The sequence below is a fragment of the Modestobacter marinus genome, assembly GCF_011758655.1.
Classification (GTDB): domain Bacteria; phylum Actinomycetota; class Actinomycetes; order Mycobacteriales; family Geodermatophilaceae; genus Modestobacter; species Modestobacter marinus.
In genome coordinates this window covers 1768161-1823612 of record NZ_JAAMPA010000001.1, presented here as the reverse complement: position 1 = coordinate 1823612, position 55452 = coordinate 1768161, and the positions used below count along the sequence as shown (strand labels likewise).

Annotated in this window: 57 protein-coding genes and 1 tRNA gene (2 of these 58 running past the window's edge); 33 read left to right on the top strand and 25 right to left on the bottom strand. The window is 74.4% G+C overall.

Features of this window, described 5'->3' with window-relative positions; genetic code table 11:
- Window positions 1-1852 carry the 5' portion of a molecular chaperone DnaK gene (gene dnaK, locus FB380_RS08625; RefSeq protein ID WP_166754710.1) on the bottom strand. The gene continues 35 nt to the left of window position 1, outside the view, so only the first 1852 of its 1887 coding nucleotides appear in the window; the start codon lies at window positions 1850-1852; its stop codon lies beyond the left edge, outside the window.
- Between the two features lie 365 nt (window positions 1853-2217).
- Here dnaK and FB380_RS08620 point away from each other — a divergent pair, with 365 nt between their 5' ends.
- The 3 genes from FB380_RS08620 (at window position 2218) to FB380_RS08610 (ending at window position 6623) form a co-directional block, all read left to right on the top strand.
- The gene (locus FB380_RS08620) at window positions 2218-4509 is read left to right on the top strand and encodes a (Fe-S)-binding protein (protein WP_166754709.1); all 2292 of its coding nucleotides are present in this window, start codon (window positions 2218-2220) and stop codon (window positions 4507-4509) included.
- A gap of 185 nt (window positions 4510-4694) precedes the next feature.
- A complete protein-coding gene (locus FB380_RS08615; RefSeq protein WP_166754708.1) occupies window positions 4695-5255 on the top strand; it encodes a hypothetical protein in 561 nt (186 codons plus the stop codon).
- 57 nt (window positions 5256-5312) lie between these two features.
- Window positions 5313-6623: a CynX/NimT family MFS transporter gene (locus FB380_RS08610; RefSeq protein ID WP_166754707.1), complete on the top strand. Its 1311-nt coding sequence runs from the start codon at window positions 5313-5315 to the stop codon at window positions 6621-6623.
- 3 nt (window positions 6624-6626) lie between these two features.
- Here FB380_RS08610 and FB380_RS08605 read toward each other — a convergent pair whose 3' ends face one another.
- Window positions 6627-7400 (bottom strand): methyltransferase domain-containing protein, encoded by a 774-nt coding sequence (locus FB380_RS08605; protein WP_166754706.1) that lies wholly within the window; start codon window positions 7398-7400, stop codon window positions 6627-6629.
- A gap of 89 nt (window positions 7401-7489) precedes the next feature.
- Window positions 7490-8083: a dCTP deaminase gene (gene dcd / locus FB380_RS08600; RefSeq protein WP_166754705.1), complete on the bottom strand. Its 594-nt coding sequence runs from the start codon at window positions 8081-8083 to the stop codon at window positions 7490-7492.
- 136 nt (window positions 8084-8219) lie between these two features.
- Here dcd and FB380_RS08595 point away from each other — a divergent pair, with 136 nt between their 5' ends.
- The 5 genes from FB380_RS08595 to FB380_RS08575 all read left to right on the top strand — a co-directional run bounded on the left by FB380_RS08595 (window position 8220) and on the right by FB380_RS08575 (window position 13347).
- On the top strand, window positions 8220-8798 hold the full coding sequence (locus FB380_RS08595) for a PAS domain-containing protein (protein ID WP_166754704.1): 579 nt from the start codon (window positions 8220-8222) through the stop codon (window positions 8796-8798).
- Window positions 8795-9754: a methyl-accepting chemotaxis protein gene (locus FB380_RS25930; RefSeq protein ID WP_229681829.1), complete on the top strand. Its 960-nt coding sequence runs from the start codon at window positions 8795-8797 to the stop codon at window positions 9752-9754. Before FB380_RS08595 ends, FB380_RS25930 begins: the two co-directional genes overlap by 4 nt.
- A gap of 127 nt (window positions 9755-9881) precedes the next feature.
- Complete coding sequence (locus FB380_RS08585) at window positions 9882-12557, top strand: S8 family serine peptidase (protein WP_166754703.1); 2676 nt, start codon at window positions 9882-9884, stop codon at window positions 12555-12557.
- Window positions 12558-12641: 84 nt separating this feature from the next.
- Window positions 12642-12712, top strand: a tRNA-Gly gene (locus FB380_RS08580).
- An 80-nt stretch (window positions 12713-12792) separates the two neighbouring features.
- Complete coding sequence (locus FB380_RS08575; protein ID WP_166754702.1) at window positions 12793-13347, top strand: GNAT family N-acetyltransferase; 555 nt, start codon at window positions 12793-12795, stop codon at window positions 13345-13347.
- A 36-nt stretch (window positions 13348-13383) separates the two neighbouring features.
- Here the strand turns inward: FB380_RS08575 and fdhA are convergent, their stop codons facing one another.
- Window positions 13384-14610 (bottom strand): formaldehyde dehydrogenase, glutathione-independent, encoded by a 1227-nt coding sequence (gene fdhA / locus FB380_RS08570; RefSeq protein ID WP_166754701.1) that lies wholly within the window; start codon window positions 14608-14610, stop codon window positions 13384-13386.
- Window positions 14611-14843: 233 nt separating this feature from the next.
- Here fdhA and dhaK point away from each other — a divergent pair, with 233 nt between their 5' ends.
- The 3 genes from dhaK to dhaM are packed head-to-tail and all read left to right on the top strand — an operon-like array spanning window position 14844 to window position 16890.
- Window positions 14844-15845 carry a dihydroxyacetone kinase subunit DhaK gene (dhaK, locus tag FB380_RS08565; RefSeq protein WP_166754700.1) on the top strand — a complete coding sequence of 334 codons (1002 nt, stop codon included), beginning with the start codon at window positions 14844-14846 and terminating at the stop codon, window positions 15843-15845.
- Between the two features lie 2 nt (window positions 15846-15847).
- Window positions 15848-16477, top strand: a complete 630-nt coding sequence (dhaL, locus tag FB380_RS08560; protein ID WP_229681828.1) for a dihydroxyacetone kinase subunit DhaL — start codon at window positions 15848-15850, stop codon at window positions 16475-16477.
- A 2-nt stretch (window positions 16478-16479) separates the two neighbouring features.
- Complete coding sequence (gene dhaM, locus FB380_RS08555; RefSeq protein ID WP_229681827.1) at window positions 16480-16890, top strand: dihydroxyacetone kinase phosphoryl donor subunit DhaM; 411 nt, start codon at window positions 16480-16482, stop codon at window positions 16888-16890.
- A gap of 128 nt (window positions 16891-17018) precedes the next feature.
- Here dhaM and FB380_RS08550 read toward each other — a convergent pair whose 3' ends face one another.
- Complete coding sequence (locus FB380_RS08550; protein WP_166754699.1) at window positions 17019-19139, bottom strand: MMPL family transporter; 2121 nt, start codon at window positions 19137-19139, stop codon at window positions 17019-17021.
- A 78-nt stretch (window positions 19140-19217) separates the two neighbouring features.
- Here FB380_RS08550 and FB380_RS08545 point away from each other — a divergent pair, with 78 nt between their 5' ends.
- Window positions 19218-19697 (top strand): MarR family winged helix-turn-helix transcriptional regulator, encoded by a 480-nt coding sequence (locus FB380_RS08545; RefSeq protein ID WP_229681826.1) that lies wholly within the window; start codon window positions 19218-19220, stop codon window positions 19695-19697.
- Between the two features lie 20 nt (window positions 19698-19717).
- On the opposite strand, the gene FB380_RS08540 is transcribed toward FB380_RS08545, so the two are convergent.
- Genes FB380_RS08540 through FB380_RS08530 form a run of 3 tightly spaced genes read right to left on the bottom strand, consistent with a single transcriptional unit; the run spans window position 19718 to window position 21900 of the window.
- Window positions 19718-20746: a type III polyketide synthase gene (locus FB380_RS08540; RefSeq protein ID WP_166754698.1), complete on the bottom strand. Its 1029-nt coding sequence runs from the start codon at window positions 20744-20746 to the stop codon at window positions 19718-19720.
- A gap of 43 nt (window positions 20747-20789) precedes the next feature.
- Window positions 20790-21536 carry a methyltransferase domain-containing protein gene (locus FB380_RS08535; protein WP_229681825.1) on the bottom strand — a complete coding sequence of 249 codons (747 nt, stop codon included), beginning with the start codon at window positions 21534-21536 and terminating at the stop codon, window positions 20790-20792.
- A 10-nt stretch (window positions 21537-21546) separates the two neighbouring features.
- Window positions 21547-21900, bottom strand: coding sequence for a DUF3140 domain-containing protein (locus FB380_RS08530; protein WP_166754697.1), 354 nt, complete (start codon window positions 21898-21900; stop codon window positions 21547-21549).
- A gap of 50 nt (window positions 21901-21950) precedes the next feature.
- Here FB380_RS08530 and FB380_RS08525 point away from each other — a divergent pair, with 50 nt between their 5' ends.
- The 11 genes from FB380_RS08525 (at window position 21951) to FB380_RS08475 (ending at window position 28998) form a co-directional block, all read left to right on the top strand.
- Window positions 21951-22463, top strand: a complete 513-nt coding sequence (locus tag FB380_RS08525) for a DUF6328 family protein (protein ID WP_229681824.1) — start codon at window positions 21951-21953, stop codon at window positions 22461-22463.
- Window positions 22464-22495: 32 nt separating this feature from the next.
- Window positions 22496-23419: a ribokinase gene (locus FB380_RS08520; protein WP_166754696.1), complete on the top strand. Its 924-nt coding sequence runs from the start codon at window positions 22496-22498 to the stop codon at window positions 23417-23419.
- A gap of 37 nt (window positions 23420-23456) precedes the next feature.
- Window positions 23457-23621, top strand: coding sequence for a hypothetical protein (locus FB380_RS08515; protein WP_166754695.1), 165 nt, complete (start codon window positions 23457-23459; stop codon window positions 23619-23621).
- 425 nt (window positions 23622-24046) lie between these two features.
- Window positions 24047-25051 (top strand): metal ABC transporter solute-binding protein, Zn/Mn family, encoded by a 1005-nt coding sequence (locus FB380_RS08510; RefSeq protein WP_208382800.1) that lies wholly within the window; start codon window positions 24047-24049, stop codon window positions 25049-25051.
- Window positions 25048-25845, top strand: a complete 798-nt coding sequence (locus FB380_RS08505; protein WP_166754694.1) for a metal ABC transporter ATP-binding protein — start codon at window positions 25048-25050, stop codon at window positions 25843-25845. Before FB380_RS08510 ends, FB380_RS08505 begins: the two co-directional genes overlap by 4 nt.
- 3 nt (window positions 25846-25848) lie before the next feature.
- Window positions 25849-26730, top strand: a complete 882-nt coding sequence (locus FB380_RS08500) for a metal ABC transporter permease (RefSeq protein WP_229681823.1) — start codon at window positions 25849-25851, stop codon at window positions 26728-26730.
- Between the two features lie 327 nt (window positions 26731-27057).
- A complete protein-coding gene (locus tag FB380_RS08495) occupies window positions 27058-27684 on the top strand; it encodes a TetR/AcrR family transcriptional regulator (protein ID WP_166754693.1) in 627 nt (208 codons plus the stop codon).
- Window positions 27685-27731: 47 nt separating this feature from the next.
- Window positions 27732-28154 (top strand): hypothetical protein, encoded by a 423-nt coding sequence (locus FB380_RS08490; RefSeq protein ID WP_166754692.1) that lies wholly within the window; start codon window positions 27732-27734, stop codon window positions 28152-28154.
- A 45-nt stretch (window positions 28155-28199) separates the two neighbouring features.
- On the top strand, window positions 28200-28355 hold the full coding sequence (locus FB380_RS08485; RefSeq protein ID WP_166754691.1) for a hypothetical protein: 156 nt from the start codon (window positions 28200-28202) through the stop codon (window positions 28353-28355).
- A 207-nt stretch (window positions 28356-28562) separates the two neighbouring features.
- On the top strand, window positions 28563-28796 hold the full coding sequence (locus tag FB380_RS08480) for a hypothetical protein (protein WP_166753291.1): 234 nt from the start codon (window positions 28563-28565) through the stop codon (window positions 28794-28796).
- A gap of 22 nt (window positions 28797-28818) precedes the next feature.
- Window positions 28819-28998 (top strand): hypothetical protein, encoded by a 180-nt coding sequence (locus tag FB380_RS08475; protein ID WP_166754690.1) that lies wholly within the window; start codon window positions 28819-28821, stop codon window positions 28996-28998.
- Window positions 28999-29040: 42 nt separating this feature from the next.
- On the opposite strand, the gene FB380_RS08470 is transcribed toward FB380_RS08475, so the two are convergent.
- Genes FB380_RS08470 through FB380_RS08455 form a run of 4 tightly spaced genes read right to left on the bottom strand, consistent with a single transcriptional unit; the run spans window position 29041 to window position 32731 of the window.
- Window positions 29041-29646 carry a response regulator transcription factor gene (locus FB380_RS08470; protein ID WP_166754689.1) on the bottom strand — a complete coding sequence of 202 codons (606 nt, stop codon included), beginning with the start codon at window positions 29644-29646 and terminating at the stop codon, window positions 29041-29043.
- Window positions 29643-30890 (bottom strand): sensor histidine kinase, encoded by a 1248-nt coding sequence (locus FB380_RS25925; protein ID WP_166754688.1) that lies wholly within the window; start codon window positions 30888-30890, stop codon window positions 29643-29645. The genes FB380_RS08470 and FB380_RS25925 overlap by 4 nt, the downstream gene beginning before the upstream one ends.
- A gap of 42 nt (window positions 30891-30932) precedes the next feature.
- A complete protein-coding gene (locus FB380_RS08460; protein WP_166754687.1) occupies window positions 30933-31751 on the bottom strand; it encodes an ABC transporter permease in 819 nt (272 codons plus the stop codon).
- 26 nt (window positions 31752-31777) lie between these two features.
- Entirely contained in the window at window positions 31778-32731 is a 954-nt protein-coding gene (locus tag FB380_RS08455) for an ABC transporter ATP-binding protein (protein ID WP_229681822.1), read from the bottom strand.
- A 178-nt stretch (window positions 32732-32909) separates the two neighbouring features.
- Here FB380_RS08455 and FB380_RS08450 point away from each other — a divergent pair, with 178 nt between their 5' ends.
- Both FB380_RS08450 and FB380_RS08445 read left to right on the top strand, forming a co-directional pair.
- Entirely contained in the window at window positions 32910-33827 is a 918-nt protein-coding gene (locus tag FB380_RS08450) for a 3-methyladenine DNA glycosylase (protein WP_229681821.1), read from the top strand.
- A gap of 18 nt (window positions 33828-33845) precedes the next feature.
- Entirely contained in the window at window positions 33846-34685 is an 840-nt protein-coding gene (locus FB380_RS08445) for a tyrosine-protein phosphatase (RefSeq protein WP_166754686.1), read from the top strand.
- A gap of 7 nt (window positions 34686-34692) precedes the next feature.
- Here FB380_RS08445 and FB380_RS08440 read toward each other — a convergent pair whose 3' ends face one another.
- The 3 genes from FB380_RS08440 to FB380_RS08430 form a co-directional block, all read right to left on the bottom strand.
- On the bottom strand, window positions 34693-36705 hold the full coding sequence (locus FB380_RS08440) for a GGDEF domain-containing protein (protein ID WP_229681820.1): 2013 nt from the start codon (window positions 36703-36705) through the stop codon (window positions 34693-34695).
- 242 nt (window positions 36706-36947) lie between these two features.
- A complete protein-coding gene (locus FB380_RS08435) occupies window positions 36948-37103 on the bottom strand; it encodes a hypothetical protein (protein WP_166754684.1) in 156 nt (51 codons plus the stop codon).
- A gap of 306 nt (window positions 37104-37409) precedes the next feature.
- Window positions 37410-39125 carry a putative PEP-binding protein gene (locus FB380_RS08430; protein ID WP_166754683.1) on the bottom strand — a complete coding sequence of 572 codons (1716 nt, stop codon included), beginning with the start codon at window positions 39123-39125 and terminating at the stop codon, window positions 37410-37412.
- Between the two features lie 226 nt (window positions 39126-39351).
- Between FB380_RS08430 and FB380_RS08425 the strand changes: the two genes are divergently transcribed.
- The 4 genes from FB380_RS08425 to FB380_RS08410 are packed head-to-tail and all read left to right on the top strand — an operon-like array spanning window position 39352 to window position 43634.
- On the top strand, window positions 39352-40119 hold the full coding sequence (locus FB380_RS08425) for a DeoR/GlpR family DNA-binding transcription regulator (protein ID WP_166756149.1): 768 nt from the start codon (window positions 39352-39354) through the stop codon (window positions 40117-40119).
- Window positions 40116-41138 carry a 1-phosphofructokinase family hexose kinase gene (locus FB380_RS08420; RefSeq protein WP_166754682.1) on the top strand — a complete coding sequence of 341 codons (1023 nt, stop codon included), beginning with the start codon at window positions 40116-40118 and terminating at the stop codon, window positions 41136-41138. The genes FB380_RS08425 and FB380_RS08420 overlap by 4 nt, the downstream gene beginning before the upstream one ends.
- A gap of 20 nt (window positions 41139-41158) precedes the next feature.
- Window positions 41159-43342, top strand: coding sequence for a PTS fructose transporter subunit IIABC (locus FB380_RS08415; protein WP_166754681.1), 2184 nt, complete (start codon window positions 41159-41161; stop codon window positions 43340-43342).
- A 31-nt stretch (window positions 43343-43373) separates the two neighbouring features.
- Complete coding sequence (locus tag FB380_RS08410) at window positions 43374-43634, top strand: HPr family phosphocarrier protein (protein WP_166754680.1); 261 nt, start codon at window positions 43374-43376, stop codon at window positions 43632-43634.
- Window positions 43635-43760: 126 nt separating this feature from the next.
- On the opposite strand, the gene FB380_RS08405 is transcribed toward FB380_RS08410, so the two are convergent.
- The 6 genes from FB380_RS08405 to pdhA form a co-directional block, all read right to left on the bottom strand.
- Window positions 43761-44381, bottom strand: coding sequence for a flavodoxin family protein (locus FB380_RS08405; protein WP_188959497.1), 621 nt, complete (start codon window positions 44379-44381; stop codon window positions 43761-43763).
- Window positions 44382-44542: 161 nt separating this feature from the next.
- Entirely contained in the window at window positions 44543-45001 is a 459-nt protein-coding gene (locus FB380_RS08400; protein ID WP_166754679.1) for an SRPBCC family protein, read from the bottom strand.
- Window positions 45002-45189: 188 nt separating this feature from the next.
- Window positions 45190-46386: an AGE family epimerase/isomerase gene (locus FB380_RS08395; RefSeq protein ID WP_166754678.1), complete on the bottom strand. Its 1197-nt coding sequence runs from the start codon at window positions 46384-46386 to the stop codon at window positions 45190-45192.
- Window positions 46387-46388: 2 nt separating this feature from the next.
- Window positions 46389-47873 (bottom strand): dihydrolipoamide acetyltransferase family protein, encoded by a 1485-nt coding sequence (locus tag FB380_RS08390; RefSeq protein ID WP_166754677.1) that lies wholly within the window; start codon window positions 47871-47873, stop codon window positions 46389-46391.
- 3 nt (window positions 47874-47876) lie between these two features.
- Window positions 47877-48851 carry an alpha-ketoacid dehydrogenase subunit beta gene (locus FB380_RS25920; RefSeq protein ID WP_166754676.1) on the bottom strand — a complete coding sequence of 325 codons (975 nt, stop codon included), beginning with the start codon at window positions 48849-48851 and terminating at the stop codon, window positions 47877-47879.
- A 1-nt stretch (window position 48852) separates the two neighbouring features.
- The gene (gene pdhA, locus FB380_RS08380; protein WP_166754675.1) at window positions 48853-50019 is read right to left on the bottom strand and encodes a pyruvate dehydrogenase (acetyl-transferring) E1 component subunit alpha; all 1167 of its coding nucleotides are present in this window, start codon (window positions 50017-50019) and stop codon (window positions 48853-48855) included.
- 216 nt (window positions 50020-50235) lie between these two features.
- Between pdhA and FB380_RS08375 the strand changes: the two genes are divergently transcribed.
- Window positions 50236-50727, top strand: coding sequence for an Lrp/AsnC family transcriptional regulator (locus tag FB380_RS08375; protein ID WP_229681819.1), 492 nt, complete (start codon window positions 50236-50238; stop codon window positions 50725-50727).
- A 193-nt stretch (window positions 50728-50920) separates the two neighbouring features.
- Here FB380_RS08375 and FB380_RS08370 read toward each other — a convergent pair whose 3' ends face one another.
- The 4 genes from FB380_RS08370 to FB380_RS25390 form a co-directional block, all read right to left on the bottom strand.
- Window positions 50921-51352: a type II toxin-antitoxin system VapC family toxin gene (locus FB380_RS08370; protein ID WP_166754674.1), complete on the bottom strand. Its 432-nt coding sequence runs from the start codon at window positions 51350-51352 to the stop codon at window positions 50921-50923.
- Window positions 51349-51600, bottom strand: a complete 252-nt coding sequence (locus FB380_RS08365; protein ID WP_166754673.1) for a hypothetical protein — start codon at window positions 51598-51600, stop codon at window positions 51349-51351. The genes FB380_RS08370 and FB380_RS08365 overlap by 4 nt, the downstream gene beginning before the upstream one ends.
- Window positions 51601-51703: 103 nt before the next feature.
- On the bottom strand, window positions 51704-53182 hold the full coding sequence (locus FB380_RS25915; RefSeq protein WP_166754672.1) for an AAA family ATPase: 1479 nt from the start codon (window positions 53180-53182) through the stop codon (window positions 51704-51706).
- 69 nt (window positions 53183-53251) lie between these two features.
- On the bottom strand, window positions 53252-53503 hold the full coding sequence (locus FB380_RS25390; protein WP_166754671.1) for a DUF3253 domain-containing protein: 252 nt from the start codon (window positions 53501-53503) through the stop codon (window positions 53252-53254).
- Between the two features lie 45 nt (window positions 53504-53548).
- Here FB380_RS25390 and FB380_RS08350 point away from each other — a divergent pair, with 45 nt between their 5' ends.
- The 3 genes in view from FB380_RS08350 to FB380_RS08340 are tightly spaced (at most 39 nt apart) and all read left to right on the top strand, a layout consistent with a single transcriptional unit that may run on beyond the window.
- Window positions 53549-54502, top strand: coding sequence for an aldo/keto reductase (locus FB380_RS08350; RefSeq protein ID WP_229681818.1), 954 nt, complete (start codon window positions 53549-53551; stop codon window positions 54500-54502).
- A 39-nt stretch (window positions 54503-54541) separates the two neighbouring features.
- Entirely contained in the window at window positions 54542-55060 is a 519-nt protein-coding gene (locus tag FB380_RS08345) for a hypothetical protein (RefSeq protein ID WP_166754669.1), read from the top strand.
- Window positions 55061-55095: 35 nt separating this feature from the next.
- On the top strand, window positions 55096-55452 hold the 5' portion of the coding sequence (locus FB380_RS08340; protein ID WP_166754668.1) for a pyridoxamine 5'-phosphate oxidase family protein. 267 nt of this gene lie beyond the right edge of the window; only the first 357 of its 624 coding nucleotides appear in the window; it begins with the start codon at window positions 55096-55098; its stop codon lies off the right edge, out of view.

Here is a 55452-nt window from a genome sequence, read left to right as displayed (position 1 = left end):
CGTCGACGACGTCGTCGTCCCCGGCGGACCCGGTCGAGGTCGCACCGGTCGCGTCGGTGGCGCCGTCGAACCCGGCGTCACCCGCGGCAGCGCCGGGCGCCCCGTCGGCCTGCGCCTGGGCGTAGAGCGCCCCGCCGACCTCCTGGGAGATCCGCGCGACCTTCTCCTGCGCGGTCTTGATCGCGGTGATGTCCGACCCGCCGAGGGAGGAGCGGAGCTCGGTCAGCGCCTCACCGAGCTCCTCCTTCTTGTCGGCCGGGATCTTGTCGCCGTTCTCGGCCAGGAACTTCTCGGTCTGGTACTGCAGCGACTCGGCGAGGTTGCGGGTCTCGGCCTCGTCGCGGCGCTTCTTGTCCTCCTCGGCGTGCGCCTCGGCGTCCTTCATCATCCGCTCGATGTCGTCCTTCGGGAGGGCCGAGCCGCCGGTGATGGTCATCGACTGCTCCTTGCCCGTGCCGAGGTCCTTGGCGTGGACGTGGACGATGCCGTTGGCGTCGATGTCGAAGGCGACCTCGATCTGCGGGACGCCGCGGGGCGCCGGCGGCAGACCGGTCAGCTCGAACATGCCGAGCTTCTTGTTGTAGGCGGCCATCTCGCGCTCGCCCTGGAAGACCTGGATCTGCACGCTCGGCTGGTTGTCGTCCGCCGTCGTGAAGATCTCGGAGCGCTTGGTCGGGATCGTGGTGTTGCGCTCGATGAGCTTGGTCATGATCCCGCCCTTGGTCTCGATGCCCAGGGAGAGCGGGGTGACGTCGAGCAGCAGGACGTCCTTGACCTCACCGCGGAGCACACCGGCCTGCAGCGCGGCACCCACGGCGACGACCTCGTCGGGGTTGACGCCCTTGTTGGGCTCCTTGCCGCCGGTCAGCTCGCGGACGAGCTCGGTGACGGCGGGCATGCGGGTCGAGCCACCGACCAGGACGACGTGGTCGATGTCGCCGACCTTGACGCCGGCGTCGCGGATCGCCTGGTTGAACGGCGCCTTGGTGCGGTCCAGCAGGTCCTGGGTCAGCCGCTGGAACTCGGCGCGGGTGATCGTGACGTCCAGGTGCATCGGGCCGTCGGCGCCGGCGGTGATGTAAGGCAGGTTGACGTTCGTCGACTGCGCGCCGGACAGCTCGATCTTGGCCTTCTCCGCGGCCTCGCGGAGACGCTGCATGGCCAGCTTGTCCTTGGCCAGGTCGATGCCGGTCTGGGCGTTGAAGGTCTGCACGAGGTGCTTGACCACGCGCTCGTCCCAGTCGTCGCCACCGAGCTTGTTGTCACCGGCGGTGGACTTGACCTCGATGACGCCGTCGCCGATCTCCAGCAGGCTGACGTCGAAGGTGCCGCCACCGAGGTCGAAGACCAGGATGGTCTGCTCGGTCTCGCCCTTGTCCAGGCCGTAGGCCAGGGCCGCGGCGGTGGGCTCGTTGACGATGCGCAGCACGTTCAGGCCGGCGATCTCACCGGCCTCCTTGGTGGCCTGGCGCTGGGCGTCCTCGAAGTAGGCGGGGACGGTGATGACGGCCTCGGTGACCGGCTCGCCCAGGTAGGTCTCGGCGTCGCGCTTGAGCTTCTGCAGCACCCGGGCGCTGATCTCCTGCGGGGTGTACTGCTTGCCGTCGATGTCGCCGGTCTTCCAGGTGGTGCCGATCTCGCGCTTGACGCTGCGGATCGTGCGGTCGACGTTGGTGACCGCCTGGTTCTTGGCCGACTGGCCGACCAGGACCTCGCCGTTCTTGGCGAACGCGACGACCGAGGGGGTGGTGCGCGCACCCTCGGAGTTGGCGATGACGGTGGGCTCGCCGCCCTCGAGGACCGCGACGACGGAGTTCGTGGTGCCGAGGTCGATTCCGACTGCTCGTGCCATGGAAGGCCTCTCCTAGCGTTGCTGACGGGGTGGTGCTGGTCCGGGAGTCGAGGGCCGGCGCCGCCCGTCTTCGGGCCTTGCGCCTGGTCCGCTCAACTTTCCTGCCCACCGTAACGGCAGGGGTGTCGGCTGTGTTCCCGGGGGCCCAGCTCGTGACACGCCCTCGTCGGAGGCGTGCCGCCCTCACCGCAGGACGTGCGATCCGCCCCCGCGCGGACCGAGCGACCCTCGGGAGGTGGGGTTCGCCGTGGCCGGGACCCGGCGCGGGCGGCGGCTCCGGGGTTACCCGCGAGTAGCCTGTGGCCGCCCGGTTAGTGTCCGTGCCGGGTGGGCGATGGCGCCCGCGCACGCACGAGAGGGAGCTCATGGGCCCGTTGCAGATCGTCCTCGGCACGCTGGCCGTGATCCTGCTGGTCGTCTCGGTGGTCTACGCCACCAAGGCCGTCCGCGCGATGCTGCGGATCTTCCGCACCGGCCAGCCCGACCCGACCCGTTCCGGCCCGGTCGGCCCGCGGCTGAAGACCCTCGCCGTGGAGTCCCTCGGCCACACCCGGATGCTCAAGTGGTCGGCCATCGGCGCGGCCCACTGGTTCGTCTTCATCGGGTTCTACGGCCTGTTCCTCACCCTGGTCGAGGCGTTCGGCGAGGTCTGGAACCCGGCCTGGCACCTGCCGCTCATCGGCGAGTGGAGCCTGTGGAACCTCTTCGCCGACCTGATCGGCACCGCGACGGTCCTCGGGATCCTCTACCTGATCGTGCGCCGCCAGCTCGACCACCCGCGCCGCAAGGGCCGGGCCAGCCGGTTCGCCGGGTCCAACGAGGGGCGCGGCTACTTCGTCGAGGCCGTCGTCCTGACCATCGGCATCTGCATCCTGCTGATCCGCGCGATCAAGGTCGCCGCCGACCTGACCGACGCCCCCGCCTGGTCGCACCCGATCTCCGGCGCGCTGGCCAACGTCGTCCCGGCCAACCCGGACCTGCTGTCGGTCATCGCGTTCATCAAGATCGTCGTCTCGCTCGGCTGGCTGATCACCATCTCCCGGGTGCTCAACATGGGCGTCGCGTGGCACCGGTTCAGCGCCTTCTTCAACATCTACTTCAAGCGCGAGGACGACGGCAGCCAGGCGCTCGGCCCGCTGCCGGCGATGACCTCGGGCGGCAAGCCGATCGACTTCGAGGACCCCGGCGAGGACGACGTCTTCGGTCGCGGCAAGATCGAGGACTTCACCTGGAAGGGGATGCTGGACTTCACCACCTGCACCGAGTGCGGGCGGTGCCAGAGCCAGTGCCCGGCCTGGAACACCGGCAAGCCCCTGTCGCCGAAGATGGTGATCATGGACCTGCGGGACCACCTGTACGCCAAGGCCCCGTACCTGACCGGCGCGACCAAGGCCTCCGACGAGGCGCCGAACTTCGCCGACTTCACCACCCTGGAGCCCAGCGACGAGCAGGTCTGGGCGTCGGGGTACGCCCGGATCGAGGGCACCAACGACGCGCAGGCGCACCGCCCGCTGGTCGGCACCCTCGAGGAGGGCGGGGTCATCGACCCCGACGTGCTGTGGAGCTGCACCAACTGCGGCGCCTGCGTCGAGCAGTGCCCGGTCGACATCGAGCACGTCGACCACATCATGGACATGCGCCGCTACCAGACGCTGATCGAGTCCAGCTTCCCCTCCGAGGCCGGCGTGATGATGCGCAACCTGGAGAACCGCGGGAACCCGTGGGGCGTGGGCGGCAACGTCCGCGAGGAGTGGATGAAGGACCTGGACTTCGAGGTCCGTCAGGTGGACGGCGAGATCCCCGACGACGTCGAGTACCTGTTCTGGGTCGGCTGCGCCGGCGCCATCGACGACCGGGCCAAGAAGGTGACCAAGGCCGTCGCCGAGCTGCTGCACATCGCCGGCGTGGAGTTCGCCGTCCTGGGCAACGGGGAGACCTGCTCGGGCGACCCGGCCCGCCGGATGGGCAACGAGTTCCTCTTCCAGCAGCTGGCCCAGGAGAACGTCGAGACGCTCAACGCCGTCTTCGAGAACCGCCCGGCCGGACGGCGCAAGATCGTCGCCACCTGCCCGCACTGCTTCAACTCGATCGGCCGGGAGTACCCCCAGCTGGGCGGCGACTACGACGTCGTCCACCACACCCAGCTGCTCGGCCAGCTGGTCGAGGACGGGCGGCTGACCCCGGTCACCCCGATCGACCGCAAGGTCACCTACCACGACCCCTGCTTCCTGGGCCGGCACAACAAGGTCTACACGCCGCCGCGGGAGATCCTCGACTCGGTCAAGGGCCTCACCACCCAGGAGATGCACCGCTGCAAGGACCGCGGCTTCTGCTGCGGCGCCGGCGGCGCGCGGATGTGGATGGAGGAGAAGATCGGCAAGCGGATCAACGTCGAGCGCACCGAGGAGGCGCTCGAGCTCGACCCCGACGTCATCTCCACCGCCTGCCCGTTCTGCATCACCATGCTCAGCGACGCGGTGACCAGCAAGCAGCAGGCCGGCGAGGCCAAGTCGACCGTCGAGGTGCTGGACGTCAGCCAGATCCTGCTCCGCTCGATGGCCCCCGCGGGCGCGCCCGGCACGGAGTCCGGACCGGGCGTGGGCACCGAGCCCGACGACCCGGCCGGCACCGGCTCCGCCGCCACCCAGCACAGCTGACCGGCGGGCGCCCAGCAGTGATCAGGTGAGCTGATCACCGACTGTCCCCCCGCACCAGCGTTGGTGCGGGGGACAGTCGTTGGTGCAGGGGACAGTCGTTGGTGCAGGAGGACGTCGCAGAGGCGACGGCTGGCGTGAGCGGGCAGTCGGCGGTGCGGGGCCGGAGCGGAGGGACACTGGGCGGCATGAGCTCTCCCTACGGCGCCGGCCGTCGCCGGGGCGAGGCCGAGCGCGCCGCGGCCTCCCGCAGCACCCGGATGCACTACGCCCGCGACGTCAACGACGAGCGAGCGCTGGCCGACGACCGCCCGACGATCCGGCGCAGCCGCCACTGGACCTGGCTGGCCATCGCGATCGTGGTGATGTCGGTGCTCGCCGTCGCCGGCGGGCGCGGCGCCGAGGAGGTGCCGATCACCGCCGACTGCGACGCCCCGCGGATCGCCGTGGCCAGCAGCGTCGTCACCGCCGGCCAGCCGCTGCGCTTCCGGGTCACCGGGGCCGAGGACGTCGACTACGTGATGACCCTGGACGGCGAACCGGTCCGCGGCGACGCCGGCAGCACCGTCAGCTACACCCAGACCCCGGCCGGACCGGCGTTCCGGCTGCCCCAGTGCGTGAGCCCGACCCTGCAACTGGCCGCACCCGCCGGGGACGGCGTGCACGACCTGGCGATGCTGCGGCTGGCCGCCGACGGCACGACCGAGCAGGTGGCCACCGTCCCGGTGCGGGTGTCCGGCACCCGATAGCGACCCGATCCGACCCGACCCGCGTGCGGCGGGGGCCCGGGAGGAGGATGAGCGGACGTGACCCGCGCCGCCGCCCCACCGCCGCCGCGCACCTCCTCCCGGCAGGGGCTGGTCCTGGTCGGGACGGCGATCGTGCTGACCGGCTTCAACCTGCGGACCGCGGTGAACAGCGTCGGCCCGGTGCTGGAGGAGATCGAACGCGGTCTCGGCATCTCCTCCGGTCTCGCCGGACTGATCACCAGCATGCCGCTGATCTGCTTCGCCCTGATCGGCTTCGCCGGCCCACCGCTGGCCGCGCGGTTCCGCGACGGGCACGTGCTGGCCGCGGCCCTGCTGGTCATGGCGGTCGGGCTGCTGCTGCGGGTGTCGGTGCCGAACGTGTGGGTCTTCCTGCTGGGCACCGTGGCCACGATGGTCGGCGGGGCGCTGGGCAACGTGCTGCTGCCCGGGCTGGTGAAGCGGTGGTTCCCGGACCGCACCGGCCTGCTGGTGGGCGCCTACAGCACCGCGCTGGCGATCGGCGGGGCTGTCGCCAGCGTCTCCACCGCACCGATCGCCGAGGCGGCCGGCGCCGACGGCTGGCGCTGGGCCCTCGGCATCTGGGCGGTCTTCGCGCTGGTCGCGGCGCTGCCCTGGCTCGCCGTGCCGGTCCGGCCGGGCACCTCCCGGGGCGGGCACACCGCGGTGCGGCTGCGGGCACTGGGGCGCAGCCGGCTGGCCTGGACCATGGCGGCCTTCTTCGGCCTGCAGTCGATGCAGGCCTACGTCATCGTCGGCTGGACGGCGCAGTACCTGCGCGACCAGGGGATGTCGGCGCATGCGGCCGGCTTCCTGGTCGGGCTGAACGCGCTGATCGTGATCCCGCTGAACGCCGTCGTCCCGCTGGGCGCGGTCCGCCAGCACCTCCAGCGGCCGATGCTGCTGGCCTTCATCGCCTGCTACCTGGCCGGCTGGACCGGCCTGCTGCTGGCCCCGCTCACGCTGACCTGGCTGTGGGTCTGCCTGCTCGGCCTGGGCATGGGCACCTTCGCGATGATCCTGGCGCTGTTCGGGCTGCGCGGACGCACCCCGGAGTCGGTGAGCGCCCTGTCCACCGTCGCCCAGGGCTGGGGCTACGCCCTGGCCGGGGTGGGCCCGCTGCTGGTCGGCCTGCTGCGCGGCCTCACCGGTGGGTACACCGGCATGTTCGTGCTGGTCTACGCCGGGGTCGGGCTGCTGCTGGCCACCGGCTGGAGCATCTGCCGGCCGAGGTACGTCGACGACGAGGTGCCCGGCCTCGGCGGCCGGGGCGGAGACCCGGAGGGCTTCCCGGAGACCGAGGTCGCCGGCGCGGAGCCGCCGGTCCTCCTCCCGCGCGCCGAGCGCTGACGCTCAGACCGGCAGTTGCAGCGCCCGCAGCAGCTCCGTGGCCCGGTCCCGGCGCAGCTCCGGTGACCGGGTGAGCAGCGCGACGGCGACGACGTAGGAGTCCCCGCCCGCCCAGCCGTGCCCCTCCGCGGTGAGCGACGCGATGTGCTCGCGGACCTTCGGCTCCCCGCTGTAGGCCCCGAACTCCAGCCCCATCGCCAGGAAGTTGGCCACCCGGTACCCGAGGTCGTGCGCCGCGGACAGGGTGGCGGCGGGGTCGGAGTAGCTGGGCAGCGCGACCAGCAGGTGGTCGAACCCGGCCTTGAGCAGCCGCAGGACCATGTCGTTGCCGTACCAGCCGCCCCACAGCTCGGGCATCAGGATGTCGGCGTCCGGCGCCGGGATGTAGGGCGGGTTGGCGATGACCGTGGAGACGTCCCGCCCGCTCGGGGAGTCGGCCCAGGCGAAGAAGTCGCCGTGCTCGACGGTGTAGCGGTCGGCCACGCCGAGGCCGCTGATCGTCTGCTCGGCCCGCTCGACCGACGTGGCGCTGATGTCGGTGCCGTGCACCCGCAACCCGGGCACCGCCCGCACGACGTGGGCGATGGCCCGCGCGTCACCGCTGCCGAGCTCGGCGACCCCCTCGGTCTGCCAGGGCACCAGCGTCGCGTGCTGGGTCAGCAGGAGCTGGACCGAGAACGCGTAGTGCGCCGATTCCTCGGCGCAGTCGAAGAAGCCGTCCACGACGTGGTTGCCCGACGGCTGAGGGAGGAGAACAGCGGTGTCCCGGGGGTCCATGGGGCAGGCCTACCCCGGAAGGCGGTCCGTCATCCGGCCACGCGCCACCGTTCACCGGGTGGCCGGACACCTGCCACCCGCGGCACTGCTCAGGCCTGCTCCGGACGGCGGGTCTCGGCCCGGCTGAAGTTGCGGAACGACCGGGACGGCGTCGGCCCGCGCTGGTCCTGGTAGCGGGAGCCGTAGACCGCCGAGCCGTAGGGGTGCTCGGCGGCCGAGCTCAGTTGGAACAGGCACAGCTGACCGATCTTCATCCCCGGCCACAGCGTGATCGGCAGGTTCGCCACGTTGGACAGCTCCAGCGTGATGTGCCCGGTGAACCCAGGGTCGACGAACCCCGCCGTCGAGTGGGTGAGCAGCCCGAGCCGGCCCAGGGAGGACTTGCCCTCCAGCCGGGCGGCGAGGTCGTCGGGGATCCGGACGACCTCCAGCGTCGACCCGAGCACGAACTCGCCGGGGTGCAGCACGAAGGCGTCGTCGCCGGTGGGCTCGACCAGGGTGGTGAGGTCGTCCTGCTGCTCGGCCGGGTCGATGTGGGTGTACCGGGCGTTGTTGAAGACCCGGAAGAACCGGTCGAGCCGGACGTCGATGCTCGAGGGCTGCACCATCGCGGGCTCGTAGGGCTCGATCCCGAGCCGGCCGGTCGCGAGGGCCGCTCGGATGTCGCGGTCGGACAGCAGCATGGCGCGGAGTCTAGGGACCGGCCCGCTCGGGACCTTCGTCCCGTTCCGGCCGACCGGGGTCAACGGGGGCGCAGGCCTGCCGATGACGAGGTGGCACCGACCGGTGCCGGAAGTCCAGCACACAGAAGGGGGCGGCATGGTCACGACACGGCCGGCGCCCGACGAGGCCCGACCGAGGCGGCAGGCGGTCCGGCCGACGGGGGTCGAGCGGACGTTCTCCGCCGACGAGCTGATCGTCTCCAAGACCGACACCCGGGGCGTGATCACGTACGCCAACGACGTCTTCCTGCGGGTGAGCGGCTACGACCTGGGCGAGGTCCTGGGGCAGCCGCACAACCTGATCCGGCACCCGGAGATGCCCAAGGCGGTGTTCAAGCTGCTCTGGGACACCCTGACCGACGGGCACGAGATCTTCGCCTACATCGACAACCTGGCCGCCGACGGCGCCAACTACTGGGTGCTGGCGCACGTCACGCCGTCCTTCGGCGCCGACGGACGGGTGGTCGGCTACCACTCCAACCGGCGCCGTCCGACCGCCCGGGCGGTGGCCGCGGTGCGCCCGCTGTACGCGCAGCTGGTCGCCGAGGAGCGCCGCCAGCCCAACGGCCGGGCCGCGGTCGAGGCGTCGAGCCGGCTGCTGGGCGAGCTGGTCGCGCAGCACGCGGCGTCCTACGAGGAGTTCGTCTGGTCGGTCATCGGCGAGGAGGAGCTGTGAGCCCGCGCCGCCGTGGGGAGGGCCAGCTGGGCGCGGCCGCGGAGCTGGAGGTCTACCGGGCGTTCGTCCGGCAGCTCGTGACCGCGTGCGAGAGCGCGGCCGCCGGCGACCTGGAGGCGCGCAGCCGTCCGGTGCCGGGGTCCTGCGACGTCCCCGAGCTGGTCTCGCTGCACGACAGCGTGAACCGGGTGCTGGACGTCTCCGACGCCTTCGTGCGCGAGGCCGGGGCGGCGCTGACCTCGGCGGCGGAGGGCCGCTTCCACCGCAGGCTGCTGCTGACCGGCCTCTCCGGCGCCTACCGCCGGGGCGCCGAGGTGATCAACTCCGCCCGCGCGGCGATGCGGGAGTCGGCGTCCCGGGTGGCCGAGGCGCAGACGTCCCGGCTGCAGCTGGCCGACGAGTTCGAGACGGTCGTGCTCGGGATGAGCGAGCAGGTCGCGACGGCGTCCACCGAGCTGTCCGCCTCGGCCCACGGCCTGACCCAGGCGGCCACGGCCGCGAGCACGGAGGTGGCCGCCGCCCGCGGCACGATCGACTCGCTGACCCGCTCGTCGGCGGAGATCAAGGGCATCGTCGCCATGATCGACTCGGTGGCGGCGCAGACCCGGCTGCTGGCGCTCAACGCCACCATCGAGGCGGCCCGCGCCGGGGAGGCGGGCAAGGGCTTCGCGGTGGTGGCCTCCGAGGTCAAGGACCTCGCCGACGAGACCGCCCGGTCGACCGAGCGGATCACCGCCCAGGTCGAGTCGATGCGCACCGCCTGCGACGACGTCGCCGCCGGCATGAGCACCGTGGGCACCACGGTGGCGGAGATGAACGGCCTGGTCGACGGGATCGCCGCCGCCGTGGACGGCTCCGCGTCGCTGGGCCCGGCCGGAGACACGACCGGGCTGTCCCGGATGGCGGAGAAGCTGCGCACCGAGATGACCGGCTTCCTCGCCGAGATGCGGAGCTGACCGGGGCCGCAGGTCCCCCGATGGGGGGACCTGCGGCCCGCGCGCTCCAGCAGCGGCCCTGCCCGGCCGATGCCCCTCCTTCGAGCACTGCCGTGACGGCACGGCGTGCCCCTCGGAGGAGGACCGGATGGATCTCGTGGGCCACCAGGGCAGCCGGCTGCCCGCGCACCGCCGGGGGGTGCGCGCGGTCGCCGTCGTCGCCGCTGCGCTGACCGGCTTCGGCGGCGCCGCGGCGGTGGACGCGCTGACCGGCCCGACGGTCGCCGTCGCCGACCACTTCGGCCCCGGCGACGGGTTGACCCGGTACGTGGTCACCGCGGCAGCGGGCGACGCGACGCCGGGGTTCCTGGCCGGCCTGGACCAGCAGGACGGCGTCGACTCCGCGCAGCGGCTGTACGACGGCCGGGCCCTGGTCGCCGTCGACGGCCCCGCCCTGCCGCGCCTGCGCGCCCTGCCCGGGGTCGCCGCGGTCGAGCTCTCCCCCTCGGTGCCGGTCCTCGGCACCGCCTCGGACCCGTGGTACGCCAGTCACGGCTGGAACCTGGAGAACACCGGGGACAACGCGCAGGGGCAGTCCCCCGTGCTGGCCGACGCCGACATCGACGGCTCGGCCGGCTGGGACGCCTCCACCGGCGCCGGCATCGTCGTCGCCGTCGTGGACACCGGCTTCGACTCCGACCACCCCGACCTGGCCGACTCGCTGTGGACCAACCCGGACGAGCCCTGCGGCACGGTCGACGTCGACGGCAACGGCCTGGCCGGTGACTGCCACGGCTGGAACTTCACGACCAACAGCCCCGACGTCGACAACGGCGCCGGGGGCAGTCACGGCGCGTCGGTCGCCGGGGTCATCGGCGCCCGCAAGGACAACGGCACCGGCTCGGCCGGCGTCGCCCCCGACGTGACCCTGATGCCGCTGGCGATCGGCTCCGGCGGGACCGTCGACGTCAACCTCGGCGCCGAGGCGATCCGCTACGCCGCCGACCACGGCGCCGCCGTCGTCAACGCCTCCTGGGGCGGGCCGGGGACCGGCCCGCAGCTGGACGCCCTGCGGGCCGCCATCGCCTACGCGGAGGCCCGGGGGGTGCTGGTCGTGGCCGCCGCGGGCAACGACTCCGGCGACCGGGACACCGCGCCGGTGTACCCGGCCAGCCTGACCGAGCCGAACGTGGTCACGGTCGGCAACTCGACCGCCGCCGACACCGTCGCCGCCTCCTCGGCCTACGGCGCCACCTCCGTCGACCTCTTCGCCCCCGGCGAGCTCGTGTTCACCACCTGGAACGACGGCGACTACCGGCTGGTGTCGGGCACGTCGATCGCCGCGCCCCAGGTCGCTGCCGCACTGGCCCTCTACCGGGCCACCATGCCGACCGCGAGCACCGCCGAGCTGCGGGCGGCGCTGCTGGCCGACGTCGACCCGATCGCCGCCTTCACCGGCAGGTCGGTCACCGGCGGCCGGCTCGACGTCAGCCGACTGGACCCCGGTGCGGCCTCCGTCGGCTACCGGTTCACCTCGATGACGGCCCCGGTGGGCCCGGCGACGCCGCTGGTCCGGGCGACCGGCCCCGAGCTGGCCGGGACCTACGAGCTCGTCCTCGGCCTGGGCATGGAGCACGGCGGTGAGATCTGGGCGCTGTCCGGCGAGCCCGTCACCATCGCCGGGACGACGCTGACCACCGACGACGCCGGCCAGGTCACCGTCCCGCTGGGCGCGCTGACCACCGTCGAAGGCCAGGAGCTGGCGCCGTCGATCGACCTCGCCACGGGCCGGTACGCGCTGAGCGCGCAGCTGCTCGTGGACGGCCAGCCGTTCGGTGCGACCTACGCCGCGCCGCTGCTGGTCGGCGACACCTCGACCCCGGCACCGGACGGCACCACCGACCCCGGCACCAGGGACCCGGGCACGACCGACCCGGGCACTCCGAGCCCCGGGACGGACCCCGGCACGACCGACCCGGGCACGACCGACCCCGGCACCCCGAGCCCCGGGACGGACCCCGGCACCACCGACCCGGGGACCCCGAGCCCGGGAACGGACCCCGGCACGACCGACCCCGGCACCACCGACCCGGGCACCCCGAGCCCCGTGACGGACCCCGGCACCACCGACCCCGGTACCCCGAGCCCCGGGACGGACCCGGGCACCACCGACCCCGGCACCCCGGACCCGGCCACCCCCGGCCCAGGGACGACGGATCCCGGCACCACGGACCCGGGCACCCCGGACCCCGGCAGCACGGACCCGGGCACCACCGACCCCGGAACGGACCCCGCACCGGGCGACAGCACCCCGCCGCCGGTCGTCACGTACCCCGAGATCGGCCCGTTCGGCCTGACCAGCATCTCCCCGGCGGTGGTCAGCACCGCCGGCGGGACGCGGGTCACGGTCACCGGCACCCACGTCCCCGACGGCGTGCGGGTGCGGATCGGCGACACCCGGGAGGCCACCGTCGTCAGCTCCGACAGCACGTCGGTCGTCTTCACCGCACCGGCGCTGGTGGCCGGGGTGTACGACGTCACCGTCTTCAACCCGTCCGGCACGGAGTCCTCGGTGCTGGCCGACGGCCTCAGCTACGTCGAGGAGCCGGTGGGCGGCGGCACGACCCCGGACCCCGCGCCGGGCACCGAGGACGGGTCCACGCCGGCCCCGGGCACCACGCCGGGCACGGGCGGCGGCTCGTCCGTGGTCACCGCGGTCGGTCCGAACGGCGAGCGGCTCGTCCGGTCGGCGGCCTTCGGCCGGCTGGGCAGCTCGTTCTGGTCGCTGGACTGCAGCACCAGCTGCCGCGGCGTGCTGCTCTGAGCCGCTGAGACGACGCCGCCCCCGACCGGGTACCGGTCGGGGGCGGCTGTCTTGCTAAGCTCTCCAACAGGTCACTGACCTGCCGCGGGTGTAGTTCAATGGTAGAACATCAGCTTCCCAAGCTGACAGTGCGAGTTCGATTCTCGTCACCCGCTCTCTTCCTCCCACCGCCCCTCCGGGGACGGTCCGGCGAGGCCCCCGCGACGCCGGCCGACGCCTCCGCGAAGCTGCTCCGGTGAGCTCCCCACGCCCGACGGTCGCCGTCCGCAGCGCCCCCACCGCCGACCTGTCCGCCACCGAGCTCGACCGGCTGCGGGAGTTCCTGGACACCGCGTTCGGCGGCGAGTTCGGCGACGACGACTGGTCCCACGCGCTCGGCGGCGTGCACGTGCTGGCCACCGTGGACGGCGAGTTCGCCGGCCACGCCGCCGTCGTCGTCCGTCAGCTCATCGCCGGCGGCCGGACGCTGCGGACCGGCTACGTCGAGGCCGTCGCCACCGCGGCACCGATGCGCCGCCGGGGCGTGGGCGCCGCGGTGATGGCCGAGACGGAACGGCTCGTGCGGGGCGGCTTCGAGCTCGGCGCGCTAGCCGCGAGCGAGGACGGCGCCCGGCTGTACACGGCGCGCGGGTGGCTGCCCTGGGCCGGCAGCCTGGCCGCGCTGACCCCGGACGGCGTGGTCGCCACCCCGGACGAGGTGGTCTTCGTGCTGCCCACCCCGGCCACCCCGGCGCCGCTGGACCCCGCCGTCCGGCTGGTGTCCGACTGGCGTCGGGGCGACCTGTGGTGACCCCGGCCCGGAGCGGGTGCCCCGGGCCGGGTCGGCTCAGGCGGCCTTCTTGCCGACCATGCCGTGCGGGTCGATCACGTACTTCTTCGCCGCGCCGGAGTCGAAGTCCTGGTAGCCCTGCGGGGCCTCGTCCAGCGAGATCACCGTGGCGTTGACCGCCTTCGCGATCTGCACCTTGTCGTGCAGGATGGCCTTCATCAGCCCGAGGTTGTAGCGCATCACCGGGCACTGACCGGTGGTGAACGACAGCGACTTCGCCCAGCCGGTGCCCAGGCTCAGCGACAGCGACCCCACCTTGGCCGCCTCGTCGATGCCGCCGGGGTCACCGGTGACGTAGAGCCCCGGGATGCCGATGGCCCCACCGGCCGCGGTGAGCTCCATCAGCGAGTTCAGCACCGTGGCGGGTGCCTCCTTCTTCGCCCCCTCGCCGTGGCCGCGGGCCTCGAAGCCCACCGCGTCGACGGCGGCATCGACCTGCGGCTCGCCGAGGATCTGCTCGATCTGGTCCTGCGGGGAGCCCTTGGAGACGTCGACGGTCTCGCAGCCGAAGCTGCGCGCCTGGGCCAGCCGCTGCTCGACGAGGTCGGCGACGATCACCACCGACGCGCCCAGCAACTGGGCGCCCGCGGCGGCCGCCAGCCCCACCGGGCCGGCCCCGGCGATGTACACCGTCGAGCCGGGCTTCACCCCGGCGGTGACCGCGCCGTGGAAGCCGGTCGGGAAGATGTCCGACAGCATGGTCAGGTCCAGGATCTTCTCCATGGCCTGGTCCTTGTCCGGGAACTTCAGCAGGTTCCAGTCGGCGTAGGGCACCGTCACGTACTCGGCCTGCCCGCCGACCCAGCCGCCCATGTCCACGTACCCGTACGCCGCGCCCGGGCGGGCCGGGTTGACGTTGAGGCAGATCCCGGTCTTGCCCTCCTTGCAGTTGCGACAGCGCCCGCAGGCGATGTTGAACGGCACCGAGCAGAGGTCGCCGACCTCGATGAACTCGACGTCGGAGCCCTTCTCCACGACCTCGCCGAGGATCTCGTGGCCGAGCACCAGGTTCGGCGGCGCCGTCGTCCGGCCGCGGACCATGTGCTGGTCGCTGCCGCAGATGTTGGAGGTGACCACCTTCAGGATCACCCCGTGGTTCAGCTTGCGCCCCACGTTGGCCGGGTTCACCCCCGGCCCGTCCTGCAGTTCCAGCTTCGGGTAGTCGGTGGCGTGCACCTCGACCTTGCCGGGCTCGATGTACGCGACGCCTCTGTTGCCAGCCATCTGGGGCTCCTCGACTCTGGGGAACTCGTCCTGGGTCGTGCACGCTCCGGCACCACCGGCTCAGCCGGCATGCACCAGCGGGCATGCGAGCCGAGTGTGCCCCAGATCACTCGATGGGCACAGCTACCCGAACGGGCAGGGGACGGCGTCCGACGATGCGGACCGCAGCCCGTTGCCCTGAGACCTGGCCCACTCCTACGGTTCCACCGCCCCCTCTCGATCAGGAGCCTGCGATGAAGAAGCTCATCAACGACCCGGCGGACGTCGTCGACGACGCCCTGCGCGGCATGGCCTCGGCCCACCCCGAGCTGCGGATCGACCCCGAGAACCGGGTCGTCTTCCGCGGCGACGCCCCCGTGTCGGGCAAGGTCGGGCTCGTCTCCGGGGGCGGCTCCGGCCACGAGCCGCTGCACGGTGGCTTCGTCGGCCTCGGCATGCTGGACGCCGCCTGCGCCGGCGAGGTGTTCACCTCCCCGGTCCCGGACCAGATGGTCGCGGCGACCAAGGGCGTCGACGCCGGCGCCGGCGTGCTGCACATCGTGAAGAACTACACCGGCGACGTCATGAACTTCGAGATGGCCGCCGAGCTGGTGGCCGCCGAGTCCGGCACCGAGGTGGTCGCCGTCGTCACCGACGACGACGTCGCCGTCCAGGACAGCCTCTACACCGCCGGCCGGCGCGGCGTGGGCGTCACCGTGCTGGTGGAGAAGCTGGCCGGCGCCGCCGCCGAGGAGGGCCGCCCGCTGGCCGAGGTCGCCGAGGTGGCCCGCCGGGTCAACGGGCAGGGCCGCAGCATGGGGATGGCGCTGACCTCCTGCACCGTGCCCGCAGCCGGCAAGCCCACCTTCGACCTGCCCGCCGGGGAGATGGAGCTGGGCGTGGGCATCCACGGCGAGCCCGGCCGCCGCCGGGTGCCGCTCGCCCCGGCCCGGGAGGTCGCCGAGATGCTGCTGGAGCCGGTGCTGGCCGACCTGGACTTCACCGGGGGCGACGGGGTGCTCGCCTTCGTCAACGGGATGGGCGGCACGCCGCTGCTCGAGCTCTACGTGGTCTACGCCGAGGTGCAGGCGGTGCTGGCCAAGGCCGGGGTCACGGTGGCCCGCTCGCTGGTCGGCTCCTACATGACCAGCCTGGAGATGGCCGGCTGCTCGGTGACCCTGCTCAAGGTCGACGACGAGCTGATCCGGCTCTGGGACGCCCCGGTGCGCACGCCCGCGCTGCGGTGGGGGGTCTGAGCGTGGCCGACCTGGACACGGACACCCTCGGGGCCTGGGTGCGCGAGTACGCCCGCGCCGTCACCGAGCACCGCGACGAGCTCACCGAGCTCGACTCGGCCATCGGCGACGCCGACCACGGCACGAACATGCACCGCGGGATGACCGCGGCCGTCGCCGCGCTCGACGCCAGCCCGCCCGCCGACGCCGCCGCGCTGCTGAAGACGGTCGCCATGACCATGATCAGCAAGGTCGGCGGCACCAGCGGCCCGCTGTACGGGACGTTCTTCCTCCGGATGTCCGGCGCCCTGGACGACGGGTCACCGGCCGCCTTCGCCGCCGCGTTCCGGGCCGGGGTCGACGGCGTCGTCGCACGGGGCAAGGCCGAGCTCCGGGACAAGACCATGGTCGACGCGCTGCTCCCGGCGTCCGACGCCCTCAGCGAGGCGGTCGGCGCCGGCCAGGACCTCGACGCGGCGCTGCGCGCGGCCGCGGATGCCGCGGCGAAGGGGCGCGACTCGGTGACGCCGCTGGTCGCCCGCAAGGGCCGGGCGAGCTACCTGGGCGAGCGCAGCGCGGACCACGTCGACCCGGGGGCCGAGTCGTCGGTGCTGCTGGTCGAGGCCGCCGCGGCGACGCTGGGGAGGAGCTGACCGTGGCCGCCGTGGGCATCGTCGTCGTCTCGCACAGCCGGCCGCTGGCCGAGGCCGCGGTCGAGCTGGCCCGGCAGATGCTGCCGAACTCGACCGTGGCCATCGAGGTGGCCGCCGGCACCGACGACGGAGGGCTGGGCACCGACGCCGTCGCCGTCTCCACCGCGATCACCAGTGCGGACACCGGCGACGGCGTGGTGGTGCTGATGGACCTGGGCAGCGCGGTCATGTCGGCCGAGACGGCGCTGGAGCTGCTGGAGGACGACGTCCGGGGGCGGGTGGTGCTCAGCGCCGCCCCGCTGGTCGAGGGCCTGGTCGGTGCCGCGGTGGTCGCCGCCGGCGGCGCGGACCGGGACCGGGTGGCCGCCGAGGCGCTGCGCGGCCTGGCCCCCAAGCAGGCCCACCTGGGCTGACGACGGCCCGGCCCGGCGCCCGGCCGACAGGGGCACAGCCCCCCGACGGTCCGCCGGGTGACGGCGGCCTCGCCGCCGTCCCGGTCGGGCGGTGTGTGCACCGGTCGTGCACGCACCGCCCTACGGGGTCAGACGCGCTCGAGCTCCCGGTCCTCCGTCGGTGCCGCCGGGCCGTCGGCAAGCGCGCTGGGCCACCACACCCGGTCGCCGATCAGGTGCACGGCGGCCGGCACCAGCAGGGTCCGGACGACGAAGGTGTCCAGCAGGACGCCGAAGCCGACCAGGAACCCCAGCTGGATCAGGAGGACGAGCGGGAGCACGGTCAGCGCGCCGAAGGTGGCCGCCAGCACCAGCCCGGCGCTGGTGATGACGCCGCCGGTGACCGCGAGCGCCCGCAGCACGCCGTCCCTCGCCCCGTGCCGGACGGACTCCTCCCGGGCCCGGGTCATCAGGAAGATGTTGTAGTCGATCCCCAGGGCGACGAGGAACACGAACCCGATGAGCAGGATCTGCGGATCGCTGCCCGGGAACTGGAACAGGTGCTCGAACACCAACGCGCTGACGCCGACGGTCGCCGCGGTGCTCAGCGCGACGGTGAGGACCAGCAGCAGCGGGGCGACGATCGAGCGGAGCAGCAGCGCCAGCACGACGGTGATCACCAGCAGCACCAGGGGCACGATCACCGCCAGGTCGCGGGCGGCGGTCTCCTGGGTGTCCAGGTCACTGGCCGTGGAGCCGCCGACGAGGGCGTCGGCGTCCACGTCGCCCACCGCGTTGCGGAGCTGCGCCACGGTGTCCTGCGCGGCCTCGCTGTCAGGGGCGTCGGCGAGCGTGGCGTCGATCCGGACCAGTCCGTCCGCCACCAACGGCTCGTCGCCCGGCCCCGGTCGGCCCTGGCCGCTGTAGGGGGCGACGGCGGCGACGCCGTCCACCTCGGACGCCGCAGCGGCGACGTCCTGCCAGCCGTCGGCCGGCGTGATGATCACCGCCGGGCTGGCGGAGCCGGCCTCGTAGTGGCGGGCCAGGGCCTCCTGGCCCGCGCCGGACTCCGAGCCACCGCGCACCGCCTCGGACAGCGGGATCCCGTCGGCGTCGAACGTGGGCACGAACAGCGCGAGCGCGACGAGCGCGCCGGCGCTGCCGAGCAGGTACCGGCCGGGACGGCGGCCGACGGAGGTCGCCACCCGCTCCCAGCCCTTCCCGTGGGCGTGCTCCTCGCCGTGCTCGGGCCGGAACGGCCAGAACGCCGCGCGCCCGAACAGCACCAGCACCGCCGGCAGGAAGGTGAGCGCAGCCAGCATGGCGAAGACGATGCACACCGCGGAGATCGGACCGAGGCTGCGGTTGGAGCCCAGGTCGGAGAAGAGCAGGCAGAGGACGCCGAGGACCACCGTCCCGCCCGAGGCGAGGATCGGCTCCCACGACTGCCGGAGCGCCACCCGCATGGCGGTGTACTTGGACTCCTCGCGCCGCAGCTCCTCGCGGTAGCGGGCGACCAGCAGCAGGCCGTAGTCGGTGGCCGCACCCACGACGAGGATCGAGGCGATGCCCTGACTCTGGCCGTTCACCGTGATCCAGCCCTGCTCGGCCAGGAAGTACGCCACCGCGAGCGAGACGACCAGCGCCATGGCGGCGGTGCCGATGACCAGCAGCGGGAGCAGGGGGCTGCGGTAGACGACCAGCAGGATCAGCACGACGACACCGAACGCCGCGACCAGCAGCAGCCCGTCGATGCCCTCGAAGCCCGCGGCGAAGTCGGAGAAAACGGCGCCGGGGCCGGTCACGTAGGCAGTGGTGCCGTCGATGCCCGGGAGCGCCCGCAGCTCGCCGATGACCTCGCCCAGCGTCTCGCCCAGGTCCGGGTCGAAGGGCAGGACCGCCTGCACCGCCTCGCCATCCTCCGACGGGATCGCCGGCGACGGCTCGCCCACGAGCGCGCCGGCGTCCTCGGCGACGGCGGCCGCCTCGTCGACCCGCTCCTGGGCCTCGGCCAGCGCCGCGGGGCCCAAGGCGCCGTCCCCGCTCTCCCAGAGCAGGACCACCGGCAGGGTGCGCTCGGTGCGGAACTGCTGCTGCAGCTCGGTCACCCGGGTGGACTCCGCGCTGTCGGGCAGGAAGGCGGCGGAGTCGTTCTCCGACACCTCGGCCAGCTGTCCGCCGAACGAGCCCAGCGACCCGGCGAGGCCCAGCCAGGCCACGGCGACCAGTGCGGGGATCAGCCAGCGGAGGAGGTGGGTACGGTGAGCCATGGTGATCCTTCGGTGGTCGATAGTCTCGATCGTCGAGATAATAGGACAGGATCCGGCCGAACGCGAACGGAGGCAGCGGTGTCCGAGGACGACGTGCGTGTGCGACAGGAGCTGGCACTCCTCCTTCGCCGGCTGACCGTCGAACTGGATGCAGTCGGGCAGCGGTTCGCCCAGCGGCACGGGCTCAACCGCACGGACGTGCGGGCGCTGGTGGCGATCATGGACGCCGCCCGGCGCGGCGAGGAGCTCACCGCCGGGCGGCTGGGCGAGGCCGTGGAGCTGCGCTCGGCCTCGGTGACGGCGCTGGTGGACCGGCTGGAGAAGGTCGGCCACGTGCGCCGGTCGCGGGACACCGAGGACCGCCGGCGGGTCGTGCTGCAGATGTCGGACTCGGCGATGGCGGCGGGCGCGGAGCACTTCGGCGGGCTCGCCCGTGACCTCACCGCCGCGATGGAGGGCTACACGCCCGAGGAGCTCGCCGTCGTCCGCCGGTTCCTCACCGAGATGACCGACGTGATCGTCGAGCACGCCCGCACGACGGAGCCCCTCGACGAGTAGGGCGGCCGGGCCGGGTGGGGCTAGGCCGGCAGCAGGAGGGCGGCGTAGAGGGTCAGGCCGGGGCCGAAGGCCATCGCGACCACCGGGCCGTCTACGTCGCCGAGCTCGTCGATCACCAGCAGCACCGTCGCCGAGGAGCAGTTGCCGTGCTCCGCGAGCACCCGGCGCGAGGCGGCCATCTGCTCCTCGGTGAGCCCGAGCTCGTCCCGGACGACGTCCAGGATGCGCGGCCCGCCCGGGTGCACCGCCCAGCCCGCGACGTCCTCGACCCGGAGGCCGGCCTCGGTGAGCAGCTCCTCGACCACGCCGGCCACGTGCCGGGCCAGGACGTCGGGCACGCGGGGGGACAGGCCCATCCGGAAACCGAGGTCGGTGACGTCCCAGGTCATGTGGTCGGCGGTGGCGTGGTCGGTGCGCGCGACCATCCCCGCGACCCGCCGGCCCCGGCGTGCGGCGGGCTCGACGACGACCGCGGCGGCGGCGTCGCTGAACAGCGCGTGGGTGACGACCTGCTCCAGGTCGGCGACGGCCGGCTGCACGTGCAGGCTGGTCAGCTCCAGGCACAGCAGCACCGCCGGCCGGGACCGTGCGGTGACGAAGTCGCTGACCGCGGCCAGCCCGGGGAGCGCCGCGTAACAGCCCATGTGGCCGACGAGCAGCCGCTGCAGCCCGAGCGGCATGCCCAGGTCGCTGGAGAGCCGGATGTCCAGGCCCGGGGTGGCGTACCCGGTGCAGGTCGCGACGGCGAACTGACCGACGTCCCCGGGGGCCAGGCCGGCGGCGTCCAGGGCTGTGGCGACGGCCTGCTTGCCCAGCGGCAGACCCTCCGTGACGTAACGCTCCATGCGGGCCCCGGTGCCCCACTGCGACACGTCCTCGTCGACGGGGTTGACCACCGCGTGCCGGCTGTGCACGCCCGCGCCACGGAACACCCGCTCGGCGGCCCGCAGCCCGGCGTACTTCTCGGCGAAGTAGCCGTCCCAGACCTCGCCCTGCTCGTACCGCGCCGGCAGCGCCCGGCCCGAACCGGTGATGACGGCGGCGGTCACCAGGCCGTTCCCGGCGCGTCGGGGGTGGCGGGCACGCGGACGCTCATGCCTCGACCGTACGTGCGGAGCCCGGCGCCCGCCGCTCGGCCACCGGCTCCCGCCGCTTGGTCGCCCAGCCGGCGAAGAGGATCCCGGTCCACGGCATGGTGCGCATCCGCACGGTGTCCCGCCGTCTCCGCCGCCAGGCGACCAGGTCGCGCACCGACGGGCGCAGGCCCACCAGCTTCAGGTCCAGGCCCAGCTGCTCGGCCGTGGCGAGCAGCTCCCCGCGGTGGACGAACAGCGCCGGGTCGTGGATGCCCGGCGGCGGCCCGCCGGGCAGCCGCTCGGCGATCCGGACCGCCACCAGCGGGGCGAGCCGGGTGGCCGCGATCGAGTCGATGACCAGGAGCCCCCCGGGCTTGAGCAGCCGGGCGCTCTCGGCGAGCACCTGCCCGGGCTCCCCGACGTGCTCGAGGATCTCCCCCGCGGTCACGACGTCGGCGCACCCGTCGGCGAGCGGAACGGCCAGCACCGACCCGCGCACCGCCTGCACCCCGTGCCGGCGGGCGACCTCCAGCCCGGCCAGGCCGATGTCGACGCCGACGTGCCGGTAGCCCAGCCGCTCCACGTGCGGGGCCATCAGGCCACCGCCGCAGGCCAGGTCGACCAGGACGGCGCCGGGCGAGGACGCCGGGGGCACGTGGCCGGCTCGCGAGGCGGCGATCCAGTGGAGCATCGCGAAGCCCCCGTGCGGGTCCCACCAGTGGCCGGACAGCTGGTCGTACTGCGCCGGGTCGTTGCGCTGCACGCCGGGGACGCTACTTGCCCTTGAGCGGGTCGTGGCCCCAGTTCATCAGGCTGTACCGCCAGCGGGAGGTCTCGACGTCCTCCTTGGCCGGCTCCTGCGCCAGGTGACGCTGCACGTAGCCGTGCACCTTGCGCATGTGCGCCAGGTCGTCGTCGGTGAGGTCGGCCTTCTTGGTGTGCAGCAACTGCACGATCCGCCGGCCCGACTCGTGGCCGGTGGACTCGTCCGACCCGCCGCTCTTCTGCCCGACCGACTGCGACTCCTCGGTGGCCAGCCACTCCTCCAGCTCGCCGGCGGTCATGTTCACCGCCTCGCCGAACTCGCGGCGGACGGTGTCGGCCTCCTCGGCCTGGCGCTCGGTCATGGGGCGGTCTCCCGGGTGTTGATCGACTGCGCCTGCGGTACCGCAGGCGGGTGGCCGGGAAACGGATCGACGCGGAACGGGCCGACGCCGAGCGGACCGCCCAGGCCCGCGGCGAGACGCCCGACCAGGTGCTGGACCGCAACGTCAACGAGGTGCTGCAGGAGATCCGGGTGGCGATCACCGCCGTCCAGGTGCTGTTCGCCTTCCTGCTGACCCTGCCCTTCCAGTCCCGCTTCGCCGACCTGGGCACCTTCGGGACGACGGTCTACGCGATCACGATGACCAGCACCGCCCTGGCCACGGTGGTGCTCATCGCCCCCGTCTCCTTCCACCGGATGCTGTTCCGGCGGCGGCAGAAGGCGGCGATCGTCCAGTTCGCCGACCGGTGCCTGATGGTCGGGCTCACCCTGCTCCTGACCGCCGTCGTCAGCGCGGTGCTGCTGGTGCTGGACGTGGTGCTCGGCCGGTGGCCGGCGGTCGCGGTGTGCACCGCGATCAGCCTCGTCGGGCTGGTCACCTGGTACCTGCTGCCGCTGCGCCGGCGGGAGGAACCGCCCTCCTAGGCTGGCCGGGTGGTGATCACCGGGAGCACACCGTGTCCGTGACCGTGGTGGGGAGCCTCAACGAGGACGTCGTGGTGACCGTCGACCGGCTGCCCGGCCGCGGGGAGACCGTCATCGGCTCGGCAGTCGCGGTCCTGCCCGGGGGCAAGGGCGCCAACCAGGCCGCCGCGGCCGGTCGGCTGGGCACCGGGGTGCACATGGTCGGCCGGGTCGGCGCCGACCCGGCGGCCGGCCGGCAGCTCGCCGCGCTCGCCGACGCACGGGTCAACGTCGGGCGGGTGCAGCGCACGGAGGGCACGCCCACCGGGACGGCGACGATCCCGGTCGAGGCGGACGGCGGGGAGAACCTGATCGTGGTGGTGCCCGGCGCCAACGCCGAGCTGACCCCGGCGGACGTCGACGTGGAGTCGGTGCACCGTGCGGGCGTGCTGCTGCTCCAGCTGGAGACGCCGCTGGACACGGTGCGCGCCGCGGCCGCCGCGACCCGGGGCACCGTCGTGCTGAACCCCGCGCCGTCGCAGCCGCTGCCGGCCGACCTGCTGGCCCGGGTCGACGTCCTGGTGCCCAACGAGCACGAGCTGCGCCAGCTGGCCGACGCGCCCGCCGGCGAGCTCTCCCCCGCCGAGCTCGCGGAGCTGGCCCGCGGCCTGGGTGCGCGGTCGACGGTGGTCACCCTCGGCGCGCGCGGCGCGCTCGTGGTCCCGGCGGACGGGCCGGCGCACGTGCAGGGGCCACCGCCGGTCCGGCCGGTGGACACCACCGGCGCCGGCGACTGCTTCTGCGGCGCACTGAGCAGCGCACTGGACCGGGGCGAGACGCTGGCCGACGCGGTCCGCTACGCGGTCACGGCGGCGGCGCTGTCGACGACCGGCGCGGGCGCGCGCGGTGCGCTGCCGGACGACGACGAGGTGCAGGCCCTGCTCGCCCGGACCCCCGCGGCGACGCCGGTCGGCTGATGGTTGCACCGTGCCGGGCGGGGGCACGGGGGCGGGCATGACCGAGAGCAACGGACGCACCCCGCACCCCGAAGAGCCCGCCGAGGGCGACGCCCCCGCCGACCAGGACGAGAACGGGCGCACGCCGCACCCCGAGCAGCCGGCCGAGGGCAGCGACCCCGCGGCGGGCGTGGACCCGGAGAACCGGGTCACCGGGACCTGACGCCCCCGCCGTTCCGCGCCGGCCCGGTCCGGTCCGGCGGCGGTGCGCGCCGCGTCTGCGGCTCGGACTCCGGCTCGGTCGGCGTCCCCGGCTCGGGCTCCGGCGCGCTCGGCGTCCCCGGCTCGGGCTCCGGCGCGCTCGGCGTCCCGGGCTCGGGCTCCGGCGCAGTCGGCGTCCCGGGCGGTGTCTCCGGCGCCGGTGCACCGGGCCGGGGCGCCGGCCTCCGTGGGGGGCGGCGCGGTGGGGCTGTCGGCGGACGGACCGGGGTACGGCCGGGCTGGATCGGCACGGCGGGACGGTAACCCCGGGGCGGCGTCGCGCCCGGTGGGAACGGTGTGAGGGCAGTGACGTCGACGCGGGCGCACGGCTGGGGTGATACTGATTGTGACGACCATTCCCAGTAGCTGCTCCAGTGAGGACCTCCCGTGCGCCGCCTCGACCTGTATCGCCGTCCCGCGCTCACCGCCCTGGCCGCCACCGCCACGCTGACCCTGGCCGCGTGCGGGGGGTCCACCAGCGCCGGGACGACCACCAGCGAGGCCGATGCGGCGAGCTGCCCGGGCGAGGTGGTCGACGTCGTCGTCTCGGTGAGCCAGTGGGGCGAGATCGTCGAGCAGCTGGGCGGCGACTGCGCGAACGTCACCACCGTGCTCGCCTCCTCGGCCGTCGACCCGCACGACTACGAGCCGACGACCGCGGACATCGCCGCGTTCTCCGACGCCGACCTGGCCGTGCTCAACGGGGCCGACTACGACCACTGGGCGGCCGACGCCGTCGCCACCGCCGGCTCCGACCCCGCCGTCGTCGAGGCGGCCGAGGTGGTCAGCATCGAGGAGGAGGCGCACGCCGAGGGCGAGGAAGAGCACGCCGAGGGCGAGGAGGGGCACGGCCACGGCGGGGTCAACCCGCACCTGTGGTACTCCCCGGAGTACGTCCAGACCGTCGCCGCCGCGGTGACCGAGCAGCTCAGCGAGCTCTCGCCCGACGCCGCCGACCACTTCGCCGAGCGGGCCGAGGCCTGGGAGAGCGACCTGCAGCCCTACCTGGACGAGCTGGAGTCGCTGCGGTCCGCCGCCGCCGGGCGCTCGTACGCCGCCACGGAGAGCGTGTTCCAGTACACCGCCGAGGCGGCCGGCCTGACCGACGCCACCCCCGAGGGCTACCGCGACGCCGCCAGCAACGAGACCGACCCCGCCCCCGGTGACGTCGCCGCCTTCGAGACGGCGCTGACCGACGGCGAGGTCGACGTCCTGGTGTACAACTCTCAGACGGAGGGCAGCGTCCCCGAGCAGCTGCGTGCCGCGGCGGAGGCGGCCGGTGTGCCGGTCGTCGAGGTCACCGAGTCGGCGCCGGACGGGGAGTCGTCCTTCGTGTCCTGGCAGCTCTCCCAGCTGCAGCAGCTGTCGAACGCACTCGGTGGGGGTCAGTGACGGACGTCCCGACGGCCGACCGGCTCGCCGCACAGCCACCGGCGCTCGTCCTCGACGACGTCTCGGTGGTCCGCGGCGGCCGGGTGGTCTGGTCGCAGGGCACGCTCACCGTGCCCACCGGCGCCGTGGTCGGGGTCATCGGCCCCAACGGCGCCGGGAAGACCACGTTGTTCCAGCTCCTCCTCGGCATGCTGCCCCCGGCCAGTGGGCGGGTCGAGGTGCTGGGCCGCACCCCCAGCCGCGGTGACCGCCGGATCGGCTACGTGCCGCAGAACTACACCGCAGCGCTCGGTGAGACGGTGCGCGCCCGCGACCTGGTGATGCTCGGTGTCACCGGCGGCCGCTTCGGGCTGCGCCGCGCCTCGGCCACCGAACGGGCCCGGGTGGACGAGGCGCTGCGCCGGGTCGGCGCGCAGGACTACGCCGACCGCCGGATGTCCGAGCTCTCCGGCGGCCAGCAGCAGCGGGTCGCCATCGCCCAGGCGATCGTCGACGACGCCGAGCTGCTGCTGCTCGACGAGCCGCTGGCCAACCTCGACCTGCGCAACCAGCACGAGGTGGTCCGGCTGCTCGGTGAGCTCACCCGCGAGCGCGGGGTCACGGTGCTGATCGTGGCGCACGACCTCAACCCGCTGCTGCCGGTGCTCACCGACGCCGTCTACCTGCTCGACGGCCACCCGCACCACGACCCCATCGACGCCGTCGTCACCGAGGACCTGCTCACCCACCTGTACGGCACCCCGGTCCGGGTGGTGCGCACCGCGCAGGGCGATCTCTTCACCCGGGGCGGTTGAGCCGTGGTCACCTTCCAGGAGAACTGGCTGCAGGTGCTGCAGACCACGTTCATGCAGCACGCCCTCCTCGGCGGCTCGATGGTCGCGCTGGCCGCGGGCCTGATGGGCTGGTTCGTCGTCACCCGGCAGAACGCCTTCGCCGCCCACGCCCTGGCCCACATCGGTTTCCCGGGCGCGACCGGCGCCATCCTGATCGGCGCACCGGTGACCCTGGGCCTGGCCGTGTTCTGCGTCGGCGGCGGGCTGCTGATCGGCGTCTTCGGCAAGCGGGTGGCCGACCGGGAGGTGGCCACCGGCACGATCCTCGCCTTCGCCACCGGCCTCGGCGTGCTGTTCGCCTCGCTGGCCACGGCCAACGCCAGCGCCACCACCACCGTGCTGTTCGGCAACCTGCTGGCCATCTCCACCGACCAGCTGTGGGTCTTCGGCGGGTTCACCCTGCTCGTGGTCGGCGTGCTCGCGGTCATCGCCCGGCCCCTCGTCTTCGCCTCCGTGGACCCGACCGTGGCCGAGGCGCGGGGGATCCCGGTCCGGGCCCTGGGGGTGGCCTTCGTCGTCCTGCTCGCGCTGACCATCACGATGGCCGTGCAGGTGGTCGGCACGCTGCTGCTGTTCGCGCTCGTGGTGACGCCGGCCGCGGCGGCGCTGCGGATCACCGCCCGGCCCGGGCTGGTGGCCGCGATCGCCGTGGCCATCGCCCTGGGCAGCGTGTGGTTCGGCCTGGTGCTCTCGGCGATGGTCAACCTGCCGCCGAGCTTCTTCGTCACCACGCTCGCCGTGCTCAGCTGGGCGGTCACCCTGCCCTTCTCCCGGGCCCGGGCGCCGCGGGAGACCACCAGCCCGGTGCTGGACGTGTCGGGACTGGTCCCCGACCGGGCCGGGTGACCGACGTCTCCGTGCGCCACCCGTCCGGGGGTGTTCCCACGCCCGTCCGGTGGGGAAGGTGGAGGGCATGCACGACGACGACCGGCAGCCGGACGAGACGACCACCCACGACGACCAGCAGACGCCGCACCAGGCGGTCGTCCGGATGCTGGCCAACCCCCGGCGGACCCGCCGCGCCTGACCGGGGCTCCTCGCGGAGAGTCACAGGAGTCTCACGGTCCCCCGCCGTCGCTGACCGCCCCTCCCGCCCCGGACGTGCTGGTCAGGGGCCTGCCCGCCCCGGCGTGCCGCGAACCGCTCCGTCACGATGTGCTGCACGATCGGACCGTGACCGCCGCAGCCCTCTCCCTCCACGCACCTGAGGACGGCGCCATGCCGGCCCGTCGTTCCCGCGCGGAGCGGCAGGAGATCGTCCTGGACACCGCCGAGCGTCTCTTCTCGGCGCGCAGTTCCCGCAGCGTGGGGATGGACGAGCTGGTCCGGGAGACCGGCCTGGGCAAGATGACGGTCTACCGGCTCTTCAAGAGCAAGGACGACCTGGTCGGCGCCTACCTCTCGCGCAAGGCCGCCACCGTCCTGGCCTCCATCGACGCCGAGCTGGACGAGCACCGGGACGACCCGCGTGCCGCCCTCCTCTCGGTGGTCGACGCCGTCGAGTCCGACGTCACCAGCGTCGGTTTCCGCGGCTGCCCCTTCACCAACGTCAGCAGCGAGTACGACGACCCCCAGCACCCCGCCCGCAGCGCGGCCGCCGACTACAAGTTCGAGCTGCACTCCCGGCTCGAGGGCCTGGCCGACCAGCTGATCCCCGGCGGCGGCGACGACCTCGCCGCGCAGGTCCACCTGATCATCGACGGGATGTACCTCTCCGGCGGCCTGCTCGGTCCCGACGGGCCCGCCTCGCACGGCCGCCGGCTGGCCGAGCAGCTCATCGACGCCGCCGTCGCCGCCTGAACCCGCCGCGCCGCGCCGCGGCGGGGTGGACGGGACAGACTGGTCCCATGACCGACCGCTCGCGTCCGGACCTGGACGACGCCACCGTCGCCGCCCTCGGCAAGCTCTCGGAGTCCCTGGAGACCGTCGAGCAGGCCCGCGGCCTGCTGTACGGCTTCCACCAGCTGACCGGCAAGGCCGACCTCCTCCTGCAGGACGCCGTGGCCGGCCTCCGCGACGCCGGGCACACGAAGCTGGCCGACGACCTCGACCGGGACCTCGTCGGCCGCAACGTGATCGCCGACCGGTGGACCTTCCAGGTCGTCGAGGACTACGACGCGAACTACTGGTCCACGTTCCGCGCCCTCGACCAGCGCGCCCGCGACGAGCTCGCCGACGGTGAGCGGCACGTCTTCGAGGCCCGGATGAAGCAGCGGGAGCGGACCGCCGGCCACCCCCGCCACGAGGCCGGCCCGGTCCTGGACGACTGACCCGCCCGGCTCGCCCGCGGGGCCGGGGCGCACGAGACTCGGCGCATGACCAGCGCACCGCAGGAGCCGCAGGACGACCGGGACGTCGAGCCGCTGGGCGGCGCCGCCTCCCCGACGCGTGGCGACGACGACGCCGACGGCATGGCCGGCCCCGTCTACCCGCCCCCGGAGACCGAGCCCGACGCCCACCGCGGGACCTGACCCGGCGCTGCGCACCCGACGACCACCGCGCCGGCGGGGCGACCCGCCGGCGCGGTGGGGCGTGCCGTCCCCTGGTCGTCGGACCACCTCGGCGTCTCGAGCACCGGCCCCTCCCTCCGCGGCGTGGGGCCGGGCCGGCCGGCGGTGCATGCGGCCCGGGGATCGCGGGCATGGGCGGGGGACCGACGTCCACGCGAGGAGACCGCGATGAGCGAGACCGGCGGCAGCGGCCGCATCCAGCAGGACGTGCCCACGGCGTCCGGGACGGGCGACAACAGCGACCTGGGCACCGGCGCCGAGGACACGGAGGAGACCGGCACCCGCGACGGCGTCCCGCTGACCCGGGACGCCGCGCTGGAACGCGACGCGGACAGCGACGACCTCCAGCCGGAGCGCACCTCCACCGAGCCCTCCCTGGCGCAGCGCGCCGACCCGTCCTGAACCCCTGACCGAGAGGCACCCCATGACCGAACCCACCAGCAGCGGCTACCACGACTCCCCCGCCACCTCCGACCCCGAGGGCGACCTGGTCGACGGCACCCCCGGTCACGACCGCGGGGACGGCGGGGAGAAGGACACCGTCCTGCTCACCGACGACGACGCCCAGCGCGAGGACTCGGTCGCCCGCCCCGGCAACGACTGAGCAAGGACCCGCCCTCCCCGCGCCTGGGCGGGGCCGTAGGGGCTAGATCCAGCCGTGCCGGCGCGCTGCCTCCACGGCGGCGTGCCGGTTCGGTGCCCCGAGCTTCGCCGACGCCGCGGACAGGTGGTTGCGCACCGTCCCCGGCGACAGGTGCGCCCGGACGGCGATCTCCTCCACCGGCGCACCCCCGGCGGCCAGCTCCAGGACGTCGGCCTCGCGCGGGGTCAACGGGCTGTCCCCGGCGCTGATCGCCTCTGCGGCCAGCTCGGGGTCGACGTAGCGCCCGCCCCGGTGCACGGTGCGCACCACGTCGCTGAGCACCGCCGCGCTCACCGTCTTGGGCAGGAAGCCCCGGACGCCGGCCTCCAGCGCCCGCTTGAGGTGCCCCGGCCGGCCGTGACCGGTGACGATGACCAGCCCGCACCCGGGCAGCAGCGTGGCGAGCTCGCCGGCCACGCTGATCCCGTCCCGGTCGGGCATCTGCAGGTCCAGGACGGCGACGTCCGGGGTGTACGCCCGGGCCATCGCGAGCGCCTCGGCGCCGGAGGAGGCCTGGGCGACCACCTCGAGGTCGTCCTCCAGGCCCAACAGCGCGGCGAAGGCGGAGCGGACCAGGTTCTCGTCGTCGGCGAGCAGCAGCCGGATCACGCCGGGACCCCGGTGGGCAGCGTGGCGGTCAGGGTGAACCGGTCGCCGTCCCGGCCGGCCTCCAGCGTCCCGCCGGCGGCGCTCAGCCGCTCGCGCAGGCCGGTGAGCCCGTTGCCCGTGCCCGGCTCGCCGGTGACCCCGTCGTTGCCCACCGTCAAGCGCACCTCCCCGTCCGTCTCGTCCAGCGCGATCGTGCACTCACCGGCCTCGCTGTGCCGCAGCACGTTGGTGACCGCCTCGCGCACCACCCAGCCCAGCGCCGCCTGCACCGGCTCGGGCAACGCGCCGGCGCCGTCCTCGCCGCGCACCGTGACCGTCGCGCCGGCCGCGCGCAGCACCGAGCGTGCGCCGGCCAGCTCGCCGGTGAGGTCGGTGCTGCGGTAGCCCCGGACCACCTCGCGGACCTCCCGCAGCGACTCCTCGGCGATCCGGCTGATGTCGGCGACCTCGTCGGCCGCCTCCGGCCGGGACCGGCGCACGAGCTCCCCGGCCAGCTGGCTCTTCACCGCGATCGCGGAGAGGTTGCGGCCCATGACGTCGTGCAGGTCGCGGGAGAACCGCAGCCGCTCCTCCGCGACCGCGAGCTGCAGCTGCACGCCGCGGGTGCGCTCCATCTCCAGCACCACGTCGAGCACCCACACGGAGAACCGGAAGGCCAGGGCGACGGCGTAGACCGTCAGGCCGAGCACGGCGGCCAGCGCGGCTGACGGACCCAGCGGGGCCCCCTCGACGAGCGCTGCGACACCGCCCAGTGCGCCGATCACCGCGGCCGGGGCCGCGAGCCAACGGGTGGCCCAGACCGTCGAGCAGGCGGTGAGGACCATGCCCAGGGACAGCGCCAGCGACCACGGCGCCCCTTCGGTGTACTCCCCGTCGCCTGCGCACGCCCAGAGCCCCGCCGCTCCGGTGGCCAGGGCGGCGCCGAAGGCGGCCACGACGAGGACCGGCGACACTGCCCGACCGACCCGGTGGGCCTCCAGTCCGCGGGCGGCCAGCACGACGGCGAGGACGGTGGTGACCGCCGTGCCGACGAGGAAGGCGACGACCGCGGCCCGGGAGACCACCTCGGCCACCGAGCCCAGGACGGCGAAGGTGAACAGCGGCAGGCCGGCGCCGATCCAGCCGTAGAAGGACCACCGCGTGTACAGGTCGATCCGCTGGGGCGCCGTCCGGCTGACCCACCAGCGCGAGACGGTCGGCACGGCGGTCATGCTGCCGTACCGGCCGATCCGCGCGGTGCTCACCGGCGCGGGGCTCACCGGCGGGGGGCTCACCGGCGGGGGGGCTCACCGGCGGGGGGCCCACCGGAACCCCCGGGCGGCGGCCACCGTCCCGATCAGCAGCCAGCCGGCCAGCACGGCCAGCGGCAGCGGCGCGGCAGCCCAGGCGCCCGCGGCGTCCACGCGGTCGCCGTCCCAGGTGACGCCGGCCAGCCCGAGCTGCAGCAGTTCGACCACCGGGGTGACCGGCATCAGCCGGGCCACCAGGGCGACCGGCTCGGGGAAGACGCTGAGCGGGGTGAGCAGGCCGGACAGCGCCGAGGTCGCGACGACCAGCGGCAAGGTGGTGACCTGGGCGCTCTCGGCCGACCGGGTGAAGCTCGTGCTCGCCGCCGCGAGCACGGCCATCAGCACGGCACCGCCGAGCAGCGCGACCACCGGCAGCAGGTACTCCACCGGCGCGCTCCACTCCCCCAGCACCACGACGCCGACGACGACCAGGACGATCTGGCCGAGCGCGACCAGCAGGGTCGGGACGGCGGTGCCCAGCAGCACCTCCAGCCCGGTCAGCTCGCCGGTGCGCATGCGCTGCAGCACCAGCTCCTCACGCCGGGCCACGAAGGTGATCACCAGGTTGTAGTAGGTGACGAAGACCAGGGTCACGCCGACGGCGGCGACCAGCAGCTGCGGCCCCAGCGGCAGCTCGCCGTCGATGCCGAGCGCCGGCACCGCGGCCACCAGGAGCAGCGGCAGCAGGCCCGAGTTGACCACGGCGGTCCGGTTGCGCAGGAACAGCCGCAGCTCGCCGCCGGCCAGGGCGGCGACGCGGCGCAGCCGGCTCGGGGCTGTCGAGGTGGGCGGGGCAGGGGCGTGGGTGGTGGTCATGGCGGGGGTCCTCTCGGCTGGATGGGTCACGCGGACGGGGTGCGGGCCTCGGCGGCCACGGCGAGGAAGGCCTGCTCCAGCGAGGCGGCGCGGGCGTCCAGGGCCCGGAGGACGACGTGGTGCGCCGCCGCCCAGGCGAGCAGCTCACCCAGCACCGGCTGCAGCGCGCGGGTGTGCCACTCGACCCGCGGACGCTGCGCGACCACCTGCACCCCGGCCACCTGTGGCAGCGCGGGCGCGTCCTCGTCGAGGGTGAAGCGGATGGTGGCCGGCTGGGTCTCGGCGATCTCCTCCTTCGTGCCCGAGAGCACGATCTGCCCGGCCCGCAGCACGGCCACCCGGTCGGCGAGCTCCTCGGCCTCCTCCAGGTGGTGGGTGGTGAGCACCACGGCGGCACCGTCGGCGACCAGGCCGCGGACCAGCCCCCACACCTGTCGCCGGCTCTCCGGGTCCAGGCCGGTCGTCGGCTCGTCCAGCACCACGACGCGGGGCCGGCCCAGCAGGGCCAGCGCGAGGTCCAGCCGCCGACGCTCGCCGCCGGAGAGGCTGCGCACCCGGACGTCGGCCCGGTGGGCCAGCTGGACCTGCGCCAGCGCCTCGGGCACCGGCCGCGGGTCGGTCAGGGTGCCGGCCCAGATCTGCAGGGTCTCGGCCACGGTGAGGTCGCCGGGCAGGCCGCTGGACTGCAGCAGCACGCCCAGGTGCGGCCGCACCCGGGTCCGCTCGCGCACCGGGTCGGCGCCGAGCACCCGCACGGTGCCGCCGCCGGCCGGCGCGAGCCCCTCGAGCACCTCCAGCGCCGAGGTCTTGCCGGCCCCGTTGACGCCGAGCAGGGCGAAGACCTCACCCGGCTGGACCTCGAAGGAGATGCCCCGCACCGCCTCGAAGTCGCCGTAGCTGCGCCGCAGGTCGCGGACCTCGATCGCCGGAGCGGCCTCGACGGTCGCGGATGGGAGCACGGACGGGGCGCTGGGGTGCACGGTCGACCTCCTCGGTGCGCCGCCGGCCGCCGTCGGGCCGGTCTGTCGGACGCACCCTCACGGTGCCGCCGGTCAACGGCCGGCACAGGTGCCTGGGTGCACGACTTCTCCCCGCGGGTGCACGGACGGGCGGTGACAGGTGTCAGGGGTCGGCGGTGCGCGCGCCTACCCTGGGCCGGTGCTCCCGCTGCTCGTCCCCGCGCCGGTGGTGCTGCCGGAGGCGGGGTGGACGGCCCGGGCCGCGGCCCACCAGCGGCGGATGGACGTCTGGCTGGACCCCCACCAGCAGCGGCGCCGCACCGGTGTCGCCCACCCGGTGCTGGACTTCCTCTTCACCTACTACTCCGAGACGCCGGGCCGGTTGCGCCGGTGGCACCCCGGGGTCGGCGTCGTCCTGACCGGTGCAGCCGCCACGGAGCGGGCGAGCTGGCCGTTCCACGCCGAGGTCGAGGTCCGGGACGCCGCGGGCGAGCGGGTGCGCGGGGTCGGGCTGGACGTGCCGGCGTTCCTGGCCAAGCGGCGGACGTCGGTCGGCTGGATCGAGGGGCTGCTCCGCGGCACCGCCGGCCGCCCGGGCCAGTTCGGCTGCTTCGGGATGCACGAGTGGGCGATGCTCTACCGCCCCGAGGACGGCGAGGTGCGCCACCCGCTGCCGCTGCGGCTGGGGCAAGCCGGCACCGACGCCGTCGTCGAGTCCCACCGGGTGCAGTGCAGCCACATCGACGCGTTCCGGTTCTTCACCCGCGCCGCCGAGCCGCGCAACACCCTCCGGCCCACCCGGGACACCCAGCAGCAGCTGGAGCAGCCGGGCTGCCTGCACGCCACGATGGACCTCTACAAGTGGGCCTACAAGCTCAGCCCGGCGGTGCCCGGGGAGCTGCTGGCCGACTGCTTCGCCCTCGCCGCCGACGTCCGCGAGCTGGACATGCGCGCCTCGCCCTACGACCTGACCGGCCACGGGTACGCCCCGGTGGCGGTGGAGACGCCGGAGGGCAAGGCCGAGTACGGCGCCGCCCAGCGCGCGTTCGCCGACCGCGGGGCGGTGCTGCGGGATCGGCTGCTGGCGGTGTGCCGGGAGCTGCTGGCGCCGGCCTGACGTCGTACGGTCGAGGGCGTGACCTCCACCCGCACCGACCGCTGGCTGCACCTGGACGGGACGACGAACACCCGTGACCTGGGCGGGCTGCCCACCACTGACGGCGGGACGACGCAGTTCGGGCGGGTCCTGCGCAGCGACAACCTGCAGACCCTCAGCGAGGCCGACGTCGCCGCGCTGGTGGAGGAGGTGGGGCTGACCGAGGTCGTCGACCTGCGGACCACCGCCGAGATCCTGCTGGAGGGCCGCAGCCCGCTGCGGGACGTCGACGCGGTCACGCACCGGCACTTCACCCTGCTGCCGGAGCGGGGCCGGCGCACCGACGTCTTCGCCGCGGAGGAGACCGACGAGGAGATCTGGGCTCAGCTGCCGGCCGACTGGGCGGAGTCGGTGCTCCCCCGCCAGGTCGCCCCCGGGGACGAGGGGGAGCCGCCCGCCGTCCGCTCCTACCTCGGCTACCTGACCGACGGCACGGACAACGTGCTCGCTGCGCTCCGCTCGCTGGCCGCCGGTGGCCGGGGCGCGGCGGTGGTGCACTGCGCCGCGGGCAAGGACCGCACCGGCGTGATCTGTGCGCTGGCGCTCGCGGTGGCCGACGTGACCCCGGAGGCGATCATCGCCGACTACGCGCAGACCGCCGAGGTCATCGACGCGCTCGTCGCCAAGCTGGCCAGCAGCCCCACCTACGCCGAGGACATGACCCGGCGCGACGTCGCCAGCCACACCCCGCGGGCGGAGTCGATGCGGCGGGTGCTGGAGCTGCTCGACGAGCGCTGGGGTGGCCCGGTCGGCTGGCTGGAGCAGCACGGCTTCGGCGCCGACGAGCAGGCCGCCCTGAGGTCCCGCCTCCGCAACTGAGCCTGGCTCAGCCGGCGGGTGCGCCCGCGCGGCTGCGTGCCTTGCGCCGGTACATGGACTCATCGGCCGCACGGAGCAGGTCGTCCGGCAGGCCTCCACCGGCGGACCCGACGTGCACGGCGACGCCGACGCTCGCGGTCACCGGGACGTCGCGCCCGTCGAGGCGGAAGGGCGTTGCGAAGCACTCGGTGACCCGCTGGGCCAGCTGGTCGGCGTCGGCACGGTCCGCGACGTCCGGGAGGATCAGGGCGAACTCGTCGCCGCTGAGCCGGCCGACCGTGTCCCCTGGCCGGACGGCGCCCTGCAACCGCTCGGCGACCTGGCGCAACAGCTCGTCCCCCGCGGCGTGGCCGAGCGTGTCGTTGACCTGCTTGAAGCGGTCCAGGTCGCAGAAGAGCACGGCCAACGTCGCCGTCGAGCCGGCCCGGGTGAGCTCGTCGCCCAGCCGTCGCGAGAAGAGCGAGCGGTTGGGCAGCCCGGTGAGCGGGTCGTGGTGCGCCTGGTGGTGCACGGCCTCGAGCAGCTGCGCCTTCTGCAGCGCGGTCGCCGCCTGGTCACCCACACCGCGCAGCCGGGCGACCAGGTCCCCGTCCAGGCGGGGCGTCGTGGCGCCGTCGTCCCAGCTGGCCGTCGCCACGCCCAGGAAGGTGCTCCCGGCGATCAGCGGGACGGCGACGGCATCCGACAACTGCAGCACCTCGAAGACCTGCTGCATCGCGGGGCTGGCGTGCTCGCCGGTGATGACCAGTGGCGTCCGGTCGGCGACGATCCCGCTCACCTCGGGCAGGAGACCGGCGTCCAACGGCGTGCTGAGGAACAGGTCGCGGCGTGCGTCGTCCATGCCGACGGCGGCGCAGGCGCGGAGGCACTGCGTGGCGGCGTCCCAGGTCATCACCGAGGCACTGGTGCAGCCGATGACCCGCGGCAGGGCCGCGGCGACGACCTCGCACACCTGCACCGCGCTCTCCGCCGCGGCCAGTTCGTGCGCCAATCCGAGCAGGGTCGCTGCCCGGCGGGCCTGCAGCCGCGACTCCTCCAGCGCCGACAGCAGGTCCAGTGCCGCCGCGGCGTGGCCCGCGTAGGCGGCGAGCAGGGCGCGCTCCCCGTGCAGCCCCCCGTGGCCGGGCCGGTGCAGGGCGGCGAGACAGCCGTGCGACCGGCGCGCGGAGGCCACGTCGACGACCACTGCGCCCGGGCCGATGTCCTCCCCGGCGAGCAGCCGCTCGCCGAGCGCCTGCGCCTGGTCGGCCGGCAGCCCGGAGCTGTAGACGTGCGCCGGTCCCCCGTCCCGATCGCGGAGGGCGAGGACGTAGGCCGGCGCGAGGACGGCCTCGGCGGCGCGCGTGACGATCCGGTGGAGGACCGTGTGCAGGTCCTGACTGCCGACCAGCTCGGCAGCCGCGGACTGCAGGTTGCTCAGCTGGCCGCGCAGCGCGGTGAGCTCCAGCTCGGTGGCGCCGTTGCGGTGGCGCCGGATCCGGCGTCGGGAGCGGTCCCAGCGCAGGTGGTAGACGCAGGCCGGGTACCCGTCGGCCTCGCACTCGTCGTGCACCAGCCGGGCGGCGGGGAGACCGAAGACGGTGGGCACCACGGTCAGCAGGCCCTGGGCGTACTGGCAGTCCAGCCGCGAGTGCACGTACCCGTCGTGCAGTCGATAGCTCAACGTGGCGTGGCCGGCCCTCGACTCCAGCACTCGCATGGTCGAGGTGGTGGTGAACTTGGGGACCGCCGTCGGCAACCGCCGGTAGACCTGCAGCGGGGAGCCCATGGCGCGGAGCAGGAGGACGACGGACGGCGGCAGGCCGGAGACCAGCGCGTTCGCGCCGACGTGGAACAGGGCGAACGGGTCACCGAGCACCGTCGTGGCCGCGTCGAAGAGGCGGATCCGGACGTCGTACCCGACCCAGCGGGCGGGGTCCGTCAGCTCTGCCGGCGACGCCGCGACGCCCGCTCTGCACAGCGTCTCCGTCACCGCGTCCTCGCCGCCCTGCGCTCGCACGTAGGTCAGGAGGGCACTCATCGTGGCCGGCGACGTCTCTCTCGCCGACGAAGGCCCGGCCTGCCCCGGCCCGTCCCCCGGCGCGGTCCCCGACGTGGTCATGCGGTCTGCATCGGCGACCGGACGCCTGCCCTGTTGCGCTCTCCCGCCGAGATCACCCACCCGGGGTGGGCCCACGACGCAGAGGACCCCGGCTCCCATGGGGAGTCCGGGGTCACGGTGCGTGCCTGCGTCCGCCGTCGTCGTCGACGGCGGGGGGTGGTTCAGCGCAGGACGTTGGTGAACTGGCTGCTGTTGGCCAGGGTCAGCAGCTCGTCGCGCATCGCGGGGCTGCTGGTGCGGGCGACGGCGGCATCCACTGCCCGCCGCGTACGCGACGCCTGCCGACGCTGACGCCAGCTGGAGGTCACGCTGCTCATGTCACTGCCTTCTTCCGGTAGTCCTGAGTGGGTGTTACGCCTGGATTAAACCAGGCGCAGCGGCTGATATTCCAACGGATCCAAGGTCGTGTCGCTGAAGCTTCCGACGGATTCCTCACTCGGAGGGGGTGCTGGCCATGGATCCGTCACCTCCGCGTCACTTGTCCAGCACCTACGCAGTGCAGTCGGTCACGTCTGGAGGGTGATCGGTGTGCGCGGAGACGCCGACGCCCCGCCGGTCACGTTCGACCGACGGGGCGCGGGTGTCCTCCTCCCCCGGCTCAGGCTCGAGCCGAGGGGTCTCCTTCAGCCGGCGGCGAGCACCTCGCGCGCGGCCGCGCGGGCGGACTGGGGGTCGGCCGCGGCGAGCGCGACCTCCGCAGCGCGCTGGCAGGTGGCCAGGTCCACCGTCGCCAGCCGCGCCCCCACCCCGGCCACCGACGAGGCGGCGCAGGACAGCGAGGAGATGCCCATGCCCACCAGCACGCAGGCGAGCAGCGGGTCGGCGGCCGCCTCGCCACACACCCCCACCGGCTTCCCGGCCCGCTGCCCGGCCGCCGCCGTCGCAGCCACCAGCGCCAGCAGCGCGGGCTGCCACGGGTCGGTCAGGTCGGCCAGGTCGGCGGAGAGCCGGTCGGCGGCGAGCGTGTACTGCGACAGGTCGTTGGTGCCGATCGACAGGAAGTCCAGGTGCTCCAGGAACCGGTCGGCGAGCACGGCGACCGACGGCACCTCGACCATGACGCCCGGCACCATGCCCCGCTCCCGCACCTGGGCGGCGAACTCCGCGGCCTCGGCGACGGTGGCCACCATGGGGGCCATCACCCACGGCGCGGCACCGGTGCTGCGGGCGGCCTGGGCGACGGCGTCCAGCTGGTGGGTCAGCAGGCCGGGGTCGCGACGGGCGGTGCGCAGCCCCCGGACGCCGAGGGCCGGGTTCGCCTCGTCCGGCGGGGTGGCGAAGGGCAGCGGCTTGTCCGAGCCCGCGTCCAGCGTCCGGAGCACGACCTTGCCACCGGGGAAGGCCGCGAAGACACCGGCGTAGATCTCGGCCTGCTCCTCGACGGTGGGCTCCTCGGTGCGGCCGAAGAAGGCGAGCTCGGTGCGGAGCAGGCCGACCCCCTCGGCGTGCGCCGCCGCGGCGCCCCGCGCCCCGGCGCCGTCCTGCACGTTGGCCAGCACCTGGACGCGGTGGCCGTCGCGGGTCGTGCCGGGCCCGCGGTACCCGGCGAGCGCCGCGGCGGCCTCCTGCGCGGCGGCCACCCGGGCGCGGGCCTCCTCCGGGTCGGGGTCGACGGTGACGGTGCCCTGCTCGCCGTCGACGAGCACCATCGCGCCCTCGGGGACCTCGGAGAGCCCGCCGACGCCCACCACGCAGGGCAGGCCGAGCTGGCGGGCGATGATCGCGGTGTGGCTCGTCGCCCCGCCGAGCCGGGTGGCCAGCGCGACGATCCGAGTCGGGTCCAGGCCGGCGGTGTCGGCCGGCGCCAGGTCGTCGGCGAGCAGCACCGAGGGGGTCTCGGGCGCGGGCACGCCCGGCTCCCCCTGGCCGGTGAGCTCGGCGACGATCCGGTCCCGGACGTCGCGCACGTCGGTGGCCCGCTCGGCCATGACGCCGCCCAGGCTGACGAAGAGGTCGACGAACTGCGCGGCGGCGCCCACCGTGGCGGCCTCGGCCGAGGAGCCGTCGCCGATGCGCTGCTCCACGGCCGACAGCAGGCCCCGGTCGCGGGCCAGCTGGGCCGTCGTGTTGAGCACCTCGGCGCTCACCCCGGTCGCCGCTGCCGCCCGGGCGGCCAGCCGCTCGGCGACCGCGTCGGCGGCCGTGGTGAACCGTTCCTTCTCGGCGGCGCGCTGCGCCTCCGGGACGACCGGACCGTCGGCAGGGGGGAGTTCGACGGACCCGACCGGGCGCACCACCGGGCCGGCGGCCACGCCGGGGACCACCGGCGTGCCGGTGAAGACGGTCGCCTCCGTCAGGACGTCCGGGGGGATCCGGGTGCCGGTCGGCGTGCTGGACATCGGGGCCTCACTGTCTGCTCGGAACGGGCGGGGTGCGCCCGGCCGGACGAGCTCCGTCGCGGGTGACTGGGGACGACGCAACGACGATGATGCATCTGGTGACCAGAGTCACCAGCTCCCCTTGACTTGTCAACTGATCCCACGTAGAACAACATGGAACCAAAGCAATATCAACACGTTCGGGCATTCGCCCGATGTGGCGATACAGCATGACCCGGGGGTGAGCATGTACGCAGAGGAGCGTCAGCAGGCGATCGCCGGCCTGGTCACGCAGCGGGGCCGGGTCGCCGTCACCGCGGTCGCCGAGCACTTCGGCGTGACCACCGAGACGGTCCGCCGCGACCTCGCCGTCCTCGAGCGGGCCGGGATGCTGCGCCGGGTGCACGGCGGCGCCGTCCCCCTCGGCACGCTGACCGTGGTGGAGCCCGCGCTCGGGGAGCGCCGCGGCACGCGGATCGAGGCCAAGCGCCGCATCGCCACCGCGGCGCTCGCCCTCCTGCCGCCCGCCAACGGCAGCCTGATCCTGGACGGCGGCAGCTCCACCGCGGCCCTGGCCGAGCTGCTGCCCGGCGACCGGCCCCTGGTCACCGCCACCAACTCGGTGCCGATCGCGGCCCGGCTCTCCGGCTCGCCCGGCATCGCGCTGCACGTGCTCGGCGGGCGGGTCCGCGGGATCACCCAGTCCGCCGTCGGGGAGTCCACCGTCGCCGCGCTCACCGACCTGCGGGCCGACGTCGTCTTCCTGGGCACCAACGGGATCAGCGCGGGGTACGGCTTCACCACCCCCGACGAGGCCGAGGCCGCGGTCAAGCGGGCGATGACCCGCGCCGGCCAGCGGGTCGTGGTGCTCGGCGACAGCAGCAAGCTCGGCCGCGAGCACCTGGTGCGCTTCGCGGCCATCGAGGACGTCGACGTCCTGGTCACCGACGACGAGGCCGACCCGGCCGTCGTCGCCGAGCTCGAGTCGCAGGGGATCGAGGTGCTCGTCGCATGAGGACGGACTCCGCACCGGGCGGGCGGGTGGTCACGCTGACCGCCAACCCGAGCCTGGACCGGACGCTGGACCTGCCCGGTCCGCTGGACCGCGGCGCGGTGACCCGGCTGGGCGGCAGCCACACCGAACCCGGCGGCAAGGGGGTCAACGTCTCCCGCGCCGTGGCGGCGGCGGGCGCTGCGGTCGTCTCGGTCCTCCCCGCGGCCGACGACGACCCGATGGTGTCGGCCCTGCACGAGCTGGGCCTGACCCTGGCCAGCGTGCCCATCGACACCCCGGTGCGCACCAACTACACGCTCACCGAGCCCGACGGGACGACGACCAAGCTCAACGAGCCCGGCCCCCGGCTGGACGAGCCGGCGCTGGCCGCCCTGCAGCGCGCGCTGCTGGAGCACGCCGCCACCGCCAGCTGGGTCGTGCTGTCCGGCTCGCTGCCCCCGGGGGCGCCGCGCGACTGGTACGCCACGCTCGTCCGCGCACTCCGCCGCACCGGCGCACGCATCGCCGTCGACACCTCCGAGGCACCGCTGCTGGCGCTGCTGGCCGCCGGCCCGGAGTCGGCCCCCGACCTGCTCAAGCCCAACACCGAGGAGCTGGCCCAGCTGGCCGGCGTGCCCGAGGAGGCCGTGACCGCCGACCCCGAGGCGGCGCTGGCCGCGGTCGCCACCCTCCACCAGCGGGGCGTGGCCGAGGTGCTGCTCACCCTCGGCGCCGACGGGGCCGTCCTGTCCACCGCCGACGGGCAGGTCTGGTCGGCCCGCCCGCCGCGGGTCACCGTCCGCAGCACGGTCGGCGCCGGCGACTGCAGCCTGGCCGGGTACCTGCTGGCCGACCTCGCCGGCGCGGCGCCGGCCGACCGGCTCCGCTCGGCGGTGGCCTACGGAGCCGCCAGCGCCGCCCTGCCCGGCTCCGCCGTGCCCACGCCCGCGCAGGTGGACCCCGCCGGCGTCACCGTCACCGCCGGCCTGCCCGGCCACCCGACTCCCGCCGCGGCCGTCCCGGCCACCGGCGCCCCCTGAAGAACACCGGGAGACCGCTCATGTCCGCACTCATCACGACCGAACTGGTGGCGCTCGACGCCGACCTCGGTCAGGACAAGGACGCCGTCGTCCGCCGGCTGGCCGGCCTGGTCGCCGCCAGCGGCCGCGCCACCGGCGCCGACGACCTGCACGCCGACGCGATGGCCCGCGAGGCGAAGGCCGCCACCGGCCTGCCCGGTGGCATCGCCATCCCGCACTGCCGCTCCGCCGCGGTGACCCAGGCGTCGCTGGCCTTCGCCCGCCTGGACCCGAAGGTCGACTTCGGCGCGCCCGACGGCCCGGCCGACCTCGCCTTCCTCATCGCGGCTCCCGAGCACGGCGACGCCGACCACCTGACCCTGCTCACCGCACTGGCCCGCGCGCTCGTGCGCCCGGAGTTCGTCGCCTCGCTGCGGGCCGCCGGCTCCGCCGAGGAGGTCGTCGGCCTGGTGCAGGACGTCGTCTCCCCGCCGGAGGCGCCCGCCGCCCCGGCCCCGCAGGCGACGGGCGGCGCGACCGCCACGACCGCCGCGGCGGAGCCCGCCCCCGCGGCGGCCACCCCGGCCACGGCTCCCCCGGCGGCGGGGCGCAGCGTCGTCGCGGTCAGCGCCTGCCCGACCGGGATCGCGCACACCTACATGGCCGCCGACAAGCTCACCGCCGCGGCGAAGGAGATGGGCGTCGAGCTGCACGTGGAGACCCAGGGCTCCTCGGGCTCGACCCCGCTGGACCCGTCGGTGATCAGCCAGGCCGCCGCCGTCATCTTCGCCGTCGACGTCGGCGTCAAGGACCGGGAGCGCTTCGCCGGCAAGCCGCTGGTGCAGTCCGGGACGAAGCGGGCGATGAACGAGCCCGAGGTGATGATCCGCGAGGCGCTCGCCGCCGCCGACGACCCGAACGCCCGCCGGGTGCCGGGCAGCGCCGAGTCCGGGGCGGCGGCCGCCACCGGCAGCAGCGACCGGCCCAGCACCGGCGCCGAGATCCGCCGCTGGCTGCTCACCGGCGTCAGCTACATGATCCCGTTCGTCGCCGCGGGCGGGCTGCTGATCGCGCTGGGCTTCCTCTTCGGCGGCTACCAGATCGTCAACGCCGACCCGGCAACCGACGGCGCGCAGAGCTACGCGCTGAACTGGGCGCTGAACAACAACTTCTTCGACCTCCCGACCGCCGAACCGCTCGAGGGGCTCAACGACGGGTTCTGGGGCTACCTGGGCGCCCTGTGCACCGTGCTCGGCCAGGCCGCCTTCGGGTTCCTCGTCCCCGCCCTCGCCGGGTACATCGCCTACGCGATCGCCGACCGGCCCGGCATCGTGCCCGGCTTCGTCGTCGGTGCGGTCTCGCTCACCGTCGGCGCCGGCTTCCTCGGCGGCCTGGTGGGCGGCATCATCGCCGGCTTCGCCGCGCTGTGGATCAGCCGCTGGAAGCTGCCGGCCTTCGCCCGCGGCCTGCAGCCGGTCGTGATCATCCCGCTGCTGGCCACGTTCATCTCCAGCGGGCTGATGGTGGTCGTGCTGGGCCAGCCGCTGGCCGCCGCCCTCGAAGGGCTCGGCGACTTCCTCAACGGGCTGACCGGCGCGGCGACCATCCTGCTCGGGATCATCCTCGGCCTGATGATGTGCTTCGACCTCGGTGGCCCGGTGAACAAGGCCGCCTACGTCTTCGCCACCACCGGGCTGACCGCGGCCATCGCCGGCGAGGGTGGCCAGCAGCAGCTGGTCATCATGGCCACCGTGATGGCGGCCGGCATGGTCCCGCCGCTGGCCATGGCCCTGTCCAGCACGGTGCTGCGGCCGCGGCTCTACACCCCGGCCGAGCGGGACAACGGCAAGGCCGCCTGGCTCCTGGGCGCCTCCTTCATCTCCGAGGGCGCCATCCCGTTCGCCGCGGTCGACCCGCTGCGGGTGATCCCGTCGATGATGCTCGGTGGCGCGACCACCGGTGCGATCGTCGCCGGCCTCGGCCTGGAGCTGCAGGCGCCGCACGGCGGGTTCTTCGTCTGGTTCGCGATGAGCAACTGGGCGCTGTTCTTCCTCGCCGTCCTCGTCGGCGCCGTCGTCGGCGGCGTCGCGGTCACCCTCGCCAAGAGCGTCGGCGGGACCAAGCGGGGAGAGCCGCTGGCCAGCGACCTCACCGCTGACCTCGACGGGGACTCCGGCACGGGCACCTCCCCGGCGCGCCCGGCCGTCGCCGGCCCGGCACACTGACCCCCAGCACGTCGACAGAAAGCAGGCACCGATGCCCTCCAAGACCGTGACCGTCGGCTCCGCCGTCGGCCTGCACGCCCGTCCGGCGGCCCTCATCGCCGAGGCCGTCTCCAAGTCGGGGGTGCCGGTCACGCTGGCGACCCCCGGCGGGAACCCGGTCGACGCCGGCTCGCCCCTGATGATCATGACGCTCGGGGCCAAGCAGGGCACCGAGGTCGTCGTCGACAGTGACGACGACGCGGTGCTCGACCGGATCGCCGACATGGTCGCCAGCGACCTCGACGCCGAGTAGCCGCCGGGCCCGCACCGGGCCGCGACACGACAGCGCCCGTCCCCGGCTGGGGACGGGCGCTGTCGTCGTCCCGGGTGTCGCCGGCTCAGCCGGCCGACGGCCCAGGAGGCGGGCCGGAGGCCGTGCTCAGGAGGCCGGCGGGAAGGGCGAGGCCTTCAGCAGCCGGGCCAGGTGGGCGGCGTTGCGGGCCACCGTGGCCGTCGTGGTGGCCGTCGCCTCCGGGGTCTCGTCGAGGTCCTGGTAGTCGGTGCCGTGCATCGCCTCGCCGTTCCAGTACGTGGCGCCCTGGGCCGGGACGGTGAACCCGACGTCGTCCAGCGCCTGGAACAGGTCGGCGCTGATCTTGTGCGCGCCGTCCTCGTTGCCGACGACGGCGACGATGCCGACCTTGCCGAACACCAGCGGACGCCCCTGGTCGTCGGTCTCGGAGATCTCCGCGTCCAGCCGCTCGACCACCCGCTGGGCCACGCTGCTCATGTGCCCGACCCAGGTCGGGGTGGCCAGCAGCAGGACGTCGGCGGCCAGGATCTTCTCCCGGATCGACGGCCAGGCGTCGCCGTCACCCATGTCCACCTCGACGCCGGGCTTGACGTCGTGGTCGACCACCCGGAGCAGCTCCCCCTCGACGCCGTGCCCGGCCAGGGCATCGAGCACCTGGCGGGCCATCAGGTCGGTGCTGGACGGGGCGGGCGAGGGCTTGAGGCTGCAGGTCAGCGCGAGTGCGCGCAGCGGTGTCGTCGTCGTCATGACCACCCCATGCCCCATCCGGTCGTGCACTGCACATCTGATCCGGCCGCGCACGCGACGGCGCCCGCCTCCTCGAGCTGAGGAGGCGGGCGCCGTCGGACCGACCCCTCTGCAGGGGCCCGCGCCGACCGTGCGAGGCGCGGGGGCAGAGGGGTCCTTGCTCAGCCCTCGCGCGGGACGTCGCCGCGCCAGGCACCGGTCTCGGTGCCGCGGCTCTCGATGAACTCCTTGAACCGCTTGACGTCGGCGCTGATCTGCCGGTCGTCGACGCCGACCGCCGCACCGACCTTCTCCACGACGCCCTCGGGCTCCCAGTCGATCTGGACCATGACCCGGGTCGTGTTGTCGCTGATCTTGTGGAAGGTGACGACGCCGGCGTGCGACTTGCCGTCGGTGCTCTTCCAGGCGACCCGCTCGTCGGGGTGCTGCTCGGTGATCTCGGCGTCGAACTCGCGCTCGACCCCGCCGATCTTGGTGACCCAGTGGGTGTGCCGCTCGTCGAGCTGGGTGATCCGCTCGACCCCGTTCATGAACTCGGGGAACGTCTCGAACTGCGTCCACTGGTCGTAGGCCTGCCGGATCGGCACGTCCACGTCGATCGACTTCTCCACGTTCGCCATGGGGAGCCTCCTCTGCTCGGGGGGTCTCGTGCGTTCAGCAGTCCCCTACCCGATCGCGTACACCGGATACACCCGGAGTGAGCAGATGCTCCCGTTCCGCCGTCCCCCGCGGTGATCACCCCGGGCTGGTGGTCGCCTCCACCCCGGGGAGCCAGCCACCGGCCCGATCTCGACGCCGGGTCGGCAGGTCAGCGGGCGGCCAGGACGGCGGCGGCGACGCTGCCGCGCACGGGGCGTCCGGGCAGCAGGAGCATCTGCGCCAGGTGGTAGGCGTCCGGCTTGCCCACCCAGGTGCCGCTGCCCACCGTGCCCTCCGGCGTCAGCTCGTGGTGCCAGCTGCCCACCGCCGGGTCCAGGAACAGCCGGTCGCCCAGCTCCTCCCAGCGCTGCTGCAGCTCCAGCGTCCGCGGGTCACCGTGCACGACGTGGCGGACGGCCGCGGCGGCGATCGCCTCGGTGAGCACCCAGTGCATCCGGGCGGCGACGACCGGGCGGTCCGCCCAGTCCAGCGTGTACGGGAAGCCCTCCTGCCCGTCGGCCGCCCAGCCGCGCTCGGCGGCCGCCAGGAACAGTGCGTCGGCGTCGGCGTGCAGCCAGCCGGGGGCGTCCTCGCCCAGCGCGGCGGCCAGGTGCAGGCACAGCCGGGCCCACTCGAACTGGTGCCCGACGGTGACCCCGTACGGCCGGAACGGGTCGGCCGGGCGGTCCCGGTTGAACTCCGGCAGCGGCTCCCAGGCCACCGTGAAGTGCTCGGGCAGCCGCCAGTCCCGCTCCCGGGTCCACCGGTGCACGATCCGCTCGGTCGCCCGCAGCGCACGGTTCCGCAGCCGGGCCGCGGCGCCCGGGTCGGTGGGGGCCAGGGCGTCGGCGGCCGCCAGGGTGGACTCGACCCCGTGCATGTTGGCGTTCGCGCCCCGGTAGTCCTCGGCCGTGGTCCAGGCACGGTCGAAGGACTCCCGGGCCAGCCCCTCCTCCTCGTCCCAGAACCGCTGCTCCCAGACGGCCAGCGCCTCGTCCAGCAGCTGCCGGCCACCCTCGATGCCGGCCGCGGTGGCGGTGGACCCGGCCAGGACGACGAAGGCGTGCACATACGCGGCCTTGCTGTCGTCGTCCGCGCCGGCGCCCACCGCCGACCGCCAGCCGCCGTGCTCGGCGTCGTGCAGGGGGCCGCTGCGCAGCGCCGCCACGCCGTGGGCGGCGAGCTCCTCGACACCCGGCTCACCGGCCAGCGCGCCGAGGCCGAAGACGTGCGTCATCCGGGCGCTGATCCAGGTCTCCACCGGCTTCCCGGGGAGGAGCTGCCCGTCGTCGCCGAGGTAGCCGAACCCCTCGGGGACCCGGGAGCCGGCGGCGAAGGACAGCAGGGGTCCGAGCTGGGTGCGCACCGTCAGAACGTAAGGGCGGTGCCGGGGTCGTGCAGCAGCGCCCCCACGTCGGCCAGGAAGCGGGAACCGAGCTCGCCGTCGACGATCCGGTGGTCGAAGGAGAGGGCCAGCGTGGTCACCTGCCGCGGCACGACCTTGCCCTTGTGCACCCAGGGCATCGCCCGGACGGCGCCGAAGGCCAGGATCGCCGACTCGCCGGGGTTCAGGATCGGCGTGCCGGTGTCGACGCCGAAGACCCCGACGTTGGTGATCGTGATCGTGCCGCCGGTCATGTCCGCGGGCGGCGTCCTCCCCGCCCGGGCGGTCTCGGTGAGCTCGGTGAGCGCGCCGGCCAGCTCGGCCAGCGACAGCCGGCCGGCGTCCTTGACGTTCGGCACGATCAGGCCCCGCGGCGTGGCCGCCGCGATCCCCAGGTTGACCGCGCCGTGGACGACGATCTCCTGCGCCGCCTCGTCCCAGGAGCTGTTCACCATCGGGTGCCGCTTCGCCGCCAGCAGCAGCGCCTTGGCCACGAACAGCAGCGGGCTGACCTTCACCCCGGCCAGCTCCGGCCGGGCGGCGAGCCGCTCGCGCAGCTTCATCGTGCGGGTGACGTCGACGGTGAGGAACTCGGTGACGTGCGGGGCGGTGAACGCGCTGGCCACCATCGCCGCGGCGGTGTGCTTCCGCACGCCCTTGATCGGGATCCGGGTGTCACCGGCCGCGGTCGGGGCGGCCTCGGGAGCGGCCGGCGCGGCCAGGGCGGCGTCGACGTCGGCGCGGGTGATGACCCCGCCCTCGCCGGTGCCGGTGACCGTGGTGAGGTCGATGCCGAGGTCCTTGGCGTACTTGCGCACCGGCGGCTTGGCCAGCGGCCGCAGCGCGCCCCGGCCCGCGGTCGCGGACGGGGTGCGCGTCGCGGGCTCGGCCGGCCGGCGGGCCGCCGCCGCCTCGGCCGCGCGGGCGGCCTCGAGCCCACCGTGCCGGACGGGCTTGACCGTGGCGTCGGGTGCGGTGGCCAGCAGCGGCGGCCGGTCACCGCCCGAGCCGTAGTCGGCCTCGGGGAGCACCTGCGGTGCGGTCGCCCGCGCGGCGGCGGCCTCGACCGGCTGCCCCCGGCGGGGGCGGCGCTTGGCCTCGGTGCTGCGCGGGCCGTAGCCCACCAGCACCGCCGTCCGGCCGTTGGCGTTGGTCTCGCCGATCAGCCCGGTCCCGGTCCCGGCGGCGGCCGGCTCGTCCGCCGCCGGGGCCGCGTCGGCCGGCCCGCCCACGTCGATCGTGATGATCGGGGCGCCGACGTCGACCGTCGTCCCGGCGTCGAACAGCAGCTCGGTGACCGTGCCGGCGAACGGGCTGGGCAGCTCGACGGCGGCCTTCGCCGTCTCGACCTCGCACAGCGGCTGGTTGACCGTCACCGTGTCGCCCACGGCGACCAGCCAGGACAGGATCTCCCCCTCGGTCAGCCCCTCCCCGACGTCGGGCAGCTTGAACTGGCGCAGCTGGGCCATCGGTCAGAACCCCATCGATCGGTCGACGGCGTCGAGCACACGGTCGAGGTCGGGGAGGTAGTCCTCCTCCATCTTCGACGGCGGGTACGGGGTGTCGTACCCGCCCACCCGCAGCACCGGCGCCTCCAGGGAGTGGAAGCAGCGCTCGGTCACCCGGGCGGCGATCTCCGCGCCCAGGCCGAGGGTCACCGGCGCCTCGTGCACGACGACGCAGCGGCCGGTGCGGCGGACCGACTCGTAGACCGGGTCGAGGTCCAGCGGGGAGAGCGTGCGCAGGTCGACGACCTCCAGCGAGCGGCCCTCCTCGGCGGCGGCGTCGGCGGCCTGCAGCGCCGTCTTCACCATCGGCCCGTAGGCGAGCACCGTGACGTCGTCCCCACCGCGGACCACCCGGGAACCGAACAGCGGGTCGGGGGAGCCGTCCGGGTCGACCTCGCCCTTCTCCCAGTACCGCCGCTTGGGCTCGAGGAAGACGACCGGGTCGGGGGCGGCGATGGCCTGCTGGATGCCCCAGTACGCATCCGCCGGGGTGCTGACCGCGACGACCTTGAGGCCGGCGGTGTGCGCGAAGTAGGCCTCCGGGCTCTCGCTGTGGTGCTCGACTGCGCCGATGCCGCCACCGAACGGGATCCGGATGACGATCGGCATCGGCAGCTTGCCGCGGGAGCGGGCGTGGATCTTGGCGACCTGGGTGACGATCTGGTTGTAGGCGGGGAAGACGAACCCGTCGAACTGGATCTCGCACACCGGCCGGTAGCCGCGCATGGCCAGCCCGACGGCGGTGCCGAGGATGCCGGCCTCGGCCAGCGGGGTGTCGACGACGCGGGCCTCGCCGAAGTCCTTCTGCAGGCCGTCGGTGATCCGGAAGACCCCGCCCAGCTTGCCGATGTCCTCGCCCATGAGCACGACCTTGCCGTCGTCCTCCATGGCCTTGCGCAGGCCGAGGTTGAGCGCCTTGCCGATGGTGAGCGTCTGCACGTCAGTTCCCCTCGGAGGACGCGGTGTCGGAGCCGGCGGTGTCGAAACTGGCGTGGTACTCGACGAACTCCGCGCGCTGCTGGGCCAGCTCCGGGGTCTGCTCGGCGAAGACGTGGTCGAACATCTCGGTGCCGGCCGGGTCGGGCATCTCCAGCGTGCCCTGGCGGATCCGGGCGGCGAGCTCGTCGCCCTCGGCGTCGACCGCGGCGAAGAAGTCGGCGTCGGCGATGCCGCTGCGGGACAGGTGCGCCTTGAGCCGGGCGATCGGGTCGCGCAGCTTCCACTCCTCCAGCTCGCCGGCCAGCCGGTAGCGGGTCGGGTCGTCGGAGGTGGTGTGCGCGCCCATCCGGTAGGTGAAGGCCTCGATGAAGGTGGGGCCGGAGCCCTCCCGGGCGGCGGCCAGCGCCGCCCGGGTCACGGCCAGCACGGCGAGGACGTCGTTGCCGTCGACCCGCACGCCGGGGAACCCGAACCCGGCGGCCCGCTGGTACAGCGGCACCCGGGACTGCCGCTCGATAGGCACGCTGATCGCGTACTGGTTGTTCTGGCAGAAGAAGACGACGGGCGCGGCGAAGGTCGCGGCCCAGATCATCGCCTCGTTGACCTCGCCCTGGCTGGTGGCGCCGTCGCCGAGGAAGGCCAGCGCCGCGTTCTCCGCGCCGTCGCGCTGCAGGCCCATGGCGTAGCCGGTGGCGTGCAGCGTCTGCGCGCCGATGACCACGGTGTAGAGGTTGAAACTGCGGGCGACCGGGTCCCAGCCGCCCTGGTCGACCCCGCGGAACAGGCTCATCACGTGCAGCGGGTCGACGCCCCGGGTCCAGGCGACGCCGTGCTCGCGGTAGGTGGGGAAGGCCATGTCCCCCTCGGCCAGCGCCCGGCCGGCACCCACCTGGGCCGCCTCCTGGCCGAGCAGCGAGGCCCAGATGCCGAGCTCGCCCTGGCGCTGCAGGGCGGTCGCCTCGGCGTCCCACCGCCGGACGAGGGCGAGGTCGCGGTAGAGGCCGCGCAGCTCCTCGTCGGAGACGTCGATGGCGTAGTCGGGGTGCTCGACCCGCTCGCCTTCCGGGGTCAGCAGCTGGACCAGGTCCGGCTGGTCGGGCAGGTGTGGCGCACCGGCGCCCGGTACGGGGTCGACCACCTCGGTGGTCCCCTGCTGCAACGCAGTCACGCCACTCTCCTCGCCGTCTGGCGGTAGCCCGGGGTCACCGGAGCGCCCGTCGCTGGACGTCCACGCGGCGCCGGGGATGTGGCGCCACTCACACATGGTGGCACGCCGGGCCGTGTGTGGAGAAGATCACTCGCCGACCGATCTGCGCAACCACCTCGGACGCCGTTGCGCAGAAAGTCCACTGCCCGACCGCTCCGGCCTGTCAGACTGAGCAACGTGCCAGCCCTGGACGCCACCGACGCGCGGCTGCTGCTCGCCCTGTCCGAGGACCCGCGCGCCACGGTCCTCGCCCTCTCCCAGCAGCTCGGGCTGGCGCGCAACACCGTGCAGGCCCGGCTGGGCCGGCTGGAGTCCAGCGGCGCGCTGGACCCCTTCGAGCGGCGGGTGCGCCCCGAGGCGCTGGGCTACCGGCTGGGCGCCTACGTCACCGTGCAGGTGGTGCAGCGCAGCCTGGCCGACGTGGGGGACGCGCTGGCCGCGATCCCGGAGGTCCTGGAGGTCATCGGGCTCTCCGGGGTCGCCGACCTGCTCGTCCAGGTGGTTGCCGTCGACGCCGACGACCTGTGGCGGATCACCGAGCAGGTGCTGGCGATCCCCGGCGTCCAGCGCACGGACACGAACCTGGCGCTGCGCCGGTTCGTCGACCACCGGATGACGCCGTTGCTGGAACGCGCCGCCGGGTCCCTGCCGGTCACCGACGCGGACTGACGCCCCGGTGAGCCGTGATCGCCGCCGACCCGGGAACCGGGGACACGACGTCGTCGACGTGACCGAAGGGCATGGGGTGCCCCTCCACTCTCAGACCTCCTGCTGCCGGACCCAGCCGCCGCAGGGAGGACGGGCCTCGATCAGGACGTGCCCGGATCGGGCGGTTGGCCGGGGAGGACAGCGTCACGCTGGCCTACGCTCCTCCCTCGCTACGGAGCAAGGTGAAGGCGGCGCCGGTGGCAGAGCGCACGACAGTGAAGTGTCGGCGGTCGAAGGTGGCGATGCGCTCGACGCCCAGGCGGTCTGCGATCGCCACGAGCGATGCATCGGTGCCGCCCAAGCCCAGGTCGGCGTACTGCGCGACCAGCTCGGCCATCCGGCCGACGTCGGCGGCGGTCATGGCGGTGAGCTGCAGATGGCCGGCTGCGATCGTGCGCAGGAACGCTGCCTCAGCCGCGGCGCCGCCACGGTCGCGCGTTCCGACCAGGTGGCAGACCTCAGCCACCACCATGGGCGCGACCAACAGGTCGCCCTCGGCGGTCTCCAGGAGCTCTCGAGCCTGGCGGTGATCAGTCTCAGCGGTGTTGCCGGCAGCGACGAGGACGTTGGTGTCGACCAGGATCAATCTCGGCCGAACCCCTCGGCGAGGTACTCGTCAGCGTTGCGGCCGAGGTCCGGTTCAGCAGCGAACGACGCGATGAACTCCATCGAACGCCGCTGGACAGTGGGTTCATCAGCGACTGTCGGCTCCTGGCCGACGCCGGGGACGACACGGAGACGCTGGCCAGGCACGACACCGTGACGACGCAGCTCAGCGAGCAGCTCGTTCGCGTCGTCGGGGACCGTCAGGTCCCAGCCGTCAGCCGTGCTCATGATCGAAGTCTACTCAGTCCTCGTCGATCCGATCGCTTCCCACGCGAGCCGGCCCGGACGCCCGGCCGCGCACCGTCTGGACGGCCCCCGCCCGGGCGCGTCGTCAGTCCTCCGGGTCGGGCCGGCTGCCCAGGAGGGCGCGGGTCATGGCGTTGCGGGTGTCCAGCAGCTCGTCCAGTGCGCCGGAGAGGTCGGCGGCGGACACGCTCAGCGGTCCCCTCTCGGTCCGCTGCGCCGCCAGCAGCGCGGCGCGGCGCAGCAGCTCCTTCAGGAAGGAGGCGGTCACGCCGTCGGTCCGGGCCAGGACGTCGTCCAGCCCGCTGGTGTCGACCTCCAGCCCGCCCCGGTAGAGGTCGAACAACGCCCGGCGGGCGTCGGCGTCGGGCAGCCGCAGCTCCACCGCCTGGTCGACCCGCCCCGGCCGTGCCGCCAGCGCCGGCTCGAGCAGGTCGGCCCGGTTGGTGGTCAGCACGAAGACGACGTCGGCGTCCTCGGCCAGCCCGTCCATCTCGTTGAGCAGCTGGAACAGCAGCGGGTGCTGGCCGGGGTGCATGCCGCGGTCCTCGGCGATCAGGTCGACGTCCTCGATGACCAGCATCGCCGGCGCGAGCGCCCGGGCGACCGAGCACGCCTCGGCGATCAGGTGCAGGGCGTTGCCGGTGAGCTGGAGGACCGTGGTCCCGGTCAGCCGGCTGGTCAGGTACCGCACCGTGTGCGTCTTGCCGACACCCGGCGGCCCGTACAGCAGCACGCCCCGCTTGAGGTGCTGCCCGGCGGCCAGCAGCTGCTCCTTATGCCGCGCCACCTCCACCACCTGACGCTCCACCTCGGCGAGCGTGTCCGCGGCGAGCACCAGCTGGTCGGCGGCGAGGGCCGGCCGGCGGTGGAACTGCAGCAGCGTCTGGCCGTGGCCGAACACCTCCGCGCCGAAGGACAGCACCTGGCCGCGGAACACGTTCTGGCCCATCGCCGCCGCCCGGATCTCCGCCGTCGCCCGCAGGGCCAGCCCCGGCTCGGTGCTGACCACCTGCACCGTGGTCTCCGGCAGCCCGAACTCCGGCTCCGGCCCGCGCAGCAGCACCGCGGTGCGGGCCGCCCCGTCGGTCACCAGGTAGATGCCGCAGCGCACGCACGGCCGGGATGCGCCGTCCGGCCCGGCCGCCCGGTTGACCCGGGAGGCGTTCCCCGGCCGGGGCCCGTGGGGGTCCTCCGCCTCCGGCCCGGCCGACAGGAGCTCGCCGAGGCCGAACTGGCGGTGCTGGAAGCCGACGACGCCGACCAGCTGCCAGCTGCGCTCCGGGCCGGCCAGCCAGGTGTCCAGCCCGGCCTGGACGTTGACGTGCTCGTACCCGGGCCACGACTCCCCGACGACGTCGAGCTCCGCGCCCGCCGGGCCCAGGTGGGCCAGCAGCAGGCCGGACAGCGACGTCCGTTCCTCGGCGCGGGCGGCCCCGACCACCGCACGCACCCCCCGGCGCACCAGCTTGCCGACGTCGGCCAGTTCCGGCCGGGGTGCCGCGGCCGGCGGCGGGTCGAACTGCAGCCGGAGCTCCGAGCCGTACGCCTGTCCGTCGACCGCCACGCTGCCCTCTTCCGCTACGCCGGTGGAGACCGCACCGTAGCCACCCCCGGACCCGGGAGGACAACCGTTTCAGCGGGGCCGGCGCACCCGCACCGGGCCACGCGCGGTGGCGACGTCGACCACCGCGCCGGACTGGGTGACCTCGACCGCGCCGGCCGCGGCCAGCCGCCCCGCTGCCGAACGGGCCGCGGGCATCAGGTCGCGCCAGCCGTCGGGGTCGACCGCCCGGGCCGCCTCGGACGGGCAGATCGAGGCGCCGGGACGACGCTGGCCCAGCAGGGCGTCGATGGTCTGCTCGAGCACCCGGTCGACGTCGTCCACCCGGCCAGGATGCCCCGGACGCCGTCGGGGTGCTGGGATGGGCCCGTGCCTCCCGACTCCCCCGCCCAGCTCGGTCTCGGCCTGGCCGCCGTCGGCCGGCCGGCCTACCTCACCCTCGGCCGGGACGACGACCTGCCCGCCGACCGCGCCCCCGCCGTCCTGCAGGCCCGCACCGCCGAGCTGCTCGACGCCGCGACCGCGCTGGGCATCGGGTACGTGGACACCGCGCGGTCCTACGGCCGCGCCGAGGAGTTCCTCGCCGCGTGGCTGCGCTCCGCCGAGGTCGTGCCGTTCGTGGCGAGCAAGTGGGGCTACCGGTACACCGCCGACTGGCGCACCGACGCCGAGGTGCACGAGGTCAAGGAGCACACCGAGCCGGCCTTCGAGCGGCAACTGGCCGAGACGACGCAGCTGCTCGGCCCGTGGCTGCGGCTGTACCAGGTGCACTCGCTGACCGCCGACAGCCCGCTGTGGACCGACCGGCCGCTGCAGCACCGGCTGGCCCGGCTGCGCGCCGACGGCATCGAGCTCGGGTTCTCCACCTCCGGGGCGGCCCAGGCCGACGCCGTCCGGCGCGGGCTGGAGCTGACCGTCGACGGCGCGCCGCTGTTCACCACCGTGCAGTCGACCTGGAACCTGCTGGAGCCCTCCTCCGGGACGGCGCTGGCCGAGGCGTCGGCCGCCGGCGCCCGGGTGGTCGTTAAGGAGGGGGTGGCGAACGGCCGGCTGACCGACCGGGGCACCGCGCCGGACTCCCCGCTGGCCGCGGCGGCCCGGGAGCGCGGCGTCGGGGTCGACGCGCTCGCCCTGGCGGCGGCGCTGGCCCAGCCGTGGTGCGCCGTCGTGCTCTCCGGCGCCGTGACCGTGGCGCAGCTGACCAGCAACGCCGCTGCCCGCACCGTGGAGCTGGCAGTCGAGGAGCCGGCCGCCTCCGGCTGGGTGCAGCCCGAGGAGCCGGCGGAGTACTGGTCCGCCCGCAGCCGGCTGGGCTGGCGCTGACCGTTTCGCCCGCCGCGCTGCCCGGGTAGAGCCGCCGACATGGCCAAGCAGACCCCGTTCGGGACGATCGGCAAGGGCAGGCGCGGGATCAGCACGGTGGGCTGGGTGTTGCGCGGCGCCGCCGCCGGAGCGGCCGGCACGACCGCGCTCAACGCCGTCACCTACCTGGACATGGCCGGTCGGGGCCGGGGCACCAGCTCCACCCCCGAGCAGACCGTCGAGGCGCTCGCGGAGAAGGCCCACGTGTCGATCCCCGGCGACGAGGAGACCCGGCAGAACCGGGTCCAGGGCCTGGGCCCGCTCACCGGGCTGGCCGCCGGGGTCGGGGTCGGGGTGCTCGCCGGGCTGGCCCGGGCGGCCGGCTTCCGTTCCCAGCCCCTGGTCGGGACGGCGCTGACCACGATCGGCGTGCTGATCGGGTCCAACGGCCCGATGACCGCGCTGGGCATCACCGACCCGCGCACCTGGCCGCTGTCGTCCTGGGTCACCGACGTCGTCCCGCACCTGGCCTACGGCGTCGTGGTGAAGACGACGATGGACGCGTTCGACCGTCCCTGACCCGGCTGGTCGCCGGCGTGGCCCAGACTGATGACGTGGACGAGATCACCACCGAGGCGGAGCTGCGCGACCTGCTGGGCGAGCCGGCCCCCCGGGCCGCAACCAAGGACCGGCCGAGCCTGGACGACATCGACCGCCGGTGGCTGGCCGCCTCGCCGTTCTGCCTGGTGGCGACCTCGGCCGCGGACGGCAGCTGCGACGTCTCGCCGAAGGGCGACCCACCCGGGTTCACCCTGGTCCTGGACGACCGGACGATCGCACTGCCCGAGCGGGCCGGCAACCGCCGGGCCGACGGGTTCCGCAACATCCTGGGCAACCCGCACGTGGGCCTGATCTACCTGCTCCCCGGCCGGAGCGACACCCTCCGGGTGCAGGGCCGGGCCCGGCTCGTC

What these genes read in the sequence shown, in the direction of transcription:
- FB380_RS08620 (WP_166754709.1), top strand. Translation starts at nt 2,218, where the DNA reads ATGGGCCCGTTGCAGATCGTCCTCGGCACGCTGGCCGTGATCCTGCTG.
- FB380_RS08615 (WP_166754708.1), top strand. Translation starts at nt 4,695, where the DNA reads ATGAGCTCTCCCTACGGCGCCGGCCGTCGCCGGGGCGAGGCCGAGCGC.
- FB380_RS08605 (WP_166754706.1), bottom strand. Translation starts at nt 7,400, where the DNA reads ATGGACCCCCGGGACACCGCTGTTCTCCTCCCTCAGCCGTCGGGCAAC.
- dcd (WP_166754705.1), bottom strand. Translation starts at nt 8,083, where the DNA reads ATGCTGCTGTCCGACCGCGACATCCGAGCGGCCCTCGCGACCGGCCGG.
- FB380_RS08595 (WP_166754704.1), top strand. Translation starts at nt 8,220, where the DNA reads ATGGTCACGACACGGCCGGCGCCCGACGAGGCCCGACCGAGGCGGCAG.
- FB380_RS08585 (WP_166754703.1), top strand. Translation starts at nt 9,882, where the DNA reads ATGGATCTCGTGGGCCACCAGGGCAGCCGGCTGCCCGCGCACCGCCGG.
- fdhA (WP_166754701.1), bottom strand. Translation starts at nt 14,610, where the DNA reads ATGGCTGGCAACAGAGGCGTCGCGTACATCGAGCCCGGCAAGGTCGAG.
- dhaK (WP_166754700.1), top strand. Translation starts at nt 14,844, where the DNA reads ATGAAGAAGCTCATCAACGACCCGGCGGACGTCGTCGACGACGCCCTG.
- FB380_RS08550 (WP_166754699.1), bottom strand. Translation starts at nt 19,139, where the DNA reads ATGGCTCACCGTACCCACCTCCTCCGCTGGCTGATCCCCGCACTGGTC.
- FB380_RS08530 (WP_166754697.1), bottom strand. Translation starts at nt 21,900, where the DNA reads ATGACCGAGCGCCAGGCCGAGGAGGCCGACACCGTCCGCCGCGAGTTC.
- FB380_RS08515 (WP_166754695.1), top strand. Translation starts at nt 23,457, where the DNA reads ATGACCGAGAGCAACGGACGCACCCCGCACCCCGAAGAGCCCGCCGAG.
- FB380_RS08490 (WP_166754692.1), top strand. Translation starts at nt 27,732, where the DNA reads ATGACCGACCGCTCGCGTCCGGACCTGGACGACGCCACCGTCGCCGCC.
- FB380_RS08485 (WP_166754691.1), top strand. Translation starts at nt 28,200, where the DNA reads ATGACCAGCGCACCGCAGGAGCCGCAGGACGACCGGGACGTCGAGCCG.
- FB380_RS08480 (WP_166753291.1), top strand. Translation starts at nt 28,563, where the DNA reads ATGAGCGAGACCGGCGGCAGCGGCCGCATCCAGCAGGACGTGCCCACG.
- FB380_RS08475 (WP_166754690.1), top strand. Translation starts at nt 28,819, where the DNA reads ATGACCGAACCCACCAGCAGCGGCTACCACGACTCCCCCGCCACCTCC.
- FB380_RS08460 (WP_166754687.1), bottom strand. Translation starts at nt 31,751, where the DNA reads ATGACCACCACCCACGCCCCTGCCCCGCCCACCTCGACAGCCCCGAGC.
- FB380_RS08440 (WP_229681820.1), bottom strand. Translation starts at nt 36,705, where the DNA reads ATGAGTGCCCTCCTGACCTACGTGCGAGCGCAGGGCGGCGAGGACGCG.
- FB380_RS08435 (WP_166754684.1), bottom strand. Translation starts at nt 37,103, where the DNA reads ATGAGCAGCGTGACCTCCAGCTGGCGTCAGCGTCGGCAGGCGTCGCGT.
- FB380_RS08430 (WP_166754683.1), bottom strand. Translation starts at nt 39,125, where the DNA reads ATGTCCAGCACGCCGACCGGCACCCGGATCCCCCCGGACGTCCTGACG.
- FB380_RS08425 (WP_166756149.1), top strand. Translation starts at nt 39,352, where the DNA reads ATGTACGCAGAGGAGCGTCAGCAGGCGATCGCCGGCCTGGTCACGCAG.
- FB380_RS08420 (WP_166754682.1), top strand. Translation starts at nt 40,116, where the DNA reads ATGAGGACGGACTCCGCACCGGGCGGGCGGGTGGTCACGCTGACCGCC.
- FB380_RS08415 (WP_166754681.1), top strand. Translation starts at nt 41,159, where the DNA reads ATGTCCGCACTCATCACGACCGAACTGGTGGCGCTCGACGCCGACCTC.
- FB380_RS08410 (WP_166754680.1), top strand. Translation starts at nt 43,374, where the DNA reads ATGCCCTCCAAGACCGTGACCGTCGGCTCCGCCGTCGGCCTGCACGCC.
- FB380_RS08405 (WP_188959497.1), bottom strand. Translation starts at nt 44,381, where the DNA reads ATGACGACGACGACACCGCTGCGCGCACTCGCGCTGACCTGCAGCCTC.
- FB380_RS08400 (WP_166754679.1), bottom strand. Translation starts at nt 45,001, where the DNA reads ATGGCGAACGTGGAGAAGTCGATCGACGTGGACGTGCCGATCCGGCAG.
- FB380_RS08390 (WP_166754677.1), bottom strand. Translation starts at nt 47,873, where the DNA reads ATGGCCCAGCTGCGCCAGTTCAAGCTGCCCGACGTCGGGGAGGGGCTG.
- FB380_RS08365 (WP_166754673.1), bottom strand. Translation starts at nt 51,600, where the DNA reads ATGAGCACGGCTGACGGCTGGGACCTGACGGTCCCCGACGACGCGAAC.
- FB380_RS08345 (WP_166754669.1), top strand. Translation starts at nt 54,542, where the DNA reads ATGGCCAAGCAGACCCCGTTCGGGACGATCGGCAAGGGCAGGCGCGGG.